Source organism: Pseudoalteromonas sp. MEBiC 03607 (assembly GCF_004792295.1).
GTDB lineage: Bacteria > Pseudomonadota > Gammaproteobacteria > Enterobacterales > Alteromonadaceae > Pseudoalteromonas > Pseudoalteromonas lipolytica_C.
This window is the reverse complement of the sequence record NZ_SRRY01000001.1, coordinates 590,172-647,842: the sequence shown is the minus strand read 5'-3', so window position 1 is coordinate 647,842 and position 57,671 is coordinate 590,172. Positions and strand designations below refer to the sequence as shown.

Genomic DNA, 57,671 nt, shown 5'->3' with positions numbered 1-57,671 from the left:
CAATTAAATACAGCCACGCCATTATTGCTCTCGCTTTTTCAAGATCACGTCATACAGATCTTCACGGCGGTCCTTTAAGTTTCTTACCGTACCTTCACTGTGAAGGATTTTCAGTTTATCCATATCTAAATCACTGAATAACAACATTTCAGTATTCGGTGTTGCTTCATTCAAGGTCGCATCATGCGGGAATGAGAAATCTGATGGCGTAAGCACTGCCGATTGCGAGTATTGTACGTCTAAACTCTCTACTTCAGGTAAGTTACCAACAGAGCCTGCAATCACAACATAACATTCATTTTCGATTGCGCGTGCTTGGGCACAATGACGAACACGTAAGTAACTGTTTTTGGTATCTGTCCAAAATGGTACAAATAAAATATCCAGCCCTTGTTTAGCGAGAATACGTGACAGCTCAGGGAACTCAACATCGTAACAAATTTGAATACCGACACGACCCGCATCCGTTTCAAATACGGCAATTTTGTCACCGCCTTGGATCACCCAGTCATTTTGCTCATGGGGCGTAATATGAATTTTGCGCTGCTCATCAATTTTACCGCTGCGGTGGCACAAATAGCTGACATTATAAATCTTGTCGTCTTCAGCAAGCGGCATAGAACCGGTGATAATATTGGCATTGTATTCAACCGCCATACGCGACATAGCATCACGGAATGTTTCTGTGTATTCGGCCAGATAGCGAATTGCTTCGGTTTGATTGCTTTGCTCAGTGAGTCCCATTAACGGGGCATTGAAAAACTCCGGAAACAGAATAAAGTCACTCTTATAATCTGATACCGTATCAACAAAATATTCCACTTGCTTAAGCAGCTCTTCAACAGACTCAACACAGCGCATTTGCCACTGTACAGCACCGACGCGCACAATTGATTTGGTCGACTCAAGTACCGTATCAGTCGGCTCAAACATAATGTTATTCCACTCTAGTAAAGTGGCATAACCAACAGATTCCTGATCTTCAGGAAGATACTTTTTAAGTAGACGTTTTACTTGGAAATCATTAGATAGCTGAAAGCTTAAAATCGGATCGTACAGCTCTTTGTGGTCAACTTTTTCGATGTACTCCATCGGAGTCATCTCTGCACTATGATTGTAATAACGCGGAATTCGCCCACCTGCTAAAATGGCCCGTAAGTTATACTGGCGGCACAACTCTTTTCGCGCATCGTATAAACGACGACCAAGTCGCATACCTCGGTGAGTCGATGAAATGACCACATCTAAACCATATAAAGCATCACCTTCAGGGTCACTAAATACACGGTCGTGACCATCAACAATGTCTTCATAAGTATGTGGGTTAGAAAAGCGTCCGTAATCAACCTGTACGCTAAGCGCAATTCCGACCAAAACACCGTCATCAACAATGCCTATTTGCCCTTCCGGAAACTGGTCTATTAACCTAAAAATAGTGTGACTTGGCCAAGCACCACCGAGCCCCGGATACGCTTGATCCATGAGAGTTTTGATTTGTGGATACTGCTCTTTAGTTAAATTACAGATCGCTAAATGCGTTTTTTCCGCCGGCATACTTACTCCTTTTAGGCACGAGAGGATAATCAATAAAACAAGATATTCTCATGTTTCTAGATTGGTTTTATTTAGAGTGGCATCAATTATGAGCTCTGCCAAGCCTTAAACTTAGCAAACTGCAGGTGAACAAGGCTTTAATTAGCATTATACAAAAATTTTATTGTGCTGTTACTAAAAGCACCTGACAACACTGCCGCATTGTTCAAATAATCATCTATACTTTAATTTCTCCCTGTAAGTGTGTATGAGGTTGGTTTGATAAAACATTTACTAAGACAAACCAAACAGTCTGGATTAGAAGAAATAGAGCATGTAAAGTTTCTTATTATTACTAAAATTGCCTATTTCGCATTAGCTGTACATGCTTTACTAATCCCCGCTTTCGCGCACATTGGCGCGAACATGCTCGCTATAGTTAACATTTTAAGTGTATTTGCTTGGGGCAGTGGTATTTTCCTTATAAAGCAAGGCTTAACCTCTCTTGCTTTGAGGGTGTTTTGCCTCGAAGTGCTTATTCATGCAGTTATTGTCTGCGCAACTCTTGGCTTAGGTGCTGGGTTTCAGTTCTATTTATGGACTGTGTCGTGTATTTTGATGATTGATTACCAGCTTACTTTTAAATGGGCTGCAACATACAGCTTGTTAATGATTGCTACCTTTGCTTCGTTGTATTTATTTTTCTCAGACGTAACCTATGGTTTCGCTTATCCTGAACTCCTTCCATATATCAATGTGATAAACATCATCATTGCCGGATTACCTATGGTGTATGGGATGGGGCTTATTCGTGAAATTACGCTTTCACAACGCGTTGAGCTCACCGAGATGGCCGCTCGAGATCCATTAACAAAATTATACAACCGACGGTTTGCGAAAAAGCTCATCTCAATGGCACATAAAAAGAGCATCGAGCAAGATGCCAATCTATGTATGGTTATGGCTGACATTGACAGGTTCAAAAGTATTAATGATACCTTTGGTCATGATAAAGGTGACACCATCTTAATAAATGTATCAAAACTAATTAGTGACTTTATCAGTGAGGATGATATTGCTGTTCGTTGGGGAGGTGAAGAGTTTTTATTGATACTTACAAATACTAATGAGCAGCAAGCTTTTGCTAAAATAGAAGCGCTTCGTCAACAGATAGCCGAGCTTGATGCCCATCCCGATTTCCCTGATTTAACAATCACTATGAGCTTTGGTTTAATCGAGTGGCAGCCTCTTGCACCGATAGAAAAAATGCTACAACATGCTGATACGGCCTTGTATCAAAGTAAACACTTGGGTCGAAATCAAACCACTGTCGCGAAAGGTTCCAACCCTACTTTCGATGATATTGATGCGGTTAGTTAACCGCATCAATACGAATACTATGAATAATCTCTTGTGGTAATAGAGGAGTTAAACCGTTACTCACATAGTCGTCAAATCCAGCTCGATAAAACTCCGACAACGGATGCCCTGATTGACCCCCAGGTATCGCCATAATCGCTTTATCTAAATGGCCTGGTTGTACTATAAAACGCTGTGAAGCGCCAAAGCTACGACCTTGGACTGCTGGCATGAAGGTATCGCCAAAGCCAGGAGCTGTAGGCATATTTAATAAGCTTTTAAGTGCCGGTATTTGCTTGGCAAACGGGTGCTCAATGACTAATTCGTTGACCTTACCCCATTGCCAACTGTGTAGATTATTACCGTACTGCTCTGTAAGTTTAGTAATTACGCGGTCAAAGGCTCCTACCATTTGCTGTTGCCAGTTTGCATAATCAGGGTTTAACCATGTTTGAGGCTGCGCTTCGATAAGCTGCCAAACGGCAGGCTCTAAATCTCGCTTAACTGGCTTTAAACTACTGTCGAGCTCTTTTAGCTTATTTTCTAATGGGCTAAATAAGCTATTAATCACTTCACTGCGGTAACGTTTTACTAAGGTGTAACCAATTGAGTCGCTACAAGCACACGCCTGCCAGTTTTTTAGCTCTTTTAAATACAGCGCATATTTATCGCCTGCAGTGCTAAGCTGTTTAACCAGTAATTGATGCCATGGTGCTAAAAAGCGCGCCTCGTTATCATGCTGTAATGAATAAAAATCTTGCTCGGTAAATTGCTGCTTTTCAAATAAACGATCGCGAATTTGTGCTGATCTTGCCCCCATCGCGTATGCACCATTACCAAATCGCTCATCATCTTTAGCCGAAACAACCCGAGAATTACCAGTCCATAAACGACCGCTCTCAGGATTTTTTACAAAGGGACGATCCGTTTCATTCTCATGCCAAGCTGCAGAGTAAGCTTGTTCAGACACAGCCAGTTGATGAGGCACTTTACGTGCAGGCACTGCTCCCATATTTTTCCATGCAGCATTGCCTTTATCATCGACCACCATTAAGTTTTGTACCGGAATACCAACGTCTGCAGCAATAGCTAGCGCATCATCAACCGTTTTTGCACTTTCAAGCTTTAATAAGTCCATATCAACGGCATAATCATGGTGAGCAACCCAACTTAAAGCATAGGGTTTGCCATTAATTTCTTTAACGGGACCATACTCACTCATTGTCAAAGCATAATTTTCAACCTTGCCATCATTAAGTAAAATGGGTTCATCTATTTGCCACGTTTTCTCTTTACTCTCAAGTGCTACCCAATCGGCGGTATCTAAATAACCATTGGTAAAACCCCACGCGATTTTATTATTTGTACCAACCACAATTGCCGGTGCTCCCGGCAATGATACACCGGTAATTTGCTGCATCTGACCATCAACAGGATAATTGAGTTGAGCGCGATACCAAATGATTGGCACCGCAAAAGAAAGGTGCATATCATCAGATAACATTGCAGCGCCCGTTTTAGTTAACTGCCCTGTAACGGCCCAATTATTACTCCCTAATTCTTTTCGGTCGAGAATATCGTTGATTACCCATGATGACTTGTTTAAAGCAGGGATCCCTGCACCGTATGCAGGTAACTGACTATTATCAAGTGCAGCCTGATAAGGGCTTGGCTGGGTAATAAAGTCAACCATGTCTTTACCGTAAAGCTGCTCAATTTCTATCAGCGTTTTATCTCGTTCAAATGTTGCTGTTTGTAAGTCTAAGTACATACTAAAAATAACCAACAAACTGTCTTCGCTTTGCCAAGGTTGAGCACTCGAGCCTGTTAATATGTATTCAAAGCTATCAAAACCCAATTGCGCATAACCTTCGTTCACGCCATTAGCATAGGCTTTAAGTAGCGTCTTATCTGCAGCAGGTAGTTGCTCAACTAAAAACTGGCTACGCTGACGTAATTGATGAAAACGCATTTTTTTATCAAGCTCTAACGCAGCTTTACCAAACAGCTCACTTAATTCACCCGCCGCATTACGGCGCAATAAATCCATTTGAAAAAATCGGTCTTGGCCATGCGCAAAACCAAGCGCATAAGCAGCATCTAAGCGATTTTGAGCGCTAATAACAGCTTGCCCCAAAGCATCACGCTCAATCTTCACTGAGTGAGTAATTGCATTACTTTGTCCTCGACCATCAAGTGCTGGCAAACTTAGATTCAACACCCCATAGATGAGGCCTGTTGCCAATAGTGCGATGATGAGTGAAGCGACTAGTAACCATTTGATTATCTTAAACATGCTTGCTTCCCTTAGCTAAAGTAACACTATATTAACCTAAGTTTTGTGAAAAAATAGTGTATTCATACAAAATAATGATCACTGAACTGAGAAAACGACCCACAGACAAATAACTTACATATCAAAGTCCCCATTGTTAATTACAAGGTAAATTGTCTATAGTAATTAAATAGTAAAAAAATCAATGCTTCTAATGCCATTAACGATCGACACTGATAATAAGAAATTACATAAATTAAAGTTAGCTTTTTGGCTATCTCTCGTGCTTGTTATCGTTATAGGTATCGTGATTGATCGGATAAATTATCACCGTGAAAAAGATGCTTTCCGTGCGCAAGAGCTAGCAAAAGTAAGTGCTTATCGGGCTGAATTAGAAGCGATCCTCGTCTCAAATATTCAACTTGTTCGCGGTCTCGCCGTAGCTATAACGGCGGAGCCAAATTTAGATCAAGCTCGTTACAGCCAAATAGCCTCTCCACTATTTGAAACCTCATCTGAACTAAGAAATATTGGTGCGGCTCCCAATATGGTTATTCGAATGACCTACCCCCTTGAAGGTAACGAAAAATCAATTGGGCTTAATTTTTTAGAAAATGCAGCACAACGCGCAGATGCGCTCAGAGCACGAGATGAAAACCAGATTGTTATGGCTGGCCCATTAGAACTAGTACAAGGTGGACAGGCACTCATCGCACGTATGCCTGTATTTATCCCTCCAGAACAACAGTTTTGGGGATTATTATCTGTGGTACTTGATATCAATAAAATATATGTAAATTCTGGTTTAGTTTCGCTCAGCGAAAATTATGATGTTGCCCTGCAAGGGCGAAATGGTCTGGGCTCACAAGGAGATTTCTTTTTCGGAAAAAGTGCAATTTTAAAAAATGATCCTCTCGATTTTATAATTCACTTCCCGGGTGGTGAGTGGCAAATGTACGCATCACCCAAAGCGGGTTGGCACCCCCCTGCTTCTGCCATTTGGCCACTACGATTAGCCATTATTTTATTTTGTATTTTATTTGCAGGTTGCTCATGGTTTTTTCTGAAAATGCTTGAGCGGCAATATAAGAGTGAGCGAATGCTAGAGACTATGAGTAGTCTTGCCAAAGTAGGGGCATGGTCGTTCAACCTAGAAACAAAATCTGTGTATTGGTCTGATATGACTAAACAAATTTTTAAATTCCCGCTGAGCAAGCAGCCCGAGTGGCCTCAAAATTATAGTTATTTTAAAGCCGGTGAAAGCCGCGATAAAATCCGTCAATTGAATGAGCGCGCTATAAAAAACGGCGAAAGCTTTGAAACTCAGGTACAAGTCGTCACAGCTGATGGGGATGAAATATGGGTGTTAGTTCACGCCGAAACCGAACATCGTAATGGCCGCTGCATAAAAGTATTCGGCTCACTGCAAAATATTGATGCCCGTAAACGAGTTGAAATTGAAAATAGGAAAGTAGCTTTACACAACGAGATTTTAGCGTCGCTCACAGTTAATGATGCTGTACTAACGGGTAATTTAAATTTATCAAAGCATGTCATTGTACAAGCGATTTGTCATGCTTTTGACGTTGACCGTGCCAGCATTTGGTTATTTAGTGACGACAGAGAGTCTCTCGATACCTTTGCTGTTCATGACGAGAATACACCACAAATACGAGAAGCAACCACACTAAAACAAATTGATTACCCTGATTACTTTGACGCCATTAATAACAATGCCGTTGTAAATGCTAGTGATGCCCCGCACCATCCGTTTTTAAAAGAATTACGAACAACTTATTTTGAACGATTTAAAATATGCTCAATGCTCACGGTGATCATTCCCACCGGTAGTAAAACCATGGGGGTTGTGTGCGCAGAAAAATGCAAATCTCGCAGGCAATGGAGCAAAAACGAAGAAAGTTTTTTAATTGCTGTTGCAGCGCTAATTGGTAGTTTACACGCCAGCCAACGCCGTATAGAAACCGAGCAGCAACTAGTGCAAGCTAAAGAAGCAGCTGAACAAGCAGTAAAAGCAAAAAGTGAGTTCTTAGCAAGTATGAGCCATGAAATACGCACTCCAATGAATGGGGTGATTGGCATGCTCAATATCATTAAGCAATCTAAATTAGATAGCCAACAGAGTCATCATCTAGAGCTAGCACAATCTTCAGCCGAGTCGCTATTGCATATCATTAACGACATATTAGATTTCTCAAAAATTGAAGCCGGTAAACTAGATATCGAAAATGTTAGCTTTAATATTTCAAAACTGTTCGGCAACACCATCGAATCATTTGCAATTAAAGCCGAACAAAACAACACCAAACTTATCCTTGATACGACTGATATTTATCACGAATTTATTGTCAGTGATCCAAACAGGATCAGACAAATTATCAACAACCTCGTTAGTAATGCGGTTAAATTCACTAAAAATGGCAAAATAATTATTATTGCTAAGCTTGAGAAATTAGATGACGAGCACTTTTTAAACTGTTCCATCATTGATACCGGAGTCGGTATTAAGCCTGAAAAGCAAGCTACATTATTTGACTCATTTACCCAAGCAGATACCTCAACAACTCGCCAATATGGCGGTACAGGGCTTGGCTTAGCGATTGTTAAGCAACTATGTAACCTAATGAAGGGCGATGTGAGTGTAGTCAGCTCATATGGAGAAGGCAGTACTTTTAATTTCTCTGTAAAAGTAAAAATAGATCATAAAAAGAAAGCCCTAGAACCCAGCCATATTATTGATAAAAAACATATATTTATTGCAGATAATTGTAAGTTAAGTAGCAATATAGCGAAAAAGCAGCTGCAACTATGGGGTGCCAGCGTTGAAGTATTTACCGATATGACACGTTTATTGGGTCGCGCGGCTATGGCGGAACATGTCGAATGTGACGCGATTTTCGTTGATTTCTTGTTTTATACCAACGCAACTAAAGAGCAACAACAAGTTTTTGTTAAACACTTTAATGCCGAACAGTGTAAACGTATTTTAATGGCACCAATGAGTTTGACCGAAGTGCAAAGCAAACAGGCCTTAAAAGCTGAGAGTATCATTTTTAAACCTTTGACCCAGTCAGATTTATTTAACTCACTTGCTAACGAAAAATACATTGAGCAACAACAAGTAAACAACGACACACTGATTACAAAAGTTGCCACCCAAGATGAAAATTCTGCTTCACAAGTGCTGCTAGTTGAAGATAATAAGGTTAATCAAATTGTTGCTGGATCGCTTTTAAAGCAGGTAGGTATCAGCTTCGACATAGCTGAAAATGGCCTTGAAGCAATTGCTAAGCTATCTCGTCGCGAGCAAATGCCTTACCAACTCGTGCTTATGGATTGCCAAATGCCAGAAATGGATGGCTACCAAGCAACTCGGGCAATTCGTGCAGGTGAAGCTGGTAAGGCACATCAAGATGTAACTATCATTGCGCTCACCGCTAATGCAATGCAAGGTGACAAAGAACGCTGTTTAAATGCGGGCATGAATGATTATGTTACCAAACCTTTGAAGTTTGATACGCTCAGTAAAAAACTAACCGTGTGGTTAAGCACTGAAGAATAGAGAGTAAAACAATGCAATTATCAATAAATCAACAACGCGTCATTGGCTGTTTGCTCGAAAAACAAAGTACAACACCTGAACATTATCCATTATCTTTAAATTCACTTACCAACGCTTGCAACCAAAAATCTAATCGAGATCCAGTACTGTCGTTATCTGAATCACAAGTACAAGATACCCTTGATGAACTCATTGCGCAGCGATTAGTAACCTTAGATGAAGGCCTTTCTGGGCGGGTTAATAAGTACGCGCACCGCTTTTGCAATACCGAGTTTGGCAGCTTGCAATTTACCGAACAACAGCGTGCTATTATCTGTTTGCTACTATTACGCGGACCACAAACCCCCGGCGAGCTTAGAACCCGAAGTAACCGCCTTGCTGAGTTTAGTAATGTTAATGAAGTGGAAGCAGCTTTAGCTGCATTAATCGAGAAAGAATATGTCACTCGCTTAGCCCGTGAGCCAGGAAAACGAGAAAGTCGTTATATGCACTTATTCGTTGATCCAGATAGTATCGAAGAGATGCTGAGTGAGCCTGAAGCAATTAACAGTAGCGAAGTTCAACAATTAAGAGCTGAAATAGACGAACTTAAGCAACAAATTAACGAAATAAAAGCGCATTTAGGTCTTTAATAATAACCTGACCCGTAACATAATGTAGTTACCCCATTCGTCTTGGGGCTTCCACGCTGACAACCAAAAGTAAAAAAGGAGCTCTACCATGCGTGCCGACATTCTGGCAGAAATGAAAGTCCAACCCACTATTGATGTAAAAGCGGAAATCACTCGTCGCGTCAACTTTCTAAAAAGCCGTCTCATTGCTGCGCACTCACGCTCGCTTGTATTAGGGATCAGTGGCGGTGTTGATTCATCAACCTGTGGTCGTTTATGTCAATTAGCTGTAGATGAATTAAACCAAGAACATAACACCAACGATTATCAGTTCATTGCTGTACGTTTACCTTACGGTGTACAAGCAGATGAAGACGAAGCACAACTTGCGGTTGACTTTATCAAGCCATCAAAGCGCATGACGGTTAATATCAAAGCAGCTGTAGATGGTATGCATGAACAAGCTATGGCCGCGGTAGTCGGTGCAAGTGCTGAGCTTCCTGAACAAGCTAAAATAGATTTCATTAAGGGTAATGTTAAAGCACGCCAGCGCATGGTCGCACAATATGAAATTGCAGGCTTCTGCCAAGGATTAGTTGTTGGCACCGACCATAGCGCTGAAAATATTACCGGCTTTTACACAAAATTTGGTGATGGTGCATGTGATCTTGCTCCTCTATTTGGTTTATCTAAGCGCCAAGTTCGTGCTCTAGCAGAGCATTTAGGCGCACCAGCAGTGCTAGTGCATAAAGCTCCTACCGCTGATTTAGAATGTGACCGCCCAGGCTTAACCGATGAAGAAGCGCTCGGCCTAACTTATGATCAAATTGACGATTTCTTAGAAGGCAAAGAAGTCTCAGCAGAAGTTGAAGAGAAGCTAACTGCGATTTATCTTCGCACTCAACATAAACGTCAAGCTATTCCAACCGTTTACGACGCGCTGTAAGCAACAATATTATTTGCTGCACTATTTTCTAGCTGTAGGCAATTAACACTGTTTAATTGCCTACAGCTAACTCTTCCCTGATACCTAAAACCTCTTTTAGCCCAGCATTGAAAGCTGCTAGGTAATGATTTTTTGGGTTTGCTTAAGACATGCTTTTCTTATCAAAACCACGCTAACTACAATTACTCCATTACTAAAAATGATCTGGGTTATCTTCATTTGCGTAGAAAGTTTAGCAACATCATTGCAGTAAAGATGAAATAGTTCTGTAATTTGGTTTATAGTTGATAGTGTTAAACACATTACTCATTACATTAAAAATCTAAGGTTTTATATTAGTTTATGTCATCGCCCATATTAATTACTGGCGCAGGCCAACGAATTGGACTCGCTTTGGCCGAGCACTTTTTAGCGCAAGGGCAAGAAATCATTGTTACCTACCGTACGCGTCATCAAGCCATTGATGTACTAGCTGGACAGGGGGCTACATGTATTCATGCTGACTTTAATAGTGATGAAGCGATAGCCAACTTCATAGAACAATTAAAATCGCATACCAATCAACTTCAAGCCATAATTCATAACGCTTCTAGTTGGGACTGCGAAGCAAGTAACCATGATTATGCAGCGCTTTTCGATAATATGATGCGAATTCATGCAAAAGCGCCCTACCTAATAAATTTAGCAGTGAGCGATTTACTGCTACACCATTACGAAAATACAGGACACCCTGCCGATATTATTCATCTCACCGATTATGTCGTTGAAAAAGGTAGTCCAAAACACCTTGCTTATGCTGCAAGCAAAGCTGCACTTGATAACTTAACAAAATCATTCGCGGCTAAGTTTGCCCCTGCAATCAAGGTCAATGCAATTGCGCCGTCATTAATCATTTTCAACGAAGATGATAGCGACGAATACAAAGCAAAAACATTACAAAAATCACTGATGGGCATTGAGCCTGGTTGCGCTGAAATTATTCACAGCGTAGAGCTATTACTACACAGCCATTACATTACCGGGCGTTCGATGCCTGTCGATGGTGGCAGACATTTAAAATAACGAATTACTGAGAATCCTATGCACGATGATTTAAAAAAGAGTTACCACGAAATTATTAGCGCCGTGGGTGAAGATCCACAACGAGAAGGGTTACTCGACACGCCTAAGCGCGCCGCTAAAGCAATGGAGTATCTGACTAAAGGTTATCGCCAAACGTTAGACGAGATCACTAACAATGCGGTATTTACATCAGACGCCGATGACATGGTGCTGGTTCAAGATATTGAACTTTACTCTATGTGTGAGCATCATTTGCTGCCATTCGTTGGTCGCTGTCATATTGCCTATATCCCAAATGGCAAAGTTCTTGGTTTATCTAAATTTGCGCGTATTGTTGATATGTACGCGCGCCGTTTTCAAATTCAAGAGCAATTAACCCATCAAATCGCTAAAGCGGTTGAAGAAGTAACCGGAGCAAAAGGCGTGGGTGTAATTGTTGAAGCAAAACATATGTGTATGATGATGCGCGGCGTTGAAAAACAAAACTCAAGCATGCGTACATCGGTCATGCTAGGCAACTTCAGAGCAGATCCAAAAACCCGTAACGAGTTCTTACAACTAGTTAGAGGGTAATGATGGCTAACGCAATTATTAATGTCACTAACCTCAGGCTACGAACCTTCATTGGTTTTAACCCTGAGGAACGCGAGAAAAAGCAAGATGTAGTGATTAATTTAGAAATTCACTACCCTGCTGATCAAGCTTGTGAGACTGACGCAGTCGATAAAGCGCTAAACTACAAGACTATTACTAAAGAAGTGATCAGCCTTGTCGAAGAAGGCCACTTTTTACTGTTAGAAAAATTGGTTGCTGAAATTTTAGCGATTTGCCACCAGCATCAAAGTGTTCACTATGCCAAAGTGCGTGTCGATAAACCTCATGCGCTGCGCTTTGCTGATTCAGTATCACTGACTCTTGATTGGCAAAAAAGTTAAAATAACTTTTCTAGTCCTACCGCAAAGGCAAGCACAGCTAAATAACGTGCGCCTTTGCCTAGGGTCACGAGTAACAAAAAGATTGAAAACTTAACCCTAAAAATTCCGCCAACAACCGTTAAAGGGTCGCCGACAATAGGCAGCCAAGCAAATAGCAAACTGTAAATACCGTATTTATTAAATTGCTGTTCGGCTTTGTCTATCGAGTTTTGTGAAACGGGAAACCATTTACGGTCTTTAAATCGCATGACTTGCGTGCCCAGCCAATAATTCACACAACTCCCAAGCACATTACCCACGGTTGCACTTAGCCATAACAACCAAAGTAGATAATCACCACTGGCAATCATGGCGGTCATAACTAACTCAGAGGAGCTCGGTAATAAGGTTGCGGAAATAAACGCGCTGAGGAATAAGGAGAAATAGGCCATAAATACCACAAAATAAGCTCAGCAAAGGGCTGAGCTCTCATTATATGGCAATCAGTTTATTTTATAAATTCAATCGTCAATGGGTAATTAACTTCTTTTCCATCACTGGCTTTAATTGCCGAGACAATAACCATAATCAAAGAAAACAGTGCAACGATTGGTAATAAAATGACACCAACAACAACAAACACCAGTAAGAAGCTAACAATGTAAGCAATCATCATGGTGAGTTGAAAGTTCAATGACTTGCGGCCATGCTCAGCAACAAGCGGCATTTCTTCCTTTTTCACCAGCCAAATAATAAGCGGACCAATAACCGAGCCAAATGGGAAAAGTAATCCCGCTAATGCACTTAAATGACAAAACATCGCCCAATTACGCTGCTCTTTATCGGCTACAATTATTTCAACTTTTTGATTATCATCCATTTTAAATTCCTTGTTATGGTCTGTTTATGTTTCTACTATAAACCTTTAGGCTACTTTACCATAGATAATTTGCTTAGATTTAAAACAAAAACGTGCACAAAAGACAAACAAAAGGCTTTTGAGAAGATTTTTTTGGTTGTGATAAAAATGTGATAACTTTGTGAAAGTTTTTGGATATTGCTGTTCGATACTGATTTTGAATCATCAAAAACAGGAATCGATCATGAAAGCTTTACCTTTAACTTTGTTTGCTGCATGTGCAGTCACTAGCCTTACAAGCCAAGCAGCTGAGCTTGATATAAAACTAACTAACCTTACGCAAGGCTTACACTTTACTCCTATCTTAATTACTGCTCACACTAACGATAGCCAGATGTTTAACGTAGCTACACCTGCTTCAATGGCTCTTCAAGCGATGGCTGAAGGCGGTAACATAGAGCCATTAATGAATGAAGCAGCTGCAGCAAATAACGATATGGTTGCCAATCCAGCCGAAGGCTTATTAGCGCCAACCAGCTCTACAATGGCTTCGCTTACCACCAGTGAAGGTAACAACTACTTGTCGTTAACAGCTATGTTACTGCCTACCAATGATGGCTTTGTTGGTTTAGACAGTTGGATGATCCCATCAGAAGCAGGGACTTACACCCTGTATTTAAACGCTTATGATGCAGGCACCGAAGCAAATGACGAACGAGTTGTCGATGGCTCTGGTGCTATGGGAATGCCAGGTATTCCGGCTGCGCCGGGCGGTAATGCCGGTATGAATGCAAGCGGTGTAACTAGTAGCGAAAGCAATATGATGGTTCATATTCACCCAGGGAACTTAGGTGACGATGATCCTGAAGGTGGAATGAGTGACCTTAATAATACCGTTCACAGATGGCTTAACCCTGTTGCTATGTTAACTATCACAGTGAAATAGGAGGTTATTATGCGCTTTTCAAAAAGCTTACTCATCATTGCACTCGCAGGAAGCCTCACAGCTTGCGGTGGCTCTGATAAAAAGACTGTTGATATGACAGACAGTGTGGATGAGATGACTAACCAAATGGGAGAAATGGCAGAAAGCCATCAATTTACCGTGCAAGTGACTAATCTCACTGCCGCTCAACCTTTCTCACCTGTTGCTGTGATTGCCCATACCGATGGCATGCTATGGCAAATTGGCGAACCAGCTTCTAGTGCTATTGAATTAATGGCCGAAGGCGGCGACAACAGCGAGCTTTTAGCCAGTGAATACACTTTGCAATCCGCTTCTGCAGAAAGCCCACTACCACCGGGTCAACAGGTTACTATGGTACTAACAACCGGGGAGCTTGATTCATTAAAAATCAGTGTTGCAACTATGTTAGTGAATACAAATGATGCGTTTACCGGTCTTAATGCTATAGACGTGTCTTCGTTAGCGGTTAATGAGTCACTGTCTCGTACTAGTTTTTCCTATGATGCTGGCACTGAAGCCAACTCTGAAGCTGCTGGCACTATTCCTGGTCCGGCTGATTCAGGTGAAGGTTTTAACGAAATGCGAGACGACATTAATCGGGTAGCAATGCACCCGGGAGTTGTAACTCAAGATGATGGTTTAGCAAGCTCAGTGCTTACAAGCCAATACAAGTTTGATAACCCCGTTGCTCGAATAGTCATAACGCGGACGCAATAACAATCGCACTCCTTACGCTAAGGTCATAAGGATGTGCCTTAGCTACTTGGATTAAACGATGCGCCCTGAAAAATTACTCATAGTTGAAGACGATAAAACCATTCGCCAACTCATCACCACCCAGTTGACTAGCTTAAACCTGCACATTGACGAAACAGCAAGTGCTGAGGCAGCGATAAAAAAGCTGGCTAATCAAAGTTATGGGTTGGTGTTGCTAGATATCAATCTACCGCAAATGGATGGCCTTAGCTTATGTCGAAAAATTAAAGAGCACTATCCGCAAACAGCTGTCATCTTATTGACTGCACTAAGTAGCGACATGGATCGGGTAATTGGTTTAGAGATGGGTGCAGATGATTATATTTGCAAACCTTTCTTTGCGAGAGAGTTACAGGCAAGGATCAAAACACAACTGCGCCATAGAGCACAATTGCTCATCGCACAATCAACTAATGAACAAGCGCATAATGCCGAATCCATTCAACTTGGGGATCTACATATCGAGTTTTCAAGTCATCAGGCTTTTTTAGCTAATCAAGCAATCAATCTTACTGCCACCGAATTTGATTTGCTGGTGTATTTTGCTAAACACCCAAATCATGTATTTAGTCGCCAGCAATTACTTGATCACGTTTGGGGGTATCAACACTGTGGCTATGAACATACAGTCAATTCACATATAAATCGTCTGCGTAGTAAGTTTGAGCGGTATCACGCTAGCAACTTTATTGAAACGGTATGGGGGGTTGGCTACAAACTAAACCCATCGCAACTGAGCACACACTAATGAAAACAATGACACTCTATCAAAAGCTCGCATGGTCGCTTGTACTTATTTTTAGCCTACTATGTGCCCTAGTATTTAGTTGGAGCAAGCATCTTGAGCAAACTTCGCAGCACCATGCACAGCAAAACTTACACTTACAGCTGGCTGAGCATCTCGTTCATGACAATCCTTTAATAAAACAAGGTGTGTATGATTATGAAGCCTTAGAGAATTTATTTCATACCCTGATGATATTAGGCCCCAACTTTGAATTTTATTTTGTAGACCCACGCGGAGAATTACTTACATACTCTGCAAAACCGGGCCAAGTTATTAAAAAACAGATCAACCTTGCTCCCATTAAAAAGCTCATTAACGACCCCACTGCCACACCTATTTATGGTGACGATCCACGTAGCCATGACGCAAAAAAGATTTTCTCTGCTGCCCCGGTGTTTAATCAACAACAACTGCAAGGCTATTTATACGTTATTATTGGTGGTCAAGCATTTGATACAACCTTAAACAATATCAAAGAAAATGATGCACTGTGGCTAGGTGCGGCTTGGTTTATAACAGCTATGCTCGCGCTTTTTATAGCCATGCTAATATTATTTAGGTTCTTCACATTACCGCTAAAACAACTCAACAAAGAAATTTGCCAGATTGAAGCGGCCAATTACAGCCTAACAAAGATGTCGCTCAGACCAAGTTACACGGGTAACAATGAAATTGGTAATTTAAGCAAAGGCGTACATGCAATGTTGTCGCGCATCGATGAGCAATTTCAATCCCTACAGCATGCAGATAAGCAGCGTCGCGAATTACTAACCCACCTCTCTCATGACTTAAGAACACCGCTGTCGTCATTACATGGTTTTATCGAAGTAATTAATAAGCCTAACAGCCATTTAAGTGAGCAAGAGCAGCAACATTATCTAAATTTAGCGATGGATAATTGCCAACAGTTAAAACAACTCATTGAGCAAATATTTGAATTAGCTAACTTAGAGTGCGGGCAAGTAAAAATAAATGCCGAAACATTTAATTTGGGCGAGTTAATTTATGACTGTGTGGCAAAACTGGAATTAACCGCTCGCTCTGCAGGCATTAAACTTAAGGTTATCCCTGAGATATGCGATTTCACAGTAACTGCTGACATTGCCAAGTTAGAACGAGTGCTAACGAACTTAATCGAAAATGCTATTCGCCATACCCCAGATGGCGGAGTGATTTCAGTTAGCGTTTCTGAGCAAGCTAACGAACTATTTGTAGCGGTATCAGACACTGGTGTTGGCATTCATGCCGACGAGCTCACTGCGATTTTTGAACCACATTATCAGGCTCGCAATAGTATAAAACGTGGCTCTACCGGATTAGGGTTAGCTATATGTAAACAACTACTTATGCTAATGAATAGTAAAATCGAAGTACAAAGTACTGTTGGAAAAGGCAGTGAATTTCGCTTTAATTTAACCATGCAGGCATCCGCTTAATCACGGATGCCTGATGGGTGATTATTTTTCTATACCCGCTAAATCTAACATAAAGGCATAATATAACGCGGTGTCTTGCAAGCTTTTAAAGCGCCCAGAAGCACCACCATGCCCTGCTTCCATGTCGGTTTTGAACAGTAATAGGTTATCATCAGTTTTATATTCACGTAGCTTAGCCACCCACTTTGCCGGTTCAAAATATTGCACCTGTGAATCATGCAATCCGGTAGTGACTAACATGTTTGGATATGCCTGCTTTTTAACTTGGTCGTATGGTGAATATGACAACATATAATCGTAATAGACTTTATCGTTCGGATTACCCCACTCGTCATACTCATTCGTTGTTAATGGTAAGCTGGCATCAAGCATGGTCGTCACTACATCGACAAAAGGCACTGCTGCAATAACGCCTTTATAAAGCTCAGGTGCTTGATTGACAACAGCCCCCATTAGCAAGCCACCAGCACTGCCACCCATGGCAAAAATATTATCTTTATCACCATATTTTTGAGCAGCTAAAGACTTAGTCACATCAACAAAGTCATTAAAGGTGTTTTGTTTATGCAGCAACTTACCATCTTCATACCAAGGACGGCCTAACATTTGCGAGCCACGGATATGCGCAATTGCAAATACAAAACCGCGATCAAGAAGGCTTAAGCGCGAGCTTGAAAAGCTCGGATCCATGGTTGCACCGTACGAGCCATAGCCATATTGCATAAGTGGATTAGAGCCATCTTTTTTGAACTTGTCTTTACGATAAACAAGGCTAACGGGTACATCAACACTATCTCGGGTCGTTACGTAAACACGCTCAGAGGCATAGTTGTCTGGGTTAAAGTCACCTAACACTTTGCGCTGCTTAAGTAGCGTTTTTTCACCATTTTCAAGGTTGATATCGTAGCTGCTACCTGGGGTCGTCATGCTTGAATAGTAAACACGTAAGTTAGGGTTATCTAACTCACTATTACCATAGCTAAAAACCATGTAAGTTGGGTCATTAAAAGCAACTACTTGCTCTTGTTGGCTACGAAGGTCGCGAATAGTGATACGGGTTTGACCCTTTTCACGCTCTTCGTAAACCAAATGATTATTGAATAACTCAATACCTTCAAGTTTCACATCATCACGACCAGCAATAAGCGTTTGCCAATTTGCTTTATCATGCGCTTTATCGCGGTGAACTTTCATCAGTTGGAAGTTAACTGCATTTAAATTGGTAACAATATAATACCAATCACCCAATTTTTTGATGTCGTATTCAAGCCCTGCTTCGCGTTCAATAAAACGTTTTGGCATTGCTTTTACATCATTGGCATCAATAACCGAGACGCCCGACGCACTGGTGCTGCCATGACTAATATAGATTTCTTGTTGATCTTTGCTTTTCGAAATACCTGTGTAGTAACTGGTATTTTTTTCTTCATACACTAGCTCATCGTCGGCTTGAGATGTTCCTAGTGTATGGCGATAAACTTGGTAGCCTAACAGTGTCTGTAGGTCTTTTTTAATGTAGTAAAAGGTTTTGTTGTCATTCGCCCAAACAACTTCACCTTCAGTGCCTTCAAGGCTCTCTGACAACATTTTACCTGTGCTTAAATCTTTTACTTTAATTGTATAAATACGACGACTCACCGTATCTTCACCGTAAGCAAGCAAATTGCCATTTGGGCTCACTGCCAAACCTGTTACAGCAAAATAATCATGATCTTTAGCAAGGTCATTTACGTTCAAGATAACCTGCTTATTCTCACCCTGGCTATCTTTGCTGCGCACATAAACCGGGTATTCGTCATCACCGCGCGTTTGTGAAAAATAGTAATAATCACCTTTTTTGGTTGGCACTGTATCGTCATCTTTCTCAATACGTCCTTTAAGCTCTTCGAACAAGGTGTTTTGCAATGGCAGAGTATGTGCGAGCATACTTTCTACATACTCATTTTCAGCATTTAAGTGGGCAATGACGGCTTCATCTTTACGCTCATCATCTCGCATCCAATAATAGTTATCGATACGAGTATCACCATGGATGGTCATTTCATATGGTATTTTTTTGGCGACGGGAGCAGATATCTGAACTTGCTCTGTAATAATTGCTTGTTCTTTATTATCTGGAACTTTATTACACGCTGATAGAACAGCTAAAGAGAGTGCCGCAAGGCAAAGTGAATGGCCAACTTTCATAGGGATCCTAATTAATTTTTATTATTAAGTCCCTAATATAAGTAATTAACCGTGAATTTATAAGTAGCCTTTGTGAAGCAATGTAAAAAGGGAGCCGAAGCTCCCTTTATTAGTTACTTATCAAGCAATTACTTTTGCTTACGACGACGCATAAATGCGAACGGCGCAGCAAGTAATGTTAACCATGCTAGTGAACCTGACGATTTTTTCTTCTTAGGTTCTTCAGCAACAACGTCTTCGCTTGGGTCTTGAGTTACAGCAATAGTAATCGTCACCGCTTCAGACATATTGCCTGCAGAGTCAACAGCTGTCACTGATACTTCGATAGAGGTTGTTTGCTCATAATCGATTGCACCCGCAACCATTAATTCACCTGTATCGCTGATGCTGATGCTATCACTGCCTGTCACTTCATAAGTTGCGATAGGAGTCAGATCTGCATCTGGGTCAGTCGCAGTCACAGTGCCAATTACAGTACCTTCTGCTGCGTTTTCTTGAACCGTGAACTCACCAAGATCAGCATCGATTACTGGATTAACTTCTTCTGGCTCGTCAGCAACGTTCATAACTTCAACAGTCACCATCGCAGGTTCAGAGATATTGCCTGCAGAATCTGCAGCAACAACTTCAAGCTCAATAGACGTAAGGCCTGCATCGTAATCTAGCATCTCTGCATTCATTACCACAACTTCTCCAGCCGCGTTTACAGAAACCGCTGTAGAAGAAGAGCTCAGTACGATGTACTCAGAAATTGGATTTGCAAGTTCAGCACCGTAAGTCGCTTCAAGCATACCGATAACAGTACCTTCTGCGCTATTTTCAGCAACGCTGAACGAAGCATCGGCAAGCTCAGGCGCTGTATTAGCATCTGCACTCGGTGTTGCTGCGTATGCTTTAGAACCAGAATCAGATAGGATCATGAAGTCTGCACCAGCGTTCAATAATGTTGCTGAAGCGCCTGGTTCAATTGAACTTACAGCCTCACCAGATTCATCAACAAGCGCTGCATAGACATCATTTGATGCATCAGTGAATGTATATGTGCCCATTGCAACATCGCCTTCGCCTGATGCAATTGGAGTCCAAGTTTCTTCTTCTGTACGGAAACGTACATTTGCAGTTGCTTTACCAATATCATCAGCCGTTAGACCAAATGCACCTAAACAACTTTGCATCGTTAGATGGTTATTACCAATAATTTGGTAAATATTATTAAGATTACCTGAAGAGCTACCGTAGCCATGAGTGAAGGTAATAGCAGTGCCTGGCTCAACATCGTAGAACCATTCTAACTTGCCATTTTGTACTGTAACGTCGTACGTGCCATCCTGATCAAGGTCGAAGTCGGCCATGAAGCCACCCACATAAGAGTGAGTGATACCATCATTTAGTACCATAGTTGTTAAGGTTACATAACCGCTATCACAGACCTCTGCTGGTACTGCAAATGTTTCAATCGATGCGCCAACTAAGTCTAAACGTTGATCTTCATCGACTTCATCAGTCGCTACCGTTGGTGCAAACACAGGCTCTAAAGCAACAGCGCCAGTATTTGTCAGTTGGTGAGCAACACCATCATCAGTCATGACTGGCATAAAGCTCATTGCTGCATTCGCTTTTGGCAATACGTGGTAAACAAGGTGGAATGCTTTCTCGTCACCATCTGAGAATATTAACGCACCGTCTAACTCAAGGTTCGTTAAATCCGTCGTTGAGTCTTGAGAACCAATGTTGTCATCAGTCAAAGTCCACTCAGGTAATGTTGTCGGGTCGATTGTCGCAGTGACATCAAATGACAGCATTTGACCAGCTGGAACTGTGATTGTTTCTGGGTAATCAAGTGAGAATGAACCACGTTCTATATCGTCTTGATAACGCTGTTCAAGTGAAAGCGTATAAACCTTTGCTTCATTTGAGAAGTTTTTAACGTGAACAGTTTTAGTTAGTTCTACTGTTTCTGATGCATTTACTAAACCAAACGAAAGCGCAGCTTGTTTAGTATCTGCAGCCCACGCAGCAACTGGTAAGTTAGCCGCTTTATTTACGTCAACTAAACCTGCCCCGATATAACTAATTGGCGCAAGCTCAGCATCAGGGTTAATCGCTAATGGCTCCATTGTGACATTGAGGTTAGCGGTATTCATTAGCGTAGCTTTTAACTCAAGTGCATTACGTTCAGGCAGTGCTTCTTTTAATAAGCTCACCGCACCAGCCGTGATTGGACCTGAGAATGAAGTACCTGTTGCGCCAGTAAGACCATCACCTAAACCTGGGTGAGCAGTCATGATGTTTACACCTGGTGCTGTAATTTCAGGTTTTAACAGACCACCCATTGAAGGACCACGCGATGTGAAGTCAGCAATAGCGCCAGAAAGAACTAAACGTTCAACTGTTAGGTTAAATGTACCGCCTGCTTTAAGTGCTGTACCTGCGGCAAATGTTACGCCGACAGAAGGGATAGTTACACTTGGATCAGAACCACCCATAGGAGCTGGCGTACCATCATCGTTATTGTTTGCAATAATAACAAACTCTGCACCTTTAGCTTGTGCTGCTAATACTTTAACTGTAAATGCACATGCACCACGGTCGATGATAACTCCCTTACCAGTAAAATCTACGTCATCAGCAAACGCTTCACATGCTGTTTGGTTCGCATCTGGGTAAACAAGTTCAATATCGTCATTTGAGAAACTAAACGCAGTTTGAGGACCAAAACTTGCTGGCTGCACAATTGCTTCTTCGCCATTAACTGTACCACTACCAATTGACTCAGCACCTGTAGGGTGAGTCATTGCCCCAACAGAAAGAGCATGCTCAGTGGTACTTGGGCCACCAACGATAAATGGATATGCGCCATCATTACCTGCAGAGATAACCACGTTGGTACCTAGTTTAACTGCTTGGTTGATGAATAAGCCTACAGCATCATTTGCAATATCACCGTAATCACCACCTAAAGACATGTTGATTACGTCAACACGGTCACTGATATCACCATTACCATCTGGGTCCATTGCACTTTCAAGCGCTAATAATTGCGCAAGACCAGGACAACCACTATTACATACAGAGTAAACAAATAAATCTACGTTTGGTGCGATACCGTTAACCGAGTGAGAAACGTGTGTACCATGATTTGTATCTACATCAATTGGATCATTATCATTATTGATGTAGTCATAACCGCCTAAAACTTTACCTTGTGGCCAATCAACTGATGCAGGATCAGCAATCGCAGCAGCATATGCTTCATCAGTACCTTCACCACCGAATGCTTTGTGTGTGTAGTCGATACCTGTATCAAGTACCGCAACGCGAACACCTTCACCTGTTGCTAAACCATTCGCGACAAGAGGTGTTGCCTCAATATAATCGGCACTGTCTGCAACATGCAATTCATAATCATAAACAGGGTAGATACCCTCAACTTGCGCGTTAGAGAGAAGCTTTGCAACGTCCTGCTTATTACCATTGACTACGATTGAGCTGACAAGTGTTGATGTTTTCGCAACAACTTGCAGCGGTAAATCCATGCTGCTAATCGCTTGCTCTACACTTACTTGTGCCGCTTGTGCTTGTGACTGAATACTCGCAATATCTGCACCACGTGATGTTGCATTTACTGTTGCTGGTGCATTTAACTTAACTAACCAACTTGTTGCTTCGCTGCGAACTTTTTGCTCTTTTTTAGTAACAGCACTTGATTTAATTAACTTTTTGCCTGCTAGATTGTATTTTGAAAAGTCATTGGCTTGTGCACTAGCGCACATTGCACTTGTTACAGCCAAAGCAACTGCTGTTCTTTTTATTAGATTTTTAGACATGGGTTCCCCTGGGATATGTTATTTTATCGTCCTAAATAGTGATTGAAACAAAGTTTCATCACCAATATAAAGCGTAAACACACTCAAGAACAACATTTCAGTTACATTATAGTTACAGTAAATTTATTATATGCGAGAAAAAAACTGACAAGACTTTGTTTTAAAAGCGTTTAATGAAAAAGCATGGGTTGTAAATATTTGTAAATGAATCAAATGCAAAAAGGTAAACATAATGAACTCAGAGGTCATTAATATTCTTACTATGGCTAAGGTGATTCAAACAGCCGTAGCCCCGGTATTCTTAATTACGGGTATTGCTGCCACATTAGGTGTGTTATCTAACCGTCTAGCCCGCATTACCGACCGTGCAAGGCAGCTTGAGCGTAAGTTAAAGGTCAGTACTGATGAAGACTTTAATAAGTCTCTAACGACTGAATTAAGAGCGTTATTAAAGCGCTCGCGCTGTATCCATATTGCATTTAGTGCAAGTGTGCTTAGTGCCTTATTAGTGTGCGCTGTGGTTATGTGTTTATTTCTATCACATATCCAATCTATTAACCTAAGCGTGACAATTGCCAGTTGCTTTGTGGCCGCTATGGCCCTGTTGATCTGTGGTTTTTTATCTTTACTAGGCGAGGTTTTCTTAGCAACCAGAAGTATGCGCCGCGGGATGATATTCGCCGATATTGATATAAATGATTAATTAAGGTTAACCGCAATACACTTGAATATTATATTGAGCTAAGATACAACTCAGTTAGTTTACTTTTATGACATCTTAAGGGGCAAAAGGAATGAAATTAAAACAATTAGTATTAGGTGCAATGCTATCTACAATGGCACTAGGCGCATCAGCAAATTCTGTATTTGAAGAACCAAGTGATGCAATCGAGTATCGTCAGGCAGCATTTTCAATGATCCGCGTACAAATTGGTGACATGGGCGATATGCTAAAAGGAAAAGTACCTTTTGATGCTGAACGCTTTCAAAAGCGTGCCAACAATGCAGCTGCACTATCAAAAATGCCTTGGGAAGCTTTTGTAGCGGGTTCTGATAAAGGCGATACATCTGCACTTGCTGCTGTATGGAGCGATAACGAAACCTTTATGAAAAAAGCAGTTGCCTTCCAACAATATGCTGATGAACTAGCAGTTGCAGCACAGAGTGGCGATGAAAAAGTAATTGGTAAAGCATTTGGCGCATGGGCTAAAGGCTGTAAAGATTGCCATAAGTCTTTCAAAGACTAGTCTAGTAATTATGTAAACTAAAAAGGCGCTGATAAGCGCCTTTTTATTATCTTGAGAAGTCTACCCAAGCAAATAACTGAGCGGCTCTGCACCCCAAGTTGTAAATAGCACCACTAAGCACACAGCAAAAATAATAAAAGCGAGCATAGGTGATTTAGTGACAGGCTCAGTGACTGAAACCTGGTCGCTACTGCCCGTTAGCATAGGTTTGACTAAATTCTTTCCCTTAATGCGGTAAATCACAATTGCCAATACATGCAACACAATGGCATACAACAAAATATCAAAGTTCAAATGATGCAACCAACCCGCAAATTCTACGGTATCTGATGATACATGTGCGACTAGCGGGCCGTCTGTTAAGATATCGTCGCTGGTCATAAGTCCCGAGGTTAACTGCACAAGTATTAAAACAAAAAATGCAATCACCATATAACTGCCCGCCGCACCATGACCTGCCTTATGCTCATTGCTTGTAAATGATTTAATTGCAGCAACAGGTGAGTGAATAAGTGCAGAGAGCTTTGCTGTTTTGCTACCAATAAGCCCCCAAACAAGACGTGTAATAATCAGCGCCAAGGTGAAGTAGCCTGCTGCAAAATGCAGCTCTAACATACCCTCTTCAGCACTAAAATAGAGTGTTGCGATGGCCGCAACTAATAACCAATGGAAGCTTCTTATAAAGCCATCCCATACTTTAACTTTAGACATTGTAACTTTCCCTTTAAAAGACGCTTATAACTTGCAGATATGAAATTTCAGCAACGGGTTCGGCTATACATTATTGCAAACTTCAGTTATTTTGACACACCTCTATTTCAGCTGTTTTGATCTGAGCCACAACAACAAACATGAGCGATAAAATGCATAAATCAACAATAAGAGCATTACTAAAAGGGTTTTTCGACATGCTCCCCTTGTGCCTTGCAGTGTTACCTTGGGGCATTTTATGTGGCTCGTTAGCCGTCCAAAATGGCTTTAGTGCTTTAGAAACACAAGCGATGTCATTGTTGGTATTTGCAGGCTCTGCGCAGCTAGTCGCAATTGAGTTAATGGCCGGCAATACCCCTTTGCTTACTATATTGTTTACCACACTCATTATTAGCTCGCGGCACTTTCTATATGGTTTAGCTATTCGCCACAAAGTCATTGATCAACCTTTTCGTTGGCGCCTTCCTGTTAGCTTTGTACTCACGGATGAATTATTTGCGTTTTCGCACCATCGCAAAGCCTACCGAACAAAAGTGCGCCTTATTTACGCGCTCAGTGCAGGGTTTAGTTTTTACATTGCGTGGAATATATGGACTTTGCTTGGCATAGTCGCGGGTAGCTTACTGCCTGACTTAACAGACCTTGGGCTTGATTTTGCCATTGCTGCCACATTTATTGCCTTAGTTATTCCTGGTGTAAAGAACCTTGCTACGTTGGCTACTGTGCTCACCGCTGGCGTTGTCGCTACGCTTTTAAAAAGCCAAGGCTTTCAGCTATGGTTAGTGACTGCAGCGCTAATAGCCATGACAGTAGGTTATTTAATTAGTCGCTGGCAAGCAAAAGAGGAGCATACACTATGATGACCACCATTTTATTGATGGCGTGTATTACCTTTTTCACACGTTACTTATTTTTGCACCGCGCATTACCGTTTAAAGTCGGCCCGAAAATGCAGCAATTTTTAAGTTTTAGCGCCCCAGCGGTACTTACCGCAATTTGGGTACCCATCGTCTTTATAAATGAGGGAGAGATTAACTTAGATTGGCAAAACCCTTATTTAAGTGCGGCTGTATTAGCCATCATTGTCGCATATAAAACACATAACATTTATTACACCACGCTTGCAGGCATGGGGCTATTTATCATTTTAAGTTAGTCTTTTTTGTCGCTAAATTTGTACTTTTGGCCTTTAAGAGCAACATACTTTGAGTTTAAAAAACTGACATCAACTCTAACACTGCTCACAGTTGGCTATAAGGTATAAAGTGTGATTAAAATTTATACTTTTATACCTATCTAAAGCGGGTTAGAATTAATTCAACAATAATAATAAGTGATACCTATGAGTGAATTTTATCAACTGAGTGCCACCAGCCTTCAAGGTCAAACTATTGATTTTAATGACTTTGAAAATAAAGTCGTCCTAATTGTAAATACGGCGAGTAAATGTGGCTTTACCCCTCAGTATGAAGGCTTGCAAGCACTCCACGAAAAATACCATGATCAAGGTCTCGTCATTATCGGCTTTCCATGTAATCAGTTTGGTAAGCAAGAACCGGGAGATGCTAAAGAAATAAAAGAAGGCTGCCTAATTAACTATGGCGTTAGCTTTTTGATGATGAGCAAGGTCGATGTTAATGGCGAACATGCACACCCTGTTTTTAGATACCTAAAATCAGAGTTACCTGGGTTTATTACCCGCAAAATAAAATGGAACTTCACCAAGTTTTTAATTGGTAAAGATGGCAAAGCTATTAAACGATTTGCTCCTTTAACAAAACCAGAGCAGATCGAAGCTGCGATTATTGCCGCATTAAATAAATAAAATCACATGCCAATAAGCAATAAAGAGGCAAAATGCCTCTTTATTTAAATTTATGCTTAGTCGTTCATGTACTCGTCAAAGTCGTCTTCGCCTAAGTTTCTGCGTAAGCGTTTTTGCTCAAGATAATCTTCTAGCCTCTTCTTAACGCGTTGCTTTTTTTTGTCATGTTGATTACGCCCAACCATTTCGTACTCGTCTTCAACAAAATCGTCATCTAGCGCATCATAACTAAATGTCTTACCCACAACCCACTCCATAAAGTGTTTGAGACCAATTTCACAAATTTAAAGTTTGCTCTGTGAATTGGCAAAGTTTAAAAAGCTCAGTGATTAATTAGTATGTAAAAAACCACCAAAATAAAGCCATATCGCCATGCTAAATGGGTGATATGTCAATATTGTGAATAAATAGCGCTAAATTCGGATTCTGAAAAGTGAGAGTTTTTTATCGTTTCGATAAAACCCATTTATGCATGTTTATTTTTTAGTTAATTTGACCAAATTTTAGTTAAAAATTTAATTCTCATAACTTCTAACTACACTTAATAAAATGATAACCCTATGAAATAAAATAAAAATATAAATTTGGCATTAAGTTTGATTATGTCTAAATGTCATTTCAAACAGGAAAGAAAAAAATGAAAAAGTTATTGTTAGTAAGTTCTTTATTTATCGCTACCAGCGCAATGGCTCATAACGATAATGATACAAATATTTCATTCAGCGGTGAGCAATGTGATGTTGAATTTAAAAATGATGTACGCATCACACCAAGCGAGTTAGAAGTATACACAGCCGATAATCGCTCTATGAAAATCATCGATCAGCACACTTTGTATATCGATGGTCAAAGCGTATCGCTTGATGCTTCACAACAGCAAGCAATTGCAGATTACTCAGACAGCTTACGCAGCCAACTTCCTGAAGTAGCAAATATCGCACTTGATGGCGTAAAAATAGCAGGCGTAGCAATTGAAGAAGTGTCAAAAGCCTTCAACATTGACGGCCTAAACGACATTTCAGAATTAATGGACGATATCAGCGTAGAAGTGCAAAACGCCTTCTATCAACAAGGTGCGTTCACAATGGGTCAGCAAAATTTTGAAAAATTTGGTCAAAACTTTGAAGACCAATTCGATGAGCAAATCGAATCAGCAGTTGAATCAGCCATGATGCAATCAATGGGCAGTATTTTGGTCGCGCTAGGCTCTGAACTTTTAGGTTCGGGTGGCGACATGAATGAGTTTGAACAACGTATGGAAAACATGGGCGCACAAATAGAAGCGCGCGTTGAAACAGAGGCAGCTCAACTTGAAGAGCGTGCAGATGCATTATGCGGCAGCTTTGCTGATATCGCTCATAAAGAGCAAGAGTTAGTGGCGCTAGTACCAGAACTAAAAGAGTATCAACTTTTTATCTTCAAACAAAACGCAGAGTAATGAATTAACATCCCTGAACCAAAACACTTGGTCCTTTCGCGCAGAGCTTGCTCTGCGCTTTTTTATTTTTTGGCCAGCACAGTAAGTTGCGATAACGTTTTAATCGCCTGCTCTAAATTTTCAGACCAAGGCAAGCCATAACTTAAGCGAAAACAACTACGGTACTTTTTACCCGCTGAAAATATCAGCCCTGGAGTAATACTGATCCCCGCCTCAAGTGCCAAATGAAATAATTTTACCGCATCATATTGGCTACCAAGATCAACCCAAATAACACAACCCCCTTGCGGGTTACTTATGCGTGCACAACTTGGCATGTGCTGCTGCAAACACCAAATCATACGCTCTTTGTTGGTACTTAAGCGCTGTCTTAGTAAACGAATATTACGATCGTACTCGCCAGTGGCTATAAATTCATACAAGGTCCACTGATTAATAAGTGGCGCAGAGCAACTAAGCGCCCTTTTATAGCGCCTTGCTTGTTCAGCAAACTTACCGGCAATGATCCAACCAATACGGTAACTGGGCGCAGCTGTTTTTGAAAATGACGCGCAGGTGATCACTAAACCCTTTTTTGAATAAGCTTGTGCAGGAGTCGCTCGCTTAGCTGTAAAATGTAGGTCGCCATAAACATCATCTTCAATAAGCACGACATCGCGCTGCTCTAAAAGTGCCACCAATTGTTCACGCTTGGCATCAGGCATAAAGCTGCCAACCGGGTTATTTAATGAGGTAGAAAATACACACGCTTTTATATCATGTTCATCGAGTGCTTGAGCCAAGTCATCTAGCCATATTCCTTCATCAGGACACAGCGGTATTTCCAGTGCCTTTAAGCCTAAGCTTTCGATTAATTCGATAATGCCAAAATAGCAAGGCGACTCGATAGCAATAACATCTCCGGGTTTAGCGACACACTTAAGGGCTATCGCCAACGCCTCTTGAGCGCCATTGGTGATCACTAATTCATCGCTATCAACCCCAATGCCGAAGTCTAAATAACGATGAATGAGTTGTTTTTTAAGTGGTGCAAAGCCATCCATCGGACCGTAATTAATTGCCGATGCCCCAGCGAGTGTCATTACCCGACGCATGGTTCTTGCCAATGCTTTATCTGTCGGTGCAGCGGCCACAGGATTGGCAATACCAAATGGCACCACATTAGCTTTGTGGATAGCGCTATATACTTGTTCTATTAAGCCTTGTTTGTTGACTGTGGTAGGTTCTCGACTCAGCCTGACTCGCTTTGGCCGCGACTGATTTAATTGTGAAGACTTTAAAAAGTAACCTGACTTTTCTCTGGCTTCAATTAGCCCCTGTCCTTCAAGTAATTGATAAGCTTGTTTTACCGTCGGAATACTAATATTAAGCTTGTCAGCCATTTTTCTGAGTGATGGTAATTTTTCACCTGGTAATAACGAGCCTTGCAAACAAAGATCTCTAACTAACTGAATAACTTGTTGATATAAGAACTCACTGTTACTACGACTGATTACTTGTGACATAGCCCACCAAACTGTATAGGTTGCATTTCTAGTTTTCTGTATATGTTAAGTATACAGAAGCGATTTAAAATGAACATACTTTCAATTTTTAGGTACTAACTATGAAAAGCGCTGCTCTCTACCTTGCTACAGTACTGATCTGGGGATCGACTTGGCTTGCTATTGAGTTTCAACTGGGTGATGTCGCTGTTGAGGTCTCTTTATTTTATCGCTTTGCCATTGCAGCTATTTTAATGTGGGCCTTTGTGCTCGTAAAAAAACTTCCTATGCAATATTCACTGCGTGATCACGGCTTTTTTGCATTATTAGCTTTATTTAACTTTGGTTTAAATTATTTAGTACTGTATTGGGCGCAGAACTACCTTACCTCAGCAATGGCTTCAATTGCCTTTTCGATGTTGTTATTGATGAACATTATTAACACCCGCTTGTTTTTCGCAAAGCCAATTGCGAAACGAATTTACTTTGGTGCTCTGCTCGGCGTAATGGGTATTGCAAGCTTGTTTTGGCCACAAATTCAGCAATTCGACTTGAGTAATGGTGCGTTGGTCGGGTTACTACTTGCGCTATCTGGGACCTTTGTGGCTTCATTGGGGAATATGGTCAGTGTTCGAAACTCTCAGCGAAACATTGGCGTACTTCAGGGCAATGCCTGGGGTATGTTATACAGCGCTTTAGGCCTAGCAGCGTATGTTTTAGTAAGCGATGTTGAGCTTACATTGAATGCCCCAACCAGTTATTGGGTATCGCTTTTCTATTTAGCTGTGTTTGGTACCGTAATCGCATTTGCTTGTTACTTCGCACTACTTAAAAATATTGGCCCTGAGCGCGCAAGCTACGTAATCGTATTATTCCCACTGGTTGCAGTGGTATTAAGTACCTTATTTGAAGGATTCGAATGGCAAGCGAATACCTTTATGGGCTTTAGCCTAGTGTTATTCGGTAATGCTATCGTGCTAACTCCAACTCGACAAATTAAAGCATTTTTTGCTGCACGTAACCTACAGCAAAAAAGCTCCGTCCCCAGTTAGATGTGGCAAGGTCACCTCTAACACCAAGCGCTGGCAAAATATGCCGGCGCTTTTTTATGGCACATGAAAACGAAGTGCTTGTTTGTGAATCTTAACTTTGGCTGGTGTAAAACCAACGAGCTCTCCATCAGCCTCAATACTAAGCCCTTTGGTGGTTACTTCCGCAGTTGTTAAACAGGTATATTTCAGCCTTTTTAAACTATGATGTTTCACAAGTAGTAAATATAAAAAGCTAATCAGGTTTTTTAACAAACCATCTGCTGGCATGCAGTAACAATCAAGCTGACCATCATTTAACTTTGCCCGAGGAGCAATCTTTAAGCCACCACCAAAGTAATGATGATTAGCAAAAATCGTCGCTAAATTACTGTAGCTAAGTGGTCTACCATTAAATTCCCCCTGAAGTGACCGTGCCTGAAATGAAAATAGCTGCTTGATACCCTGCCAAGTGTAGCCAAACGAGCTAAAACTTCCGGCTTTGTTTAATTGAGTTACCACCTCAGCATCAAAACCTATCCCCGCTACATTAATAAAATAGCGCTGATTTATTTGCCCAATATCAATGAGCTCAGTACGGCTATTGAAAACAGCGTCATGCCAAGCTTGCTGCTTGCGCGCAAAGCCGCGAGCAAAATCATTACCTGTACCTGCAGGAATTAAGGCGATAGAACAATCGCTCGTCATTAATGCATTAACAGCTAAATGTAGCGTCCCATCACCACCAATTACCACAACTTGTGTCTGGCTTTTAGCTAAAAGGGCAATATTAGCGCAATCTTGAAGAAAATTGCCTATGGTTAAATATAACTCAGGCTCAATCTGTCTTTTTTTACATTCTTTTAGTAGCCAATCAACACTATTTTTATGATTTTTTTTGTCACTTGGCTTTATTATTATCAACATTAATGGCACTTCTTTTCTTGCATGGTAAAAACACCACACTCGTTCAAATTATATTAATCTGAATAATTAGTCACTTTCTTACTCTAAAAACGCATAAATCAAAGTAACGACAATTAAAAACCTTTTATTTACTGATACTTCAACACAAAAACAACTGCATAAGCATGCAAACCTCTGCAGATATAAAAACTTAACCCCATGTTAATAAAAGACTTTCGAATTAGAAAAAGTTATCCGGCAGACTCAATTTTTATCGTTTTATTTTTGTTCAGTTTGGTTGCAAAATACTCACGTTTTCAACCAAACACAACCCGGAGCAAAGTAATGAACCCAATTAATACATTAAACCAAAACGCAGCAGCTCATGTTGCCGTAAAACCAACAAACCGCAAAGCAAAAATGTTGGCAAAGCTTAATCGCTACGGCAAAAAGTTAGCACTTGGCGGCGCAGTACAACACAAGTAACCCCCAACCATGGTTACTTTATCGGTGCAGTAAACAACCAACCACTAACGAAGATCCTTCTTTAGCTCCTCCGTTTACTGCCCCAACCCTCTTCTTTTAAGTCAAAAACTGCAAATAATTAAACCTTTTTACAAAAAACGCCCTTATTACGCTCAAAAAACAAGCAAACAAACTTTTTCCTATTTACACAGCCGATTCAGCTAAGTATTATTCTCGCATCACGACGTGGAGAGATGGCAGAGTGGTCGAATGCACCGGTCTTGAAAACCGGCAGGGGTTTGTAGCCCCTCTAGGGTTCAAATCCCTATCTCTCCACCACTTATTTTTATTTGTTGATTAATTTCAGCAAGTTACAATCAGAATTATGCGTTGGAGAGGTGGCCGAGTGGCCGAAGGCGCTCCCCTGCTAAGGGAGTATAGGGTTTGTAGCTCTATCGAGGGTTCGAATCCCTCCTTCTCCACCATTTTATTATTTAAAACCGCTTTTTAGCGGTTTTTTTATGCCTAAAAAACTTGCACACTTCAGTTAATTTCATGCATGCTAAATGTATATATATTAGTCAAAGTGATTAGTGCTATGCTCCGTTTTGCCTCTTTCGCTGCAGCCTTGTTGCTCAGCTTTTACAGCCAAGCCACGATCTATAAATGCATGATCGATAATGTTGCCACGTTTTCGCAGCAACCATGTGGTAAAGATGCCGAAATAGTTAATATCACTCCACCACCCAAAACCAAGCTACCACCAGAAAAAACGCAAGAGACAAATGAGCTAAGTGTTGAAAACTTTCTCAAAACCAAAGAAGCTGATCGCGAAATTGAGCGCTTAAAACTAGAAAGTAAAGAATTACAAAAAAAGCAAAACGAGCGTATAAAAAAAGTTTACGAAATGACCCAAGATGCTGCAAATAGACTAGGTGCAGAATCGATCGATGATGCCATTAAAAAACAAAGTGAGCGCATCAATGCCTATTATAACAGCCAGTTAAGTATCATAAATAAGCAGATTGAAAAACTAGAAGAGAGTAAAAGGCTACTTACAGAGAAGCAAGACTTCTAACTTACCTAAACTGGTCAGACATGCTATAACAGGGTTTATTAAATTATTAAGGCCTTATGTAGCAATGCACATTCATACTTTAGAAGGTTATATTCAAAACATCTATTTGGTTGAATATCCAGATAAATTGATGCTGCTTGATGGGTGTTGCCGTGCTGATGTGAATACTGTATTTGACTATATTACCGAGCAACTCAAGCGCCCCATCACAGACTTAAAACTGATAGTAGTCACCCATATGCACCCCGATCATGCCGGTGGAGCGCATGCATTAAGAAAGTTAAGCGGTGGCAAAATAGCTACGTCGAACGCCCCTGGGCAATGGTATAGAGGCATTGATGGTTTTTTAATGCATTTAACCGATATCGCTTTGGCTTGGTGGGTCGCCGGTAGGTTAAATAAAAAACGCCACAATCTTTGGTACAGCCGCCATTTAGATGCAGATTATTACCTTGCCACAGATGCAACCCTACCGGGCTTTGACGATTGGCAAGCACTGCATAGCCCAGGTCATACAGACCGAGATATTAGTCTGTATCATATTCCCAGCGAGAGAATTTACATTGCTGATTTACTGGTAAAAGTAAAAGGGCAGCTCGTGCCACCCTTTCCTGTTTTTTACCCAAAGCTGTATTTAAACTCTTTACTGATGTTAAAAGCCTTACAACCAAAACGGATTATGTTTGCCCACAGTAACGAAGTGGGTATTGATGACATCGACTTTGAGCAAATTTTAGCGCTGGTCCCCGAAAAACCAATGACGCACTGGCGTTCAGTCAAAGCAAAAGCCCGACAAGCACTTAATTTAAAGCGCTTTTCACAGTCTTGATAAATGTATCAATATCCTGCTGATCATTATAAATATGAGCAGAGACTCTTAAACCCAAGTGACGCTCATCAACAGCGATATTCGCTGCAATAAGCGCAGCTTTAACAGCGGCTTGTTGCTCGCCAAAATGCATAATGGCCGTTCCAGAACATTTGTCAGCCTGTATGGGTGAGCGCATATAATCAGCTAATTGATCATGAAACTGCGCGAGCATTGCTAAGTTATGAGCACGTACTTTCTCAATACCAAGATCAGCAAAGTAATTAATACTATGGGATGCCAAAATATAAGGTGCAACTGAAGGTGTGCCACCCCAAAAGCGCAACGCGGTTTGATGATAAGCAAAGTGCTTAATATCAAACTCAAACGGATTTTGATGAGAAAACCAGCCAACATCTTGTGGCTGACAAAGTGATAGCTGCTTGCTGTTAACCCATAAATAAGCAGCACCAGGCCCACCGCATAGCCATTTGACACTCGAGCCCAACATAAAATCGGCATCAAGCTTAGTTAAGTCGACCTCTAAAATACCCGCAGACTGCGCAACATCTAGTAAGCTCAATGTGTTGTGTTGCTTTGCGATATTGATAATTTCGTTAATAGGCGCTTGCTGACCCGTGTTTGAATAAACATGGCTAATAAAGACTAAATCAATATCATTTTTCGCTAAATATGACTGCCAAACCTGCGCACTGGTTAAATCTTCATGCTTATCAATAAACACGATTTCAGCACTTTCCGGTAAGGCTTTTTGCATTGCAAAACCCATGCTTGGAAAATCACTTTCGGCCATCAACACTTTGCAATTTTCTTGTTGAAGTCGCGGGTGCGACATCAAAAGCTTTGTTAAACCACTCGATAAGTTAACTTGTGGACAAAACAACTCACTGTGCGAGTTAAATAATTTAGCGAGACTACTCGTAAACGCCTCTACACCTTGCAACCACTGTTGCCATGGCTCTTTATTTTCATTTTGCCAAGCGGCAAAAAACTGCTGATGGAAATGCTGCTCAGCAGATTTTAATGGTCGCCCAACAGAGTGGTTAAGTAAATAGCTGCCTTGTGGAATTACAAAATCGTCTTTATTCATTACTTAATCCACTGTTTTAACTTAGTTAAATCATCGAAACGGGTGCGAATATCATCCCGTTTTGCTGCCGCACGGCGATCACGTAACTGCTCTAATGAGTTAAGTAATACATGTAAAGGCGGTCCACTGGCAGTGACTTTATCCATATGTTGTTGCTGCATTTGCTGTGAAGGCTGCGCAATGTATTTACTGACCAATTGATTATGGTGACCAATCGCAGTATCACCATGCAGTTTACACACTTGAATAAACAGCTTTAAGTTAGTTTGTAGCCACTCGCTATCGCGCTCAGCTTCTGCCGCTAAGAAGTCATCCATAATACTTGTCATACGCATGCTCTCACGCAGGATCTGCTGATCTTCAGGCATCATATACAAGAATTTATCCACCAGCATTTGCGAGTAACTAGGTTCATTAGCAAAACAAAGACCAAGCAATAAATCGATGACATTAATGCCCGCAAAATCACCGGCATTCGCACCACGATACACCTCTTTACCTACTCGATAAGGCTTGTAATACGGGCGTACACAATAGAAAAAGCGGTCTGTATCAAGCTTGTTGTATAACGTATTGTTCGACTCAATTACATCAAGCAGTGCTTGCTTTGCCACGGCAAGTAAATCTGCCGTGATAGGGTGCGATATTCCTAACGGCTGAATTTTTAATAAAGCATCCGCTGCACGCTTATACGCTAAAATGCCCTTGGTATTATAATCAACAAAGATTTTCTCATCTTCAAGGTCAGTAAAGCGCTTATACAAACCATCAACCGCTTTGTTGTGGGTGGTTAAATGCGCCGTTGCAAAACGCGGGGTAACACCAATAGATGCACCGATGTGCATTGCCAATGCAGAGGCTTCAACAAGGGGTGAGCTTGTTTCACGAGAAGGCTCAGTGATCTCATGTCGACGGCATGCCGCCATATACAAGCCAACATTACCTAATAAATCGAAAGCGTTATCAAACCCTTCATCGGTATTACCCTCTGCAAGTAAAGCACGAATATGCTCATTACCTTCTTGCTCTAATTGACGTTTAAGGTGCTCACCTACCCCCTCTACATTCGCTTTATCGTCTTGTTGCCAATATAGTTTTTCTAGTTCGCTATTGATCTCAACAAAACGAGTGCGAAGCCAGCTATCAAATGCCTTGGTGTTCTCAGTCACAGGCTCACTCCAAAATAATTATATTGCGATAATGTTAACAGAGTTCAATGAGTGCTAATCGCCAAAATATAGACTAGAATCCACCTAGATTAGTGAAAATCACTCAAATTAAAATGAAATTAGATAAAAAAGACCAACAATTACTTAATGCTCTACAAGACAATGCAAGAACTTCTGTCTCGGATCTGGCACAGTCTGTTAGCCTGTCAGATACCCCTTGCCTGCGCCGCATTAAAAAGCTCGAATCAGCGAATGTGATCAGTGGTTACCATGCTGCAATTAATCCTAAAGCCGTTGATTTAAACGTGTCTGTGTATGCCTTTGTACGCTTAAACCAAAACTCAGTTGCCGCTGCTGAGCAATTTGAACAACAAGTAGCAAAACTTGAACATGTGCTTGAGTGCTCAGTTATTTCAGGTAGTTATGATTATCTACTCAAGATTGTTGCTACAGATTTAGAAAGCTATGAAAGCTTTGTGAAACATAAATTAGGTAGTATTGATTGCATTGCTAACATCGAGTCGACGGTGGTCTTAAAACAAGCATTCACTAAGCGCCATTTACCGCTAGCTTGACGCAGCTTGCTTGCAAATAAAACATAACTCGATAAGCTAAAAACAGGCTTTAAAAGGACGCTTAAAATATGAAATTCATAAACTTAGTTGCTATCTCTTTGGCCATCAGTGGACTATTTAGCAGCCCATTAATGGCACAGCAGCAAACCTGCCTTTCTCAGCTTGAAGACCAAGCTTTGATGATGAAAAGTAAGCGCGAAGGACTGTTTAGAGAGCCATTACCACGCAGCCATAGCACCTTTAGCTATAATATCGAGCAAGCATTTAGTGACTATTTAACCGCTGCTTACCTTGAAATTAGCAGTGAAAATCCGCGAGCGAACTTACCATGCCCAGTTTATACCGATACCTATCAGCAACTTGTTGCACAAGGTTCTCGACCTGCTAACGCAACAATTGCCGATTTAATTAGCCCATTCGAACTTAAACAGGCCGATAGCCGCAAAGCTGTACTTTTAATCCATGGTTTAACCGACTCTCCATTTACCTACCATGACCTTGCACAGGTGTATTATCAACAAGGTTATACAGTTCGCACAATTTTACTGCCGGGGCATGGTACTGCCGCAGCAGCTTTGCAAGAGGTTGATGCTGATGATTGGCGAAAAGCCAGTGTGTATGCCATTGAGCGCACATTAAAAGACTTTGATCAGGTAATATTAGGGGGCTACTCAACGGGTGCAGCACTGGTTGTTGATTACTTAACTCAAGCTCCTGTTGATAATAAAATTACTGCTGCGATGTTGTTTTCACCAGCAAGTGAGCCACACAATAAAAACGGTTGGTTGGCCAAATGGGTCGATGCAATTCCATTTGTTAATTGGATTGATAAAGACGCGGATCTGGATTTTGCTAAGTATGAGTCGTTTCCATTTAGTGCAGCCTCAGCTAGCCACGAAGCAATGAGCCGTATTAGCCTTGATGAGCTTCGTTATCGTCAACTGCCGAATGTCGCAATATTTAGCACCTTTAGTGATGTTGACACCACAATAGATAATCAAGCGACCTTTAAATTACTAGCTAAACTGCACGACCCAAAAGCGCGTAAAAATAACCAGCTTGATCGGCTAGTTTACTACGGTGACGACGATAATATCCCCGCCAGCTTTCCAGCTGATTACCACATAATTCGTGATGACTGCGACACCGATGACTGTAAAAAAATCAAAGGAATGTCACATATTGGTATTGTTAATAAACCCAGCAACCCTTACTACGGTCGCACAGCATTGTATCGCAATTGCGGAAGCTACTTAGATGACGATAAACTTTATACAGCCTGCAAATACCAAAAAGACGTTGTGATGGGTGAACGAACAGCCGAAAATTTACAAGCGCACAAACCCTTTGCACGACTCACGTTTAACCCTTATTTCGATAAGCTTGCTATGCATATCAACGGTTTTATCAAAGATATTGAATCGGCTGCACAATGAGTGAGTTTAACCACCACTGGTTTAATCAAATAAGCGAGGTTGATGCCGCTCTTTGGCAGTCATTTTTTGATGATACGCCCTTTACTGATCACGCTTTTTTAGAGGCTTTAGAGCAAACAGGCTGTGTGAGTGAAGAGTCGGGCTGGCAACCTATGCACTTAGCAATTTACCAGCAAGAACAGGTCATAGCCTTACTACCGGGGTATCTAAAACACCATTCTTATGGTGAATATGTATTTGACTGGGCTTGGGCTGAAGCTTATCAACAGCATGGCTTAGAGTATTACCCTAAATGGCTGTGTGGCGTGCCATTCACACCTATTGCAGGGCAACGAATTAGTATAAATCACAATGACGCCGCAAAGATCTATGCGTATATTCAGCACATACTCACAGCAACAGCAGCGCAGTTAGGCTGGTCAGGTTGGCATATAAATTTTTGCCACCAGCAACAAGCGACTGCATTAACTAGCGACACCGTAATGCAACGTCATGGCGTGCAGTTTCAGTGGTTTAATGAAGACTATAAATGCTTTGATGATTTTTTAGCTTCACTCACCGCAAGAAAGCGTAAATCGCTCAAAAAAGAACGCGCTAAAATAACTGAACAACAGATAGTCATAGAATGGCTCGAAGGTACTGACATCAGCAAGCAGCACATGCAGCAATTTAGTCATTTTTACCGCCAAACCTATTTGAAGCGCTCAGGCCACAATGGTTATTTGAATACCGCCTTTTTCGAATTATTACAGCAGAGCATGGCCGACAAACTGGTATTAATGTTCGCTAAGTATCAAGGAGAGGTGATTGCCGCCACACTCAGTTTTAAAGATAAGAATTGTTTATATGGTCGTTACTGGGGAACAAATTATGAGCTTGATAGTTTGCACTTTGAGCTTTGCTACTATCAAGGCATTGAGTACTGCATTGCCAACAAACTTAAACAGTTCCACTCTGGCGCGCAAGGTGAGCATAAAATAAGTCGCGGATTTAAGCCCGTATATACCTATTCACTGCATCATATTCAGCACGGTGATTTTGCAGCAGCCATTAATGATTTTATTCGCAGAGAACGCCAACATATGGCGCTCTATAAAGCACAATGCGAAAGCTTACTGCCGTTTAAACAGCAATAATTGGTTGTTCGCTGGCATTTGCACATCTTCAACAAAGGTTAAGCCAGCTTGCTCTGCAAGTTGGCAAATCGCTTCAAAATCACGAATTGCACTATTAGCATCTTGCTGTTTTAAAAAAGCATCAAACTCAGCATTACTGGCACTGGTATACTTACCTTGATACTTAAATGGCCCATAAATACATAACTTTCCTTTAGGCGCTAAATGCTTTGCTACTCCTTGAAAAAAGCGCTCCACCAGTGGCCAACTAATAATGTGCATCGTATTCGCGGTGAAAATAGCATTCACTGTATCAACTGGCCAAGGATCATTAAGATCGAGTGTGAGTGGTGCATGCAAGTTAGTTAGTGCAGCTTCTTGATGCCATTGTAATATCCCAGGGTGATTAACCTCACGATCACTACAATGCCACTGCAAGTGTGCTAAATGCGTTGCAAAATGCACGCTATGTTGCCCGGTACCTGAGCCAACCTCTAATACATTCGTTACATCAGAAAAGAACTCTATTAATACCTTTAAAATAGGTGACTTATTGTTTTCACAGGCTTGAGAGAAAGGTTTATCCATACAAATTAATGCACCATGTTTGGTAATTAGTGCACAACAGTAAAGCAAAAATAATCACTAAAGTCGCGGGTAATTTATTAGATAAAAATATAAAAACAACAAATTCAAAAGCTTATCTATTTTTGTCAATATTGGTACAGCTTATGCTATTTCATAAGTGAATTAATCAATAGGAGCAACATTATGTATATCTCACCCTACACCGCTGTAGATGCAGCACTTGCAGCCAGCGAACGTGCTGAAAGCGAAAAAGCCGCCTTAACTAGTTGTGACGACAGAGCAACCGTTATCGACCTTCTTTCTCAATGTAACAAAGAAAATGTACAGGCGCCGAAAAAACATGAAACAGACCAGATTTTTATTCTCGGCTACAATTAATCACACACAGTTAATCCATTCAGTCTTAGCTACACTAGATAAGACTTGCACTAAAACCGATTAGCTGTAATGATAACTATTATCATTACAGCTAATCGGTTTTTCTATGCACTCTCACAATGCTATGCTCCAGTATCAGCGGCAAATGAAATGTGTTTGCCAAAGACCAGGGCTACATGCCCCAGCACTTGTTGCTAACTATGTTGAAGCGGGTTTGAACATTGCACGCTATTACGAAAAACATCACAACTTTATTTTGCAAGAGCTGTATCTAAGACGCACCTTTCATGAACTACTTGAAAAGATGTGTGATTCATTAGTGCATAATGCAATTCGTAAACAATGTTTGGCCCAGCTTTATAAACCGCAACTTGCGCTAAAGCGTTACTACAAAACTCATAACTGTATTGAAAAGTATTTCAGTTTGGAGCGAGAAGCGTGGCTTCTCAGCCAAGAATTTAACCCGATTTAGGAGTGTTTATGAGCCAATTTAGAACCGAATCAGATAGCATGGGTGAACTACAAGTCCCTGCCAATGCTTTGTATCAAGCTCAAACGCAACGTGCTATCAATAATTTTAAAATTAGTGGCTTAGCCATGCCTAAGCAATTTATCACCGCCCTTGCCTACATTAAACAAGCTGCCGCGCAAAGCAATGCAGCTTTAGGCCATTTGAGCCAAGGTAAAGCAAAAGCAATTGAGCAAGCATGCCAAGAGATCATCGACGGTAAACATTTTTCAGAGTTTCCAGTTGATGTATTTCAGACCGGCTCAGGTACTAGCTCAAATATGAATGCCAATGAAGTTATTGCAACACTAGCGAGTAAATTTGCAGGCGAAACCATTCACCCCAACGATGATGTGAACATGGGACAAAGCTCAAATGATGTGATCCCTACTGCGATTGCGGTAAGTAGCGCCATTAACATCATTTATGAACTATTTCCTAAACTCGATAAACTCAGTCAAAGCCTTCAAAACAAACAAGCCGAAGTGGGCCATATTGTTAAAACTGGCCGCACTCATTTAATGGATGCAATGCCTGTGAGTTTTGCACAAACATTGGCTGCATGGCAGTTACAAGTGGATCATGCAATGGCTGGGATTCGCCAAGCACTTGAGCGAGTTTGTGAACTTGCGCAAGGTGGCACAGCCGTAGGTACCGGTATTAATGCCGACCCTGCGTTTGCCGGTGAGTTTTGCCAACACTTGAGTGAGAATGTCGGTATTCGCTTTAGCCCAAGCAAAAACTTCTTTTACAACATAGGATCACAAGACGCCATTGTTGCGCTGTCAGGTCAGCTAAAGGTACTTGCTGTAGCACAAATGAAAATAGCGAATGACTTACGCTGGATGAACTCAGGCCCTCTTGCTGGCCTTGGTGAAATTGAGCTTGAAGCTTTACAACCTGGCTCATCAATTATGCCGGGTAAAGTAAACCCAGTGATCCCTGAAGCTGCCGCTATGGTCAGCGCACAAGTAATTGGTAATGACGCCACCATTACCGTGGCTGGTCAAGCAGGTAATTTTGAGCTCAATGTGATGCTACCTGTGATTGCCCTAAACATTTTGCAAAGTATTGAACTACTGGCAAATAGTAGTGAAGCACTGGCAGATAAAGCGATTGCCAGCTTTAAAGTAAACCAAAGCAATGTTGATAAAGCGCTCGCTAAAAACCCAATTCTGGTTACTGCGCTTAATCCGGTGATCGGCTATAGCAAAGCCGCAAAAATTGCCAAATTAGCTTATCAAGAAGGTCGTCCTATTATTGATGTTGCTGCAGAGCACACTGATATTTCGCGCGAAGAATTGAGTGAATTACTTGACCCTGCCAAACTAACCCAAGGTGGTTTATAGAACTTTTATCCTACTGTAGCTCTGTGAATACAGAGCTACTTACTGAAAGCTAACGTTTTTATTGCTCCACTTTGAGCAATGTGTATGATAGTGAGTACTTATTCAACGATTTTTAGGTATGTTATGCGCTATCCTCTATTGGCAATTTTATTTCCTGTGTTATTAACTGCGTGTTCGGACAATAATGAGCAAGCCGAATCAACGGCAACCAGCAATAAACTTGTCGAGGCGCCAAAAGCCGTTGAAATAAAAAACGCTGAAGAAGTGAGCAAAGCAGCCCCAGATAAAGCCACTATTAGCTCTGCCCACGAACAACTTAAACAGCTAATCGATGATCCAAGCTGTGATAACAGCAGCCAATGTAAAGTATTACCTGTTGGTAGTCGCGCCTGTGGTGGGCCAAGTAGCTTCATTGTTTATTCAAGCAAAACAGCTAACACTGCTGAGGTTGAAAAACTTGCAAAAGACATCACCGCCCTTGAAAAGCAATTTAACGCAGCAAACGACATGATGAGTATTTGTCAGCATCTAACCGCACCGGGTGCGCAGTGTTCTGAGAATACTTGTGTTAGAATCGAAGGCTCAGCGGCAAGTGTATACTAAGGAATAAGCAATAATGGTTCGTTCATCGACTTTTAAGAAACTTTTCATCACCACAACTGTGTTAGCAAGTATTGCTTTAACTGGTTGTGAAACAACAACGTCAGGTAGTTCTGCACGCGTTGATTTAGGTGATTTAAATGATCAGCTGAACGATATCGTTAGTAATAATAGCTGTAATGCAAGCTTTCAATGTAAGGTGTTAGAAGTCGGTGAACGAGCATGTGGTGGCCCAAGTCGCTATGTGGTCTATTCAACGTTAAACACCGCACAAGAACAAGCGGAGCAACTTGCAGAGCGAATTACAGCGGCTGAGAAGTCATCTGAGCAAGCATTAACCGTTAACGATTGCTCGCCAGTCCTGCCGGTACAATCACTGTGTATTTCAAAGCAGTGCCAAGCAATCGAGATTAAGTAAACAATGCAATAAGGCCGGATACTATCACCACGCTGATGATACAAATCCCGGCCTTATAAATGTACTTTACCTGCATTGTATTATGCACCCAGTAAGCGTAAATGTAGCGAACAAAGTAACTTGCTGCAGTGCCAAATAATGCAAAAATAACTAAATACGCAAGTAAAATAATATCCAAAGTCATGTCACTTCTTTAAAACATCTAGTCTCAGTGTAAGGGCTTAAAGAAGTAAAGGCAAAACCTTAGCTTTTTTTACTGTGCGCAATGAGTAGTTCTGCCACACGCTGTTTCACAGCTCGCTTATCATCAGCAGCAACACCAAACCGCTCAGCCAATAAGGCAATTTCTTCATCATTTAAGTTAAACGATAAACGCTGTCTGGTTTTTTTCGACTTAACGTCGAGCTCCAAAATCTTACGGATCATATCTGATGGCGTAAGCTCTTGGTCAATGGCTTGCTTCTTAATTGATTTTTGCACTTCAGAGCTTAAATCAAACGCCATTTGTGTGGCTCTAACTGCTTGTTCCTGACGCTGCCACTTAGCTTTTGCATCACTCACTTGGCATCCCCAGGAAATAAGTCAACAATATCGCTAATTGGTCTGGTTAACGTCAGTGATACCTCTGTTTCACCGCCTTCCCAAATTTCAATATTTAAACTATGCGATTCATCATCAGAGCTTAAACAGATCATTTCACACGGCTCACCGCCCTCGTCTTCATAGCGAGGTAAAGGCTTATTACGGTAGTCCTTATTATGGAAATAACACACATAAGGTGCTTCTGTTTGTTTGTAGCTCGATGCCAAAAAGTGACTAAAACGTTCTGGGCTATTTTGTACATTAATTGCCGTTAATTCGTCTTCATCAAAAATACGAGCGAACTCATCGAGAGTAAAAATTTCATCAACATCATCGCGTTGAATTTTGATCGCAAAGTGTGCCCACTGTTCACCGTCATCTGACTCGATTTGCAAAAACACCACTTGGCCAGATTCGCTTTCGAGTACCAACTCATACTCTGCACTACGTTGATACTGATACGTTTGCACATCAGTAACTCGCAAAGTCTGTCCTTTTAACCAGCTTGGGTAAGCAAACGAATCAATCACAGTTAACATATCACCAACGAGTAATTGGCTTGGATCAGTAAGCTGACGCTCTGGAGCTTTTTTAGATTTAAAAAAGTTAAACATTGGCTGACTCCTTGTTGAAGTAAAAAAGGTAACCCAGTGCGTGGGTTACCTTTTGTTTTTCCGCTAACAGATTAGCTATTTTGTTTTGCTTTAATACGCGCCAAAATATCCGCGCTTTTCGGGCTCGTATCACCAATACCCGCTTCAGCCATTTTCGCTTTTAAATCATCGCCGTTAGTGTCAGCTTCTAATTGCTTAGCCGCACCTAACTGGTCTTGGCGGTCTTGCTGGCGTTGTTTAATACGCTCTAGAGACTCACGTGCTGATGTCATTGATGAGCTATTCGTATTTAGCGTGCTGTTTACAGCCATTGTTGCTTGCTGCACACTTTCTGTCGTTTTAACCATCGTTAATTGGCGTTGGTTTTCTTTAATCGATTTTTCAGCTTCTTTAACTTGCTGCTTTAACTGCACGATATGGTTACTAAAACCAGCTAGCACTTCTTCGTGCTCTGCTTTCTCAGCTTCAAAATCACCAATTTTTTCTGCGATTTCTAATGCTAGCGCTTCGTTGCCTTTTTCAAGCGCTTGACCTGCATACGCTTCATGCTCAGCAATTGATGCATCTAGTGCGCTAATTTTACGCTTCGTTTGCATCTCTTTTGCCATTACTTCAGTCAGGCTTTTTTTTGCACGTTGTAAGGCATTTTGTGCATCAGCAATTTCTTGTTCAAAGATACGGATACCGTTTGCATCAACAATTGCTTGTCCTGCTTCACGAGCGCCACCACGTACAGCTGTAAATAGTTTCTTTAAAATACTCATAATCTTAACTCCAGAAATTGCTAATTAATCGTTTAAATAAATGGTCACGGCTTCAAGCGCATCAATCGCATTGTCTGCCAGTGTTACCAACTCATGGGTAATATCATCAAACGATGAATTAACCGATAAGGCGCCAAAAATAGCGTACTTATCATCAATTTTTGCAAATGCGCTTAATGGAATTGGTACATTTAAACGTAGTAACGTTTCGTTTAACTCATTACGCATATCTGCTTGTACTTCGTCTTCAGCAAACAGGTAGCTAATACACAGTAATTGCTCTTCTGTTTGAGTAACAAAGATAGGTAACTCATCATTCCCATCGACGATAACTTGTAACACATCTTGCTCACCTTCGTTGGCAATCAAGAAAGACTCAAAGCTCACACCTTCCGTTTCAAAAGAAGCCAGTTTGATTGATAGTTCATTTAATTCCATGTCTCACCTTTTTACGTTTTGACATATTATGTCTGAGTTAAGATTTGCATAGCCGACATATTATGTCAACTATAAAATATCAATTTTTGTACAATTCGGTTTCAACTTGCCACGCTTGGCGGTAATAATCATATAAGGTTCCAGAACCTAATCTATTGACTTCAATCGTGTTTACTTGTTCAAAAAAATGATTCGGAAATACAAAAGAAGCCAATAAATATTCTTTACTTACCCAACGAGATGGCACGGGTAATTCGTTAATTTCACGAATTCGCTGACTTGCTGATTTGCCAGCAGTGGTCGCGATTGTCCAACCCCATTGACCAAACGAAGGAATATTTTGTTGGTATTGCTCAACATAACCAAAACCCGCAGCTTTCATTGTTTTAGCAATACTCAAAAATGCTTTCTTCGCATGATAAGGGGATGTTGATTGCACGGCCACAGCCCCGTCAGGCGCCAATAACTGACGTACATGATTGTAAAAATAGTCACTGTACATCTTATTGAGATCAGGGTGATTAGGGTCTGGTAGGTCAATTAAAATAGTGTCAAAGCGCTCGCCTTTTGCCAGCATTGCTTCGACCTCTAAAAAGGCATCTGCAATGCGAATATCAGCACGAGGGTCGCTCATAGAATGTTTATTTAGCGCTGTTAAACGTGTTCTGATTTTCTCTGGCGCATCATAGTCGCCAACATCATTACCAAATAAGTTTAACAGCTGACCATCTAAGTCAACCAGAGTGACATGCTCTACTGGCCACTTCAAAACATCACGTAATGCAAGCCCGTCACCGCCACCGATGATCAACACGCGGTCGTGGCGATTTGAAGCCAACATGGCAGGATAGACAAGCATTGAATGATAAATTTGCTCATCCACACTTGAGAACTGTAAACGGCCATTTAGATAAAGATCAGTAATTGCATTCGGCTGATTGCGACTCAAACGCTCAGTTAACACCAAGTGCTGATACTTAGTTGCTTGCGAGTAGATGACTTTATCTTTGTATAAAACATTACTTAGGTTTTTCATCCAGCTAGTGCCAAGCACAAGCACAAACGCAAAAAACACCAACAAAAGTCCATGGCAAACTAACAGTAGCTTAGCGAAGCAAACATGTTGATGATAGCGCCATAAGAACACGAGACCGGCAATAATATTAAATAATGCCGTCCAAGCTGCTGCTTGCATAATTGGCATCGCGAGCATAATACTCACCCAAATAGCAGCACCGACACCGGCACCAATATAATCTGCCCCGTAAATGGTACCCGCATTGTTTTCTAAAAAGCGCCCGTAGACTTGCTGACGAATACGCGCAATTAGCGGGATCTCCATACCGATTAATAGCCCAAGTAATAGACCAAACACATAGGGCAAGAAACGCGACCACTCTTGCAGCTTTTCAAACACGTAGCCGTTAAGTACGGTATCTGGAGGCAGGTTAAAAATTTCAGAGAAGATATGTGGTAATGAATAACTGACAGCGATAACACTCGCAATCGCTAAAATACAGCCCATGCCGACCAAAGCAATAATGCTCTCAAGCCAAGCAAAAGCAGTAAATGCATCTTTAAACCAACGCGCTAAAAATGCACCGATCCCCATTGCTACAATCATGGTGCCAATCATGGCATAAATGGCACTCTCGACCGAGCCTAAGACACGACCTGCATAATGAGATAGAAGGTATTCATAAATAAGGCCGCACCCAGCGAGTACGGCCATAACAGATATTAATAGGAAATCATGCCCAAGTAGATTGGCTCTACTTGGGGCGCTTGTTGTAGTAGACACTAATTAGGCACCTAACAAGGTTGCCATAGTCGAACCAATCGCAAATGAAACCGCTGCTGAAATAGCGGCTACACCTACGTTCTTCTGACGGTTCACTTCGTCTGAAATATCACAACCAGATAGGATGATTTTGATAGTCACTAAGTGTAGTAAAATGAAGGCAACTAAACTTACCGCTGCACTTAATGCCCAGTAACCTAAACTAGCTACAATATTATCAGCCGCATAAGGAGCAATACCTGATGCAGCAGTTAATGCCAATGCACTGCCCACTAAAAAGCCAGCGTAACGAATACCCACAGCTAAGTTGCCGTCTATAACCGCTTGTTGTAAGCAATCGCCACTGCGATTAGTACGTTTGAATAACTGCACGCGATATTGACTGATCAGTAGCATCGCAATGCTGCCAATTGCAAAGGCCGCGATCACGATTGGAATACCATGCCAGCCTTCGGTTGCCACCCAAAATAAAGCTGAGCGAATCACAATAGCAACACTCACTACATGACCAAAATCAATCAGTGCCGCAGTTGCGTTACCTTTTACGATTTCGTCATGCAGGCTCACTTTACGAAGCGCTACCTTGTCTTGGAAGAAATGACCAAGCTTAATAAGCACAATTGCCATCACACCATAACCTAGCATTTGTAATGCTTCTTGTTGCAAGGTTGGTGCAAATGAGCCGCTGCTTACACCACTAAGAACAATTGCCAGTGCCACAAGCCCCGCAGCAAAACTAATACCAAAAGCAAAATTGTCACGCTCAGTTATTTCATCATTAGCGTGTAAGTTAGACACCCAGCCTTTGATAAATTTTAGGCTGACAAATAAAGCGATAATGATTGCAAAGTCGATTGCTAAAGCTTGCAACGACCAAGTTGTTATTCCATTAAATTCATACATATGTTGTAACTCCGGTGGTTATTCTTTTCACTACTTACCGCGGCTAATGCCACGTGATGTTCTGCTCGAGCTGTTGCGTAATGACCCAGAGCTTTTACTGTAACTACTGCTAGAAGCATAGCTACTACGTGTGCGTGGCGGCGTATAGCTGCTACGGCTTAATCCAGATGCACCACTGCGCTTAGTGGCATACGGACTAGTGAATTGTTTACCTTGGCGTTGATAAGACTGACGAGTTCGCGTCTCAACAGTCTGTTGTGCTTTAATCTGTTTTGGACTCGAATAACGATAACGGCCATAGTCATTGTAATAACTGTACTTTCTATGACGGCTCCAGCGACCATATTCAACTCGGTCAAATACATCACCCAACATGCGATACATTCCATACCAAACCCAAAAGCTGGTACCGCTGCTATTTGTTTGCCACTGCCCATAGTTAGGGTTGCCAACTAATTGGTTACCAACGCTTTCACCTTCAGCTGCTTCACTAATTGCACCAACCCGCGCTAGTGAGCCCTGCGACATATCGGCAAGCATATTTATAGGATCAGTCAGCGCATCCTGAAATAAAGATGGCTTGGCAGCATCACGAATAAGATCAAGTTGATGAAGGGTATCTTCATAAGGGGGTATTAGATAAGTAGACTTAACATCTGCTAAACGTTGTTTAAGACCTGTATAGATAGCCCCTTCACGAGTGGCATCAAGACTAATTACTCGCGCGATCTCAGAAAGTTGCGGCTGCTGCTCAGCAAGCACCTGTCCGTATTGTTTAAGTATCGTCGCATTACGCAAAGAGCCATTATCAAGCGCTGTACCAAGCTGATTTAATTCAACCTCAGCTTTTTCTATGGATTGTTGTATTGTTTGTTTAAGCTGCTCTTCTTTCGACTCACAGCCCATAAGCAAGCTTACCAAACAAAACAGGCTAATAAGTTTCCAAGCTTTTATTTGAGACATTCATGTCACCTGATTGTGGTTTAAAAACGCAAATAGTTTTACATAGCTCAGGTACTAAACCAAGATTAAAATTGCAACAAAGGGTAAATTGGGTCGTGAATTGCTAGTTAGAAAGGGGAAAGTTTAAAGCCTGGCGTAGGTTGGGTAGAGCGCAGCGAAACCCAACACAGTGCTATCAGCTTTCAGCCGTCAGCGATCAGCCGCGCGGTCGAGGTGTTTGGTGCTGCGTCTTCCTCTGCCGGAGGTTCTAGGCAAAGTGTACTTGTAGGAATGGCTTTAGCCGTAAATGTTTTTGTAAAGGTCTGAATTCGGCACTGAAGTGCCTCCTACGGGGGTTGTTGCTGAGGGAGACTCTCTACTAAACAACCCAACAATTCAACTTTACCCTTGCTAACTAGCAACTCGCTAACTCGTTGGGTTTCGCTCCGCTCTACCCAACCTACCTGGAGGGTAAGCAAGGAGAGTGATGAGGACGACTCTGTACAGGACAACCCCACATTTCAACTGACGTCTGACAGCTGAAAGCTGACAGCTCCAGACGCAAAAAAGCCCGACTCTTTCGAATCGGGCTTTCTTTAATTTGGAGCCTGGCGATGTCCTACTTTCACATGGCAAATGCCACACTATCATCGGCGCTGTTTCGTTTCACTACTGAGTTCGGCATGGGGTCAGGTGGGTCCAAAACGCTATTGTCACCAAGCAAATTTGGGGCGTTAATCGCTTTTGCAATTAACTAAAATTCGGAATTCTGATATCAAGTAAATGTCTACTTTAGTTTCTTAACTTCTGTTCGTTACGCTGTCATAAAACGCGTTTGGCGTTGTATGGTTAAGCCTCACGGGTAATTAGTACAGGTTAGCTTAATGGCTCGCACCACTTCCACACCCTGCCTATCAACGTTGTAGTCTTCAACGGCCCTTCAGAGACTTTAAAAGTCTAGTGAGAACTCATCTCGAGGCCTGCTTCGCGCTTAGATGCTTTCAGCGCTTATCAGTTCCGAACGTAGCTACCGGGCAGTGCCATTGGCATGACAACCCGAACACCAGCGGTTCGTTCACTCCGGTCCTCTCGTACTAGGAGCAACCCCTCTCAATTCTCAAACGCCCACGGCAGATAGGGACCGAACTGTCTCACGACGTTCTAAACCCAGCTCGCGTACCACTTTAAATGGCGAACAGCCATACCCTTGGGACCGACTTCAGCCCCAGGATGTGATGAGCCGACATCGAGGTGCCAAACACCGCCGTCGATATGAACTCTTGGGCGGTATCAGCCTGTTATCCCCGGAGTACCTTTTATCCGTTGAGCGATGGCCCTTCCATTCAGAACCACCGGATCACTATGACCTACTTTCGTACCTGCTCGACGTGTCTGTCTCGCAGTTAAGCTGGCTTCTACCATTACACTAACCGTACGATGTCCGACCGTACTTAGCCAACCTTCGTGCTCCTCCGTTACTCTTTGGGAGGAGACCGCCCCAGTCAAACTACCCACCAGGCACTGTCCGTAATCCCGATAAGGGACCAACGTTAGAACATCAACACTACAAGGGTGGTATTTCAAGGACGGCTCCACAAAGACTAGCGTCTCTGCTTCAAAGCCTCCCACCTATCCTACACATGTAGGGTCAATGTTCAGTGCCAAGCTGTAGTAAAGGTTCACGGGGTCTTTCCGTCTAGCCGCGGGTACACAGCATCTTCACTGCGATTTCAATTTCACTGAGTCTCGGGTGGAGACAGCGTGGCCATGGTTACACCATTCGTGCAGGTCGGAACTTACCCGACAAGGAATTTCGCTACCTTAGGACCGTTATAGTTACGGCCGCCGTTTACCGGGGCTTCGATCAAGAGCTTCGTCCGAAAACTAACCCCATCAATTAACCTTCCGGCACCGGGCAGGTGTCACACCGTATACGTCATCTTGCGATTTTGCACAGTGCTGTGTTTTTAATAAACAGTCCCAGCCACCTGGTCACTGCGGCTCCCGTCCGCTTAGAGAGCAAGTCTCATCACAGATAGGAGCGTACCTTCTCCCGAAGTTACGGTACGATTTTGCCTAGTTCCTTCACCCGAGTTCTCTCAAGCGCCTTAGTATTCTCTACCTGACCACCTGTGTCGGTTTGGGGTACGATTCGGTATAATCTGAAGCTTAGAGGCTTTTCCTGGAAGTATGGCATCAACAACTTCACACCCTTAGGTGCTCGTCTCGTGTCTCAGTCTTAGCAACCCGGATTTTCCTAAGTCACCAACCTACTCACTTTCACATGGACAACCAACGCCATGCTTGTTTAGCCTGCTCCGTCCCCCCATCGCAATTATACCAAGTACGGGAATATTAACCCGTTTCCCATCGACTACGCCTTTCGGCCTCGCCTTAGGGGTCGACTTACCCTACCCTGATTAACATGGGATAGGAACCCTTGGTCTTCCGGCGTGCGGGTTTTTCACCCGCATTATCGTTACTCATGTCAGCATTCGCACTTCTGATACCTCCAGCATACCTCCCGGTACACCTTCAACGGCTTACAGAACGCTCCCCTACCACTCATACATAGTATGAATCCGCAGCTTCGGTGCATAGTTTAGCCCCGTTACATCTTCCGCGCAGACCGACTCGACCAGTGAGCTATTACGCTTTCTTTAAAGGGTGGCTGCTTCTAAGCCAACCTCCTGGCTGTCTGGGCCTTTCCACATCGTTTCCCACTTAACTATGACTTTGGGACCTTAGCTGGCGGTCTGGGTTGTTTCCCTCTTCACGACGGACGTTAGCACCCGCCGTGTGTCTCCCGGATAGTACTTTACGGTATTCGGAGTTTGCAAAGGGTTGGTAAGTCGGGATGACCCCCTAGCCTTAACAGTGCTCTACCCCCGTAAGTATTCGTCCGAGGCTCTACCTAAATAGATTTCGGGGAGAACCAGCTATCTCCCGGTTTGATTAGCCTTTCACTCCTAGCCACAGGTCATCCCCTAACTTTTCAACGTTAGTGGGTTCGGTCCTCCAGTTGATGTTACTCAACCTTCAACCTGCCCATGGCTAGATCACCGGGTTTCGGGTCTATACCTTGCAACTATACGCCCAGTTAAGACTCGGTTTCCCTACGGCTACCCTAATCGGTTAACCTCGCTACAAAATATAAGTCGCTGACCCATTATACAAAAGGTACGCAGTCACCCTCGAAGGGCTCCTACTGCTTGTACGTACACGGTTTCAGGTTCTATTTCACTCCCCTCACAGGGGTTCTTTTCGCCTTTCCCTCACGGTACTGGTTCACTATCGGTCAGTTGGGAGTATTTAGCCTTAGATGATGGTCCACCTATATTCAGTCAAAGTTTCACGTGCTCCGACCTACTCGATTTCACTTAAGATGCATTTTCGTGTACGGGACTATCACCCTGTATCGTCAAACTTTCCAGAATGTTCCACTAACACATAATAAGCTTAAGGGCTGGTCCGGTTTCGCTCGCCGCTACTTCCGGAATCTCGGTTGATTTCTGTTCCTACGGGTACTTAGATGTTTCAGTTCTCCGCGTTCGCCTCTTACACCTATGTATTCAGTGCAAGATACCTGCAAGCAGGTGGGTTTCCCCATTCGGAAATCCTAGTCTCAAGCGCTTTTTACTAGCTTGACTAGGCTTATCGCAAGTTAATACGTCCTTCATCGCCTCCAACTGCCAAGGCATCCACCGTGTACGCTTAGTCACTTAACCATACAACCCAAACGGGTCTTTGTTAGTGACAGCTGTTAACTTCGCCAGAAGTTAATTCATCAAATAATGATGAGAATACTAAAGTAGATACCGATTAATCATTACTGATTAACTGGCATATTTTTACTTTTGAAAACTCTTTATAGATACGAATATCTATAAGAATTTTAATATCAGCTTTCCAAATTTTTAAAGAGCAAGAGAATAAACTTCTCAAAATTAAACACACTCTATTCTCAAGCAGTTTATTACCTGATTAAGAATGTTTATTTTTAAGGAGTAAAAGTGGTGGAGCTAAGCAGGATCGAACTGCTGACCTCCTGCGTGCAAGGCAGGCGCTCTCCCAGCTGAGCTATAGCCCCACATATGCTGGTACTTATTGCTTAATTTGCCACTTCAGAAGAAGTGGTGGGTCTGAGTAGATTTGAACTACCGACCTCACCCTTATCAGGGGTGCGCTCTAACCAACTGAGCTACAGACCCAAACAATAAGTGTTGTTCTCTTTACAATTAACAATCATCTGTGTGGACACTACGAACAAATAAGTTCTAAATCGTATAAGGAGGTGATCCAGCCCCAGGTTCCCCTAGGGCTACCTTGTTACGACTTCACCCCAGTCATGAATCACTCCGTGGTGAACGTCCTCCCGAAGGTTAGACTATCCACTTCTGGAGCAACCCACTCCCATGGTGTGACGGGCGGTGTGTACAAGGCCCGGGAACGTATTCACCGCATCATTCTGATATGCGATTACTAGCGATTCCGACTTCATGGAGTCGAGTTGCAGACTCCAATCCGGACTACGACGCACTTTAAGTGATTCGCTTACCCTCGCAGGTTCGCAGCACTCTGTATGCGCCATTGTAGCACGTGTGTAGCCCTACACGTAAGGGCCATGATGACTTGACGTCGTCCCCACCTTCCTCCGGTTTATCACCGGCAGTCTCCTTAGAGTTCCCGACCGAATCGCTGGCAACTAAGGATAGGGGTTGCGCTCGTTGCGGGACTTAACCCAACATCTCACAACACGAGCTGACGACAGCCATGCAGCACCTGTATCAGAGTTCCCGAAGGCACCAAACCATCTCTGGTAAGTTCTCTGTATGTCAAGTGTAGGTAAGGTTCTTCGCGTTGCATCGAATTAAACCACATGCTCCACCGCTTGTGCGGGCCCCCGTCAATTCATTTGAGTTTTAACCTTGCGGCCGTACTCCCCAGGCGGTCTACTTAATGCGTTAGCTTTGAAAAACAACTCCGAAGAGTCGAGCTTCTAGTAGACATCGTTTACGGCGTGGACTACCAGGGTATCTAATCCTGTTTGCTCCCCACGCTTTCGTACATGAGCGTCAGTGTTGACCCAGGTGGCTGCCTTCGCCATCGGTATTCCTTCAGATCTCTACGCATTTCACCGCTACACCTGAAATTCTACCACCCTCTATCACACTCTAGTTTGCCAGTTCGAAATGCAGTTCCCAGGTTGAGCCCGGGGCTTTCACATCTCGCTTAACAAACCGCCTGCGTACGCTTTACGCCCAGTAATTCCGATTAACGCTCGCACCCTCCGTATTACCGCGGCTGCTGGCACGGAGTTAGCCGGTGCTTCTTCTGTAAGTAACGTCACAGCTAAGTGCTATTAACACTTAACCTTTCCTCCTTACTGAAAGTGCTTTACAACCCGAAGGCCTTCTTCACACACGCGGCATGGCTGCATCAGGCTTGCGCCCATTGTGCAATATTCCCCACTGCTGCCTCCCGTAGGAGTCTGGGCCGTGTCTCAGTCCCAGTGTGGCTGATCATCCTCTCAAACCAGCTAGGGATCGTCGCCTTGGTGAGCCATTACCTCACCAACTAGCTAATCCCACTTGGGCTAATCTTATGGCGTGAGGCCCGAAGGTCCCCCACTTTGGTCCAAAGACATCATGCGGTATTAGCAGTCGTTTCCAACTGTTGTCCCCCACCATAAGGCATATTCCCAAGCATTACTCACCCGTCCGCCGCTCGTCAGCAAAGTAGCAAGCTACTCTCTGTTACCGCTCGACTTGCATGTGTTAGGCCTGCCGCCAGCGTTCAATCTGAGCCATGATCAAACTCTTCAATTAAAAGTTTTTTGAAACCGAAGTTTCGTGCTCAATGAATTCTGTATAAATTGACTATATAGTCACTCATAAGAAATTGAGACTCTAAATTTGTTTGCGTCATCTAGCGAACTAGAATCTGCTGTTAGAACTCAATCTGTACGAGTGCCCACACAGATGATTGCTTTATATTGTTAAAGAACGTTGCGACGTTGTCGCTAGGGATGCGTATAATACATCCTTAATTTTTCGAGTCAATACTTAATTTCAAACTTTCTTTCGATAATTTGAAACCAAAGTTTCACTTAACTCTCTGCTACGTTGTTCAGCGTCTTTCGTTGCTGCCCGCCGTGTCAGTGGGGTCGCATTATAGGGAGATGGATTTTTTACGCAAGCACTTTTTTCAATAAAATTTAAAAAAATGTACTGTTCGCTCAGCTTTTGAACTAAACACCCTAAAACTGGGTGTTTTGCAGTCAATTTAGGCCTGTTTGGGTGTATTTATTTGCTTCGCTGTTACACTAGACTGAGCGCATTTTAAAATTAAAAGGTGAATTTATGACTATCCGTTCTTATAAAGGGATCACTCCGACATACGATAATAGTGTTTATATTGATGAGTCATCGGTTTTAGTCGGTGATATTACGCTTGGTAAAGATTCAAGTGTATGGCCTCTTGTTGCTGCGCGAGGTGATGTTAACTATATACGTATTGGTGAACGTACGAACATTCAAGACGGCAGTGTTTTACATTTAACTCGTGCCTCTAAGTCAAACCCCGATGGTTACCCTCTTATTATTGGTGATGATGTCACTGTTGGTCATAAGGTTATGCTACACGGTTGCCAACTTGGTAATCGTATACTTGTTGGTATGAGCGCAATAGTAATGGATAACGCAGTTGTTGAAGATGATGTGATCATTGGTGGTGGTTCACTGGTACCACCTAACAAGCGTTTAGAGTCTGGTTACCTTTATGTAGGTAGCCCTGTAAAACAGGCTCGCCCTTTAACAGAGCAAGAGCGCGCCTTTTTAAAAATCTCTGCTGATAATTATGTTCAGCTTAAAGATGAATACTTAGCTGAGGGCTAAAACACTTCGGTTAATTCAATTTGTCCTGCCGAGTTATACTGCTCATCTTCGATCAGTTGCTCGGCGAGCTCTTCGTAATCGAAACGATAAGATTCAAAGTAATTAACCGCACTGCTTTGATCTGCAAAATCATACTTGCTGGTATCAATAACACACTCCACCATCAAACCACTTACTTGTGCGAAGAATACCAACTGCTTTTCTTCAGGCTTAAATTCGAGTCTGTCTATAAATTGGATAGCTTGATTCACGCAATTTCTCCTGCTTTTAGCGCGGTAACAACGGGTATGATTTCTGGCATTTTATTGCGCCATACAAAATAAGCTTGTGCCGCTTGACCAACCAGCATGCCACAACCATCGAGTGTTAGACATGCCGAGTTAATAGACTTAACCCAACTAATAAATGCGGTATCATCATTCGCATAAAACATATCGTAAGCACACTGACACTTAGCAACGTACTCTTCTGCTATACCTGGCAAGTCTCCCGTTACACTGCTTGAAGTAGAATTAATAACCACATCATAGTTGTTTGCTGGGATATCATTTAAACCAAAGCCCTGCACATCTATTTCACCATTAAAATGACTCGCTAGCGCCTGCGCCTTTTCAGCGGTACGGTTTGCTATTGTTAAGCTTTCGATTTGCTCATTCAATAATGGTTGAATAACACCGCGCGCCGCACCACCTGCTCCAATAAGCAGTACTCGCTGACCTTTTAAGGTGACATTATTGGCTAAAAGGTCTTTAACAAGCCCTACACCATCTGTGTTATCACCCAGTAGGCTACCATCTTCGAGTTGTTTAATAGTGTTGACTGCTCCAGCAATTTTCGCTTGCTCTGTGAGTTCATCGACCATGGCAAACGCCTGCTCTTTAAATGGCAATGTAACATTAGCCCCTTTACCACCGGCAGCGAAAAACTCAGCGACAGTTTTTTCAAATGCATCTGTTGGTGCTAAAATGGCGCTGTATTGTATTTGCTCGTTTAATGATGCAGCAAATTGTGCGTGTATTGCGGGTGATTTCGAATGTTTGATTGGATTTCCAAAAACCGCGTATTTATCCATAGTGAAGCAACCTCTTCGCCCTGTTGAGCTTTATTAATATTATGATTAAACGACTTTTTTCTAAATCGAAACCAACGCCTGAAACGCCTACCCCAGAGAAAACACCTTACGAAATTATTGGCGGTGAAGCTGGCGCTCGAGCAATTGCAAACCGATTTTACGACATAATGGCCACAGATGAATACGCCAAACCATTATATGATATGCATCCTCAACCTTTAGATAGAATTCGCCAAGTATTCTTTGAGTTTTTATCGGGCTGGCTGGGCGGCCCTGACCTATTCGTTGAAAAATATGGTCACCCAATGCTCAGAAAGCGTCAC

55 protein-coding genes, 4 tRNA genes and 3 rRNA genes (2 of these 62 cut by a window edge) are annotated in these 57,671 nt (G+C 42.1%); 33 read left to right on the top strand and 29 right to left on the bottom strand.

Annotated features, from left to right (window positions below):
- Both E5N72_RS02900 and E5N72_RS02895 read right to left on the bottom strand, forming a co-directional pair.
- A protein-coding gene (locus E5N72_RS02900; RefSeq protein ID WP_135923154.1) for a multidrug efflux SMR transporter crosses the window boundary here: on the bottom strand, positions 1-22 show its 5' portion. Its footprint begins 296 nt before the window's first position; the window shows 22 of its 318 coding nt (coding positions 1-22); the start codon lies at positions 20-22; its stop codon lies beyond the left edge, outside the window.
- Entirely contained in the window at positions 22-1,554 is a 1,533-nt protein-coding gene (locus tag E5N72_RS02895) for a carbon-nitrogen hydrolase family protein (RefSeq protein WP_135923153.1), read from the bottom strand. The genes E5N72_RS02900 and E5N72_RS02895 overlap by 1 nt, the downstream gene beginning before the upstream one ends.
- Positions 1,555-1,812: 258 nt before the next feature.
- On the opposite strand from E5N72_RS02895, the gene E5N72_RS02890 reads away from it, so the two are divergent.
- Positions 1,813-2,913, top strand: a complete 1,101-nt coding sequence (locus E5N72_RS02890; RefSeq protein ID WP_206769074.1) for a GGDEF domain-containing protein — start codon at positions 1,813-1,815, stop codon at positions 2,911-2,913.
- On the opposite strand, the gene E5N72_RS02885 is transcribed toward E5N72_RS02890, so the two are convergent.
- Positions 2,906-5,188 (bottom strand): penicillin acylase family protein, encoded by a 2,283-nt coding sequence (locus tag E5N72_RS02885; protein WP_135923152.1) that lies wholly within the window; start codon positions 5,186-5,188, stop codon positions 2,906-2,908. The two genes, E5N72_RS02890 and E5N72_RS02885, sit on opposite strands and share 8 nt — an antisense overlap.
- Before the next feature lie 193 nt (positions 5,189-5,381).
- Between E5N72_RS02885 and E5N72_RS02880 the strand changes: the two genes are divergently transcribed.
- From E5N72_RS02880 to folX, 6 genes are all read left to right on the top strand, one after another.
- Entirely contained in the window at positions 5,382-8,747 is a 3,366-nt protein-coding gene (locus E5N72_RS02880) for an ATP-binding protein (RefSeq protein ID WP_135923151.1), read from the top strand.
- Between the two features lie 11 nt (positions 8,748-8,758).
- The gene (locus tag E5N72_RS02875; protein ID WP_135923150.1) at positions 8,759-9,379 is read left to right on the top strand and encodes a DUF480 domain-containing protein; all 621 of its coding nucleotides are present in this window, start codon (positions 8,759-8,761) and stop codon (positions 9,377-9,379) included.
- Between the two features lie 88 nt (positions 9,380-9,467).
- Positions 9,468-10,304, top strand: a complete 837-nt coding sequence (gene nadE, locus E5N72_RS02870) for an ammonia-dependent NAD(+) synthetase (protein ID WP_135923149.1) — start codon at positions 9,468-9,470, stop codon at positions 10,302-10,304.
- Between the two features lie 342 nt (positions 10,305-10,646).
- Positions 10,647-11,366, top strand: coding sequence for a dihydromonapterin reductase (gene folM, locus E5N72_RS02865; RefSeq protein ID WP_135923148.1), 720 nt, complete (start codon positions 10,647-10,649; stop codon positions 11,364-11,366).
- An 18-nt stretch (positions 11,367-11,384) separates the two neighbouring features.
- Positions 11,385-11,939, top strand: a complete 555-nt coding sequence (gene folE / locus E5N72_RS02860; RefSeq protein ID WP_135923147.1) for a GTP cyclohydrolase I FolE — start codon at positions 11,385-11,387, stop codon at positions 11,937-11,939.
- Positions 11,940-11,941: 2 nt separating this feature from the next.
- The gene (gene folX, locus E5N72_RS02855) at positions 11,942-12,301 is read left to right on the top strand and encodes a dihydroneopterin triphosphate 2'-epimerase (RefSeq protein ID WP_054554637.1); all 360 of its coding nucleotides are present in this window, start codon (positions 11,942-11,944) and stop codon (positions 12,299-12,301) included.
- Here the strand turns inward: folX and E5N72_RS02850 are convergent.
- Both E5N72_RS02850 and E5N72_RS02845 read right to left on the bottom strand, forming a co-directional pair.
- Positions 12,298-12,732 (bottom strand): YqaA family protein, encoded by a 435-nt coding sequence (locus E5N72_RS02850; protein ID WP_135923146.1) that lies wholly within the window; start codon positions 12,730-12,732, stop codon positions 12,298-12,300. The two genes, folX and E5N72_RS02850, sit on opposite strands and share 4 nt — an antisense overlap.
- Positions 12,733-12,788: 56 nt before the next feature.
- A complete protein-coding gene (locus E5N72_RS02845; protein ID WP_135923145.1) occupies positions 12,789-13,160 on the bottom strand; it encodes a DUF4870 domain-containing protein in 372 nt (123 codons plus the stop codon).
- A gap of 223 nt (positions 13,161-13,383) precedes the next feature.
- Between E5N72_RS02845 and E5N72_RS02840 the strand changes: the two genes are divergently transcribed.
- Genes E5N72_RS02840 through E5N72_RS02825 form a run of 4 tightly spaced genes read left to right on the top strand, consistent with a single transcriptional unit; the run spans position 13,384 to position 17,085 of the window.
- A complete protein-coding gene (locus E5N72_RS02840) occupies positions 13,384-14,085 on the top strand; it encodes a spondin domain-containing protein (protein ID WP_135923144.1) in 702 nt (233 codons plus the stop codon).
- 9 nt (positions 14,086-14,094) lie between these two features.
- A complete protein-coding gene (locus E5N72_RS02835) occupies positions 14,095-14,823 on the top strand; it encodes a spondin domain-containing protein (RefSeq protein ID WP_135923143.1) in 729 nt (242 codons plus the stop codon).
- A 58-nt stretch (positions 14,824-14,881) separates the two neighbouring features.
- Entirely contained in the window at positions 14,882-15,610 is a 729-nt protein-coding gene (locus tag E5N72_RS02830) for a response regulator transcription factor (RefSeq protein ID WP_135923142.1), read from the top strand.
- Positions 15,610-17,085 carry a HAMP domain-containing sensor histidine kinase gene (locus E5N72_RS02825; protein ID WP_135923141.1) on the top strand — a complete coding sequence of 492 codons (1,476 nt, stop codon included), beginning with the start codon at positions 15,610-15,612 and terminating at the stop codon, positions 17,083-17,085. The genes E5N72_RS02830 and E5N72_RS02825 overlap by 1 nt, the downstream gene beginning before the upstream one ends.
- Before the next feature lie 21 nt (positions 17,086-17,106).
- Here E5N72_RS02825 and E5N72_RS02820 read toward each other — a convergent pair whose 3' ends face one another.
- Together E5N72_RS02820 and E5N72_RS02815 are read right to left on the bottom strand one after the other, a co-directional pair.
- Positions 17,107-19,272: a S9 family peptidase gene (locus tag E5N72_RS02820; protein ID WP_135923140.1), complete on the bottom strand. Its 2,166-nt coding sequence runs from the start codon at positions 19,270-19,272 to the stop codon at positions 17,107-17,109.
- A 128-nt stretch (positions 19,273-19,400) separates the two neighbouring features.
- On the bottom strand, positions 19,401-23,099 hold the full coding sequence (locus tag E5N72_RS02815; RefSeq protein ID WP_135923139.1) for a S8 family serine peptidase: 3,699 nt from the start codon (positions 23,097-23,099) through the stop codon (positions 19,401-19,403).
- A gap of 232 nt (positions 23,100-23,331) precedes the next feature.
- Here E5N72_RS02815 and E5N72_RS02810 point away from each other — a divergent pair, with 232 nt between their 5' ends.
- On the top strand, positions 23,332-23,802 hold the full coding sequence (locus tag E5N72_RS02810; RefSeq protein ID WP_135923138.1) for a DUF2721 domain-containing protein: 471 nt from the start codon (positions 23,332-23,334) through the stop codon (positions 23,800-23,802).
- Positions 23,803-23,893: 91 nt separating this feature from the next.
- Positions 23,894-24,346 carry a cytochrome c gene (locus tag E5N72_RS02805; RefSeq protein WP_135923137.1) on the top strand — a complete coding sequence of 151 codons (453 nt, stop codon included), beginning with the start codon at positions 23,894-23,896 and terminating at the stop codon, positions 24,344-24,346.
- 60 nt (positions 24,347-24,406) lie between these two features.
- Here the strand turns inward: E5N72_RS02805 and E5N72_RS02800 are convergent, their stop codons facing one another.
- Complete coding sequence (locus E5N72_RS02800) at positions 24,407-25,057, bottom strand: cytochrome b/b6 domain-containing protein (protein ID WP_135923136.1); 651 nt, start codon at positions 25,055-25,057, stop codon at positions 24,407-24,409.
- A gap of 152 nt (positions 25,058-25,209) precedes the next feature.
- On the opposite strand from E5N72_RS02800, the gene E5N72_RS02795 reads away from it, so the two are divergent.
- The 3 genes from E5N72_RS02795 to E5N72_RS02785 all read left to right on the top strand — a co-directional run bounded on the left by E5N72_RS02795 (position 25,210) and on the right by E5N72_RS02785 (position 26,882).
- Entirely contained in the window at positions 25,210-25,917 is a 708-nt protein-coding gene (locus tag E5N72_RS02795; RefSeq protein WP_135923135.1) for an AzlC family ABC transporter permease, read from the top strand.
- Positions 25,914-26,213 carry an AzlD domain-containing protein gene (locus E5N72_RS02790; protein ID WP_135923134.1) on the top strand — a complete coding sequence of 100 codons (300 nt, stop codon included), beginning with the start codon at positions 25,914-25,916 and terminating at the stop codon, positions 26,211-26,213. The genes E5N72_RS02795 and E5N72_RS02790 overlap by 4 nt, the downstream gene beginning before the upstream one ends.
- 186 nt (positions 26,214-26,399) lie before the next feature.
- Entirely contained in the window at positions 26,400-26,882 is a 483-nt protein-coding gene (locus tag E5N72_RS02785; protein WP_135923133.1) for a glutathione peroxidase, read from the top strand.
- Positions 26,883-26,938: 56 nt separating this feature from the next.
- Here the strand turns inward: E5N72_RS02785 and E5N72_RS02780 are convergent, their stop codons facing one another.
- Positions 26,939-27,127: a hypothetical protein gene (locus E5N72_RS02780; protein WP_135923132.1), complete on the bottom strand. Its 189-nt coding sequence runs from the start codon at positions 27,125-27,127 to the stop codon at positions 26,939-26,941.
- 392 nt (positions 27,128-27,519) lie between these two features.
- Here E5N72_RS02780 and E5N72_RS02775 point away from each other — a divergent pair, with 392 nt between their 5' ends.
- A complete protein-coding gene (locus E5N72_RS02775) occupies positions 27,520-28,320 on the top strand; it encodes a YggN family protein (protein WP_135923131.1) in 801 nt (266 codons plus the stop codon).
- A gap of 62 nt (positions 28,321-28,382) precedes the next feature.
- On the opposite strand, the gene E5N72_RS02770 is transcribed toward E5N72_RS02775, so the two are convergent.
- On the bottom strand, positions 28,383-29,825 hold the full coding sequence (locus E5N72_RS02770; RefSeq protein ID WP_135923130.1) for a PLP-dependent aminotransferase family protein: 1,443 nt from the start codon (positions 29,823-29,825) through the stop codon (positions 28,383-28,385).
- A 101-nt stretch (positions 29,826-29,926) separates the two neighbouring features.
- Here E5N72_RS02770 and E5N72_RS02765 point away from each other — a divergent pair, with 101 nt between their 5' ends.
- The gene (locus tag E5N72_RS02765) at positions 29,927-30,856 is read left to right on the top strand and encodes an EamA family transporter (RefSeq protein WP_135923129.1); all 930 of its coding nucleotides are present in this window, start codon (positions 29,927-29,929) and stop codon (positions 30,854-30,856) included.
- A gap of 54 nt (positions 30,857-30,910) precedes the next feature.
- Here E5N72_RS02765 and E5N72_RS02760 read toward each other — a convergent pair whose 3' ends face one another.
- Positions 30,911-31,759 carry a YegS/Rv2252/BmrU family lipid kinase gene (locus tag E5N72_RS02760; protein ID WP_135923128.1) on the bottom strand — a complete coding sequence of 283 codons (849 nt, stop codon included), beginning with the start codon at positions 31,757-31,759 and terminating at the stop codon, positions 30,911-30,913.
- Between the two features lie 324 nt (positions 31,760-32,083).
- Here E5N72_RS02760 and E5N72_RS20585 point away from each other — a divergent pair, with 324 nt between their 5' ends.
- The 5 genes from E5N72_RS20585 to E5N72_RS02740 all read left to right on the top strand — a co-directional run bounded on the left by E5N72_RS20585 (position 32,084) and on the right by E5N72_RS02740 (position 34,110).
- Positions 32,084-32,224 carry a hypothetical protein gene (locus E5N72_RS20585; RefSeq protein ID WP_167350231.1) on the top strand — a complete coding sequence of 47 codons (141 nt, stop codon included), beginning with the start codon at positions 32,084-32,086 and terminating at the stop codon, positions 32,222-32,224.
- A gap of 227 nt (positions 32,225-32,451) precedes the next feature.
- Positions 32,452-32,542 (top strand) — tRNA-Ser (locus E5N72_RS02755).
- Between the two features lie 53 nt (positions 32,543-32,595).
- A tRNA-Ser gene (locus E5N72_RS02750) sits at positions 32,596-32,688 on the top strand.
- Between the two features lie 113 nt (positions 32,689-32,801).
- Positions 32,802-33,281, top strand: coding sequence for a DUF4124 domain-containing protein (locus E5N72_RS02745; RefSeq protein WP_135923127.1), 480 nt, complete (start codon positions 32,802-32,804; stop codon positions 33,279-33,281).
- A 64-nt stretch (positions 33,282-33,345) separates the two neighbouring features.
- Positions 33,346-34,110: an MBL fold metallo-hydrolase gene (locus E5N72_RS02740; protein ID WP_135923126.1), complete on the top strand. Its 765-nt coding sequence runs from the start codon at positions 33,346-33,348 to the stop codon at positions 34,108-34,110.
- Here E5N72_RS02740 and E5N72_RS02735 read toward each other — a convergent pair.
- Both E5N72_RS02735 and E5N72_RS02730 read right to left on the bottom strand, forming a co-directional pair.
- Complete coding sequence (locus E5N72_RS02735) at positions 34,082-35,200, bottom strand: aminotransferase class V-fold PLP-dependent enzyme (protein WP_135923125.1); 1,119 nt, start codon at positions 35,198-35,200, stop codon at positions 34,082-34,084. The genes E5N72_RS02740 and E5N72_RS02735 overlap by 29 nt on opposite strands.
- Positions 35,200-36,369, bottom strand: coding sequence for a monodechloroaminopyrrolnitrin synthase PrnB family protein (locus E5N72_RS02730; RefSeq protein ID WP_135923124.1), 1,170 nt, complete (start codon positions 36,367-36,369; stop codon positions 35,200-35,202). Before E5N72_RS02730 ends, E5N72_RS02735 begins: the two co-directional genes overlap by 1 nt.
- Positions 36,370-36,482: 113 nt before the next feature.
- On the opposite strand from E5N72_RS02730, the gene E5N72_RS02725 reads away from it, so the two are divergent.
- The 3 genes from E5N72_RS02725 to E5N72_RS02715 all read left to right on the top strand — a co-directional run bounded on the left by E5N72_RS02725 (position 36,483) and on the right by E5N72_RS02715 (position 39,516).
- Positions 36,483-36,944 carry an Lrp/AsnC family transcriptional regulator gene (locus E5N72_RS02725; protein WP_135923123.1) on the top strand — a complete coding sequence of 154 codons (462 nt, stop codon included), beginning with the start codon at positions 36,483-36,485 and terminating at the stop codon, positions 36,942-36,944.
- A 68-nt stretch (positions 36,945-37,012) separates the two neighbouring features.
- Positions 37,013-38,380: an alpha/beta fold hydrolase gene (locus E5N72_RS02720; protein WP_135923122.1), complete on the top strand. Its 1,368-nt coding sequence runs from the start codon at positions 37,013-37,015 to the stop codon at positions 38,378-38,380.
- Positions 38,377-39,516: a GNAT family N-acetyltransferase gene (locus E5N72_RS02715; RefSeq protein WP_135923121.1), complete on the top strand. Its 1,140-nt coding sequence runs from the start codon at positions 38,377-38,379 to the stop codon at positions 39,514-39,516. Before E5N72_RS02720 ends, E5N72_RS02715 begins: the two co-directional genes overlap by 4 nt.
- On the opposite strand, the gene E5N72_RS02710 is transcribed toward E5N72_RS02715, so the two are convergent.
- Complete coding sequence (locus E5N72_RS02710) at positions 39,493-40,083, bottom strand: DUF938 domain-containing protein (protein WP_135923120.1); 591 nt, start codon at positions 40,081-40,083, stop codon at positions 39,493-39,495. The two genes, E5N72_RS02715 and E5N72_RS02710, sit on opposite strands and share 24 nt — an antisense overlap.
- A gap of 183 nt (positions 40,084-40,266) precedes the next feature.
- Here E5N72_RS02710 and E5N72_RS02705 point away from each other — a divergent pair, with 183 nt between their 5' ends.
- From E5N72_RS02705 to E5N72_RS02685, 5 genes are all read left to right on the top strand, one after another.
- Complete coding sequence (locus E5N72_RS02705) at positions 40,267-40,461, top strand: hypothetical protein (RefSeq protein ID WP_054554610.1); 195 nt, start codon at positions 40,267-40,269, stop codon at positions 40,459-40,461.
- Between the two features lie 106 nt (positions 40,462-40,567).
- Entirely contained in the window at positions 40,568-40,933 is a 366-nt protein-coding gene (locus tag E5N72_RS02700) for a hypothetical protein (RefSeq protein ID WP_240704486.1), read from the top strand.
- An 8-nt stretch (positions 40,934-40,941) separates the two neighbouring features.
- Positions 40,942-42,318 carry a class II fumarate hydratase gene (locus E5N72_RS02695; protein ID WP_135923119.1) on the top strand — a complete coding sequence of 459 codons (1,377 nt, stop codon included), beginning with the start codon at positions 40,942-40,944 and terminating at the stop codon, positions 42,316-42,318.
- A 123-nt stretch (positions 42,319-42,441) separates the two neighbouring features.
- Complete coding sequence (locus tag E5N72_RS02690) at positions 42,442-42,921, top strand: hypothetical protein (RefSeq protein WP_135923118.1); 480 nt, start codon at positions 42,442-42,444, stop codon at positions 42,919-42,921.
- Positions 42,922-42,934: 13 nt separating this feature from the next.
- The gene (locus tag E5N72_RS02685; protein WP_135923117.1) at positions 42,935-43,336 is read left to right on the top strand and encodes a hypothetical protein; all 402 of its coding nucleotides are present in this window, start codon (positions 42,935-42,937) and stop codon (positions 43,334-43,336) included.
- Here the strand turns inward: E5N72_RS02685 and E5N72_RS20690 are convergent.
- The 13 genes from E5N72_RS20690 to E5N72_RS02620 form a co-directional block, all read right to left on the bottom strand.
- Positions 43,329-43,514: a hypothetical protein gene (locus E5N72_RS20690; RefSeq protein WP_054554683.1), complete on the bottom strand. Its 186-nt coding sequence runs from the start codon at positions 43,512-43,514 to the stop codon at positions 43,329-43,331. The genes E5N72_RS02685 and E5N72_RS20690 overlap by 8 nt on opposite strands.
- Positions 43,515-43,579: 65 nt before the next feature.
- Complete coding sequence (locus tag E5N72_RS02675) at positions 43,580-43,897, bottom strand: hypothetical protein (protein ID WP_063700569.1); 318 nt, start codon at positions 43,895-43,897, stop codon at positions 43,580-43,582.
- The gene (locus tag E5N72_RS02670; protein WP_135923116.1) at positions 43,894-44,532 is read right to left on the bottom strand and encodes a DUF4178 domain-containing protein; all 639 of its coding nucleotides are present in this window, start codon (positions 44,530-44,532) and stop codon (positions 43,894-43,896) included. Before E5N72_RS02670 ends, E5N72_RS02675 begins: the two co-directional genes overlap by 4 nt.
- 71 nt (positions 44,533-44,603) lie before the next feature.
- A complete protein-coding gene (locus tag E5N72_RS02665) occupies positions 44,604-45,296 on the bottom strand; it encodes a PspA/IM30 family protein (RefSeq protein ID WP_135923115.1) in 693 nt (230 codons plus the stop codon).
- Between the two features lie 24 nt (positions 45,297-45,320).
- A complete protein-coding gene (locus E5N72_RS02660) occupies positions 45,321-45,734 on the bottom strand; it encodes a DUF2170 family protein (protein ID WP_063700564.1) in 414 nt (137 codons plus the stop codon).
- A gap of 79 nt (positions 45,735-45,813) precedes the next feature.
- A complete protein-coding gene (locus E5N72_RS02655; protein WP_135923114.1) occupies positions 45,814-47,535 on the bottom strand; it encodes a polyamine aminopropyltransferase in 1,722 nt (573 codons plus the stop codon).
- A gap of 3 nt (positions 47,536-47,538) precedes the next feature.
- Complete coding sequence (locus tag E5N72_RS02650) at positions 47,539-48,438, bottom strand: DUF350 domain-containing protein (protein ID WP_135923113.1); 900 nt, start codon at positions 48,436-48,438, stop codon at positions 47,539-47,541.
- Between the two features lie 30 nt (positions 48,439-48,468).
- On the bottom strand, positions 48,469-49,401 hold the full coding sequence (locus E5N72_RS02645) for a CHAD domain-containing protein (RefSeq protein WP_135923112.1): 933 nt from the start codon (positions 49,399-49,401) through the stop codon (positions 48,469-48,471).
- A gap of 585 nt (positions 49,402-49,986) precedes the next feature.
- Positions 49,987-50,101: ribosomal RNA gene (gene rrf, locus E5N72_RS02640) — 5S ribosomal RNA — on the bottom strand.
- Between the two features lie 124 nt (positions 50,102-50,225).
- A 23S ribosomal RNA gene (locus tag E5N72_RS02635) occupies positions 50,226-53,108 on the bottom strand.
- A 286-nt stretch (positions 53,109-53,394) separates the two neighbouring features.
- Positions 53,395-53,470: transfer RNA gene (locus tag E5N72_RS02630), tRNA-Ala, on the bottom strand.
- 44 nt (positions 53,471-53,514) lie between these two features.
- A tRNA-Ile gene (locus tag E5N72_RS02625) sits at positions 53,515-53,591 on the bottom strand.
- A gap of 76 nt (positions 53,592-53,667) precedes the next feature.
- Positions 53,668-55,208: ribosomal RNA gene (locus E5N72_RS02620) — 16S ribosomal RNA — on the bottom strand.
- Together the 16S, 23S and 5S rRNA genes with 2 tRNA genes alongside form the textbook arrangement of a ribosomal RNA operon.
- A 534-nt stretch (positions 55,209-55,742) precedes the next feature.
- Between E5N72_RS02620 and E5N72_RS02615 the strand changes: the two genes are divergently transcribed.
- Positions 55,743-56,276: a gamma carbonic anhydrase family protein gene (locus E5N72_RS02615; RefSeq protein ID WP_135923111.1), complete on the top strand. Its 534-nt coding sequence runs from the start codon at positions 55,743-55,745 to the stop codon at positions 56,274-56,276.
- Here the strand turns inward: E5N72_RS02615 and E5N72_RS02610 are convergent.
- Together E5N72_RS02610 and aroE are read right to left on the bottom strand one after the other, a co-directional pair.
- Entirely contained in the window at positions 56,273-56,527 is a 255-nt protein-coding gene (locus E5N72_RS02610; protein ID WP_054563787.1) for a DUF1488 domain-containing protein, read from the bottom strand. The genes E5N72_RS02615 and E5N72_RS02610 overlap by 4 nt on opposite strands.
- Positions 56,524-57,348 carry a shikimate dehydrogenase gene (gene aroE, locus E5N72_RS02605; RefSeq protein ID WP_135923110.1) on the bottom strand — a complete coding sequence of 275 codons (825 nt, stop codon included), beginning with the start codon at positions 57,346-57,348 and terminating at the stop codon, positions 56,524-56,526. The genes E5N72_RS02610 and aroE overlap by 4 nt, the downstream gene beginning before the upstream one ends.
- A gap of 41 nt (positions 57,349-57,389) precedes the next feature.
- On the opposite strand from aroE, the gene E5N72_RS02600 reads away from it, so the two are divergent.
- Positions 57,390-57,671, top strand: partial view of a group II truncated hemoglobin gene (locus tag E5N72_RS02600; protein ID WP_054554758.1) — the 5' portion only. The gene runs 150 nt beyond the window's last position; only the first 282 of its 432 coding nucleotides appear in the window; its start codon is at positions 57,390-57,392; its stop codon lies beyond the right edge, outside the window.

Bases quoted from the DNA above. Each gene is read 5' to 3' on its own strand.
- E5N72_RS02895 (WP_135923153.1), bottom strand. From the start codon at position 1,554: ATGCCGGCGGAAAAAACGCATTTAGCGATCTGTAATTTAACTAAAGAG.
- E5N72_RS02885 (WP_135923152.1), bottom strand. From the start codon at position 5,188: ATGTTTAAGATAATCAAATGGTTACTAGTCGCTTCACTCATCATCGCA.
- E5N72_RS02880 (WP_135923151.1), top strand. From the start codon at position 5,382: ATGCCATTAACGATCGACACTGATAATAAGAAATTACATAAATTAAAG.
- E5N72_RS02875 (WP_135923150.1), top strand. From the start codon at position 8,759: ATGCAATTATCAATAAATCAACAACGCGTCATTGGCTGTTTGCTCGAA.
- nadE (WP_135923149.1), top strand. From the start codon at position 9,468: ATGCGTGCCGACATTCTGGCAGAAATGAAAGTCCAACCCACTATTGAT.
- folM (WP_135923148.1), top strand. From the start codon at position 10,647: ATGTCATCGCCCATATTAATTACTGGCGCAGGCCAACGAATTGGACTC.
- folE (WP_135923147.1), top strand. From the start codon at position 11,385: ATGCACGATGATTTAAAAAAGAGTTACCACGAAATTATTAGCGCCGTG.
- folX (WP_054554637.1), top strand. From the start codon at position 11,942: ATGGCTAACGCAATTATTAATGTCACTAACCTCAGGCTACGAACCTTC.
- E5N72_RS02850 (WP_135923146.1), bottom strand. From the start codon at position 12,732: ATGGCCTATTTCTCCTTATTCCTCAGCGCGTTTATTTCCGCAACCTTA.
- E5N72_RS02845 (WP_135923145.1), bottom strand. From the start codon at position 13,160: ATGGATGATAATCAAAAAGTTGAAATAATTGTAGCCGATAAAGAGCAG.
- E5N72_RS02840 (WP_135923144.1), top strand. From the start codon at position 13,384: ATGAAAGCTTTACCTTTAACTTTGTTTGCTGCATGTGCAGTCACTAGC.
- E5N72_RS02835 (WP_135923143.1), top strand. From the start codon at position 14,095: ATGCGCTTTTCAAAAAGCTTACTCATCATTGCACTCGCAGGAAGCCTC.
- E5N72_RS02830 (WP_135923142.1), top strand. From the start codon at position 14,882: ATGCGCCCTGAAAAATTACTCATAGTTGAAGACGATAAAACCATTCGC.
- E5N72_RS02825 (WP_135923141.1), top strand. From the start codon at position 15,610: ATGAAAACAATGACACTCTATCAAAAGCTCGCATGGTCGCTTGTACTT.
- E5N72_RS02820 (WP_135923140.1), bottom strand. From the start codon at position 19,272: ATGAAAGTTGGCCATTCACTTTGCCTTGCGGCACTCTCTTTAGCTGTT.
- E5N72_RS02815 (WP_135923139.1), bottom strand. From the start codon at position 23,099: ATGTCTAAAAATCTAATAAAAAGAACAGCAGTTGCTTTGGCTGTAACA.
- E5N72_RS02810 (WP_135923138.1), top strand. From the start codon at position 23,332: ATGAACTCAGAGGTCATTAATATTCTTACTATGGCTAAGGTGATTCAA.
- E5N72_RS02805 (WP_135923137.1), top strand. From the start codon at position 23,894: ATGAAATTAAAACAATTAGTATTAGGTGCAATGCTATCTACAATGGCA.
- E5N72_RS02800 (WP_135923136.1), bottom strand. From the start codon at position 25,057: ATGTCTAAAGTTAAAGTATGGGATGGCTTTATAAGAAGCTTCCATTGG.
- E5N72_RS02795 (WP_135923135.1), top strand. From the start codon at position 25,210: ATGCATAAATCAACAATAAGAGCATTACTAAAAGGGTTTTTCGACATG.
- E5N72_RS02790 (WP_135923134.1), top strand. From the start codon at position 25,914: ATGATGACCACCATTTTATTGATGGCGTGTATTACCTTTTTCACACGT.
- E5N72_RS02785 (WP_135923133.1), top strand. From the start codon at position 26,400: ATGAGTGAATTTTATCAACTGAGTGCCACCAGCCTTCAAGGTCAAACT.
- E5N72_RS02775 (WP_135923131.1), top strand. From the start codon at position 27,520: ATGAAAAAGTTATTGTTAGTAAGTTCTTTATTTATCGCTACCAGCGCA.
- E5N72_RS02770 (WP_135923130.1), bottom strand. From the start codon at position 29,825: ATGTCACAAGTAATCAGTCGTAGTAACAGTGAGTTCTTATATCAACAA.
- E5N72_RS02765 (WP_135923129.1), top strand. From the start codon at position 29,927: ATGAAAAGCGCTGCTCTCTACCTTGCTACAGTACTGATCTGGGGATCG.
- E5N72_RS02760 (WP_135923128.1), bottom strand. From the start codon at position 31,759: ATGTTGATAATAATAAAGCCAAGTGACAAAAAAAATCATAAAAATAGT.
- E5N72_RS20585 (WP_167350231.1), top strand. From the start codon at position 32,084: ATGAACCCAATTAATACATTAAACCAAAACGCAGCAGCTCATGTTGCC.
- E5N72_RS02745 (WP_135923127.1), top strand. From the start codon at position 32,802: ATGCTCCGTTTTGCCTCTTTCGCTGCAGCCTTGTTGCTCAGCTTTTAC.
- E5N72_RS02740 (WP_135923126.1), top strand. From the start codon at position 33,346: ATGCACATTCATACTTTAGAAGGTTATATTCAAAACATCTATTTGGTT.
- E5N72_RS02735 (WP_135923125.1), bottom strand. From the start codon at position 35,200: ATGAATAAAGACGATTTTGTAATTCCACAAGGCAGCTATTTACTTAAC.
- E5N72_RS02725 (WP_135923123.1), top strand. From the start codon at position 36,483: ATGAAATTAGATAAAAAAGACCAACAATTACTTAATGCTCTACAAGAC.
- E5N72_RS02720 (WP_135923122.1), top strand. From the start codon at position 37,013: ATGAAATTCATAAACTTAGTTGCTATCTCTTTGGCCATCAGTGGACTA.
- E5N72_RS02715 (WP_135923121.1), top strand. From the start codon at position 38,377: ATGAGTGAGTTTAACCACCACTGGTTTAATCAAATAAGCGAGGTTGAT.
- E5N72_RS02710 (WP_135923120.1), bottom strand. From the start codon at position 40,083: ATGGATAAACCTTTCTCTCAAGCCTGTGAAAACAATAAGTCACCTATT.
- E5N72_RS02705 (WP_054554610.1), top strand. From the start codon at position 40,267: ATGTATATCTCACCCTACACCGCTGTAGATGCAGCACTTGCAGCCAGC.
- E5N72_RS02700 (WP_240704486.1), top strand. From the start codon at position 40,568: ATGCACTCTCACAATGCTATGCTCCAGTATCAGCGGCAAATGAAATGT.
- E5N72_RS02695 (WP_135923119.1), top strand. From the start codon at position 40,942: ATGAGCCAATTTAGAACCGAATCAGATAGCATGGGTGAACTACAAGTC.
- E5N72_RS02690 (WP_135923118.1), top strand. From the start codon at position 42,442: ATGCGCTATCCTCTATTGGCAATTTTATTTCCTGTGTTATTAACTGCG.
- E5N72_RS02685 (WP_135923117.1), top strand. From the start codon at position 42,935: ATGGTTCGTTCATCGACTTTTAAGAAACTTTTCATCACCACAACTGTG.
- E5N72_RS02670 (WP_135923116.1), bottom strand. From the start codon at position 44,532: ATGTTTAACTTTTTTAAATCTAAAAAAGCTCCAGAGCGTCAGCTTACT.
- E5N72_RS02665 (WP_135923115.1), bottom strand. From the start codon at position 45,296: ATGAGTATTTTAAAGAAACTATTTACAGCTGTACGTGGTGGCGCTCGT.
- E5N72_RS02660 (WP_063700564.1), bottom strand. From the start codon at position 45,734: ATGGAATTAAATGAACTATCAATCAAACTGGCTTCTTTTGAAACGGAA.
- E5N72_RS02650 (WP_135923113.1), bottom strand. From the start codon at position 48,438: ATGTATGAATTTAATGGAATAACAACTTGGTCGTTGCAAGCTTTAGCA.
- E5N72_RS02645 (WP_135923112.1), bottom strand. From the start codon at position 49,401: ATGTCTCAAATAAAAGCTTGGAAACTTATTAGCCTGTTTTGTTTGGTA.
- E5N72_RS02615 (WP_135923111.1), top strand. From the start codon at position 55,743: ATGACTATCCGTTCTTATAAAGGGATCACTCCGACATACGATAATAGT.
- aroE (WP_135923110.1), bottom strand. From the start codon at position 57,348: ATGGATAAATACGCGGTTTTTGGAAATCCAATCAAACATTCGAAATCA.